The sequence below is a fragment of the Micromonospora globosa genome (genome assembly GCF_000717585.1).
Classification (GTDB): Bacteria; Actinomycetota; Actinomycetes; order Mycobacteriales; family Micromonosporaceae; genus Micromonospora; species Micromonospora aurantiaca.
Window position 1 is genome coordinate 1 of sequence record NZ_JNZR01000011.1, and the last position, 56,652, is coordinate 56,652.

51 protein-coding genes, 1 tRNA gene and 1 other RNA gene (1 of these 53 only partly in view) are annotated in these 56,652 nt (G+C 73.1%); 19 read left to right on the top strand and 34 right to left on the bottom strand.

What is annotated here, in order from left to right; translation table 11 throughout:
- Positions 1 to 1,016: 1,016 nt before the first annotated feature.
- The 6 genes from IF06_RS0112575 to IF06_RS0112600 form a co-directional block, all read right to left on the bottom strand.
- Positions 1,017 to 2,972: a VWA domain-containing protein gene (locus IF06_RS0112575; protein WP_013284247.1), complete on the bottom strand. Its 1,956-nt coding sequence runs from the start codon at positions 2,970 to 2,972 to the stop codon at positions 1,017 to 1,019.
- Between the two features lie 2 nt (positions 2,973 to 2,974).
- A complete protein-coding gene (locus IF06_RS0112580) occupies positions 2,975 to 4,465 on the bottom strand; it encodes a magnesium chelatase (protein ID WP_030271104.1) in 1,491 nt (496 codons plus the stop codon).
- A gap of 73 nt (positions 4,466 to 4,538) precedes the next feature.
- A complete protein-coding gene (locus IF06_RS0112585) occupies positions 4,539 to 5,573 on the bottom strand; it encodes a hypothetical protein (RefSeq protein ID WP_013284245.1) in 1,035 nt (344 codons plus the stop codon).
- A gap of 76 nt (positions 5,574 to 5,649) precedes the next feature.
- A complete protein-coding gene (locus IF06_RS0112590) occupies positions 5,650 to 6,300 on the bottom strand; it encodes a response regulator (RefSeq protein WP_013284244.1) in 651 nt (216 codons plus the stop codon).
- Positions 6,297 to 7,538 carry a sensor histidine kinase gene (locus tag IF06_RS0112595; protein ID WP_013284243.1) on the bottom strand — a complete coding sequence of 414 codons (1,242 nt, stop codon included), beginning with the start codon at positions 7,536 to 7,538 and terminating at the stop codon, positions 6,297 to 6,299. The genes IF06_RS0112590 and IF06_RS0112595 overlap by 4 nt, the downstream gene beginning before the upstream one ends.
- A gap of 63 nt (positions 7,539 to 7,601) precedes the next feature.
- Positions 7,602 to 8,570 (bottom strand): aldo/keto reductase, encoded by a 969-nt coding sequence (locus IF06_RS0112600; RefSeq protein WP_013284242.1) that lies wholly within the window; start codon positions 8,568 to 8,570, stop codon positions 7,602 to 7,604.
- Positions 8,571 to 8,627: 57 nt separating this feature from the next.
- On the opposite strand from IF06_RS0112600, the gene mgrA reads away from it, so the two are divergent.
- Positions 8,628 to 9,617, top strand: a complete 990-nt coding sequence (mgrA, locus tag IF06_RS0112605) for an L-glyceraldehyde 3-phosphate reductase (protein WP_030271107.1) — start codon at positions 8,628 to 8,630, stop codon at positions 9,615 to 9,617.
- A gap of 1 nt (position 9,618) precedes the next feature.
- Here the strand turns inward: mgrA and IF06_RS0112610 are convergent, their stop codons facing one another.
- A complete protein-coding gene (locus IF06_RS0112610) occupies positions 9,619 to 10,515 on the bottom strand; it encodes a lytic polysaccharide monooxygenase auxiliary activity family 9 protein (RefSeq protein WP_030271109.1) in 897 nt (298 codons plus the stop codon).
- Between the two features lie 155 nt (positions 10,516 to 10,670).
- On the opposite strand from IF06_RS0112610, the gene IF06_RS0112615 reads away from it, so the two are divergent.
- Positions 10,671 to 12,953, top strand: coding sequence for a DUF4153 domain-containing protein (locus IF06_RS0112615; RefSeq protein WP_030271111.1), 2,283 nt, complete (start codon positions 10,671 to 10,673; stop codon positions 12,951 to 12,953).
- A 154-nt stretch (positions 12,954 to 13,107) separates the two neighbouring features.
- Positions 13,108 to 14,175 (top strand): glycerophosphodiester phosphodiesterase family protein, encoded by a 1,068-nt coding sequence (locus IF06_RS0112620; protein ID WP_030271113.1) that lies wholly within the window; start codon positions 13,108 to 13,110, stop codon positions 14,173 to 14,175.
- Positions 14,176 to 14,193: 18 nt separating this feature from the next.
- On the opposite strand, the gene IF06_RS0112625 is transcribed toward IF06_RS0112620, so the two are convergent.
- Together IF06_RS0112625 and IF06_RS0112630 are read right to left on the bottom strand one after the other, a co-directional pair.
- Entirely contained in the window at positions 14,194 to 14,535 is a 342-nt protein-coding gene (locus IF06_RS0112625; protein WP_030271114.1) for a VOC family protein, read from the bottom strand.
- Positions 14,532 to 15,476, bottom strand: coding sequence for an AraC family transcriptional regulator (locus tag IF06_RS0112630; RefSeq protein WP_030271116.1), 945 nt, complete (start codon positions 15,474 to 15,476; stop codon positions 14,532 to 14,534). Before IF06_RS0112630 ends, IF06_RS0112625 begins: the two co-directional genes overlap by 4 nt.
- 70 nt (positions 15,477 to 15,546) lie before the next feature.
- Between IF06_RS0112630 and IF06_RS0112635 the strand changes: the two genes are divergently transcribed.
- A complete protein-coding gene (locus tag IF06_RS0112635; RefSeq protein ID WP_030271117.1) occupies positions 15,547 to 16,029 on the top strand; it encodes a DUF1772 domain-containing protein in 483 nt (160 codons plus the stop codon).
- Positions 16,030 to 16,050: 21 nt separating this feature from the next.
- On the opposite strand, the gene IF06_RS0112640 is transcribed toward IF06_RS0112635, so the two are convergent.
- Positions 16,051 to 16,449, bottom strand: coding sequence for a VOC family protein (locus tag IF06_RS0112640; RefSeq protein ID WP_013284234.1), 399 nt, complete (start codon positions 16,447 to 16,449; stop codon positions 16,051 to 16,053).
- Positions 16,450 to 16,522: 73 nt separating this feature from the next.
- Here IF06_RS0112640 and IF06_RS0112645 point away from each other — a divergent pair, with 73 nt between their 5' ends.
- Both IF06_RS0112645 and IF06_RS0112650 read left to right on the top strand, forming a co-directional pair.
- Positions 16,523 to 17,137: a TetR family transcriptional regulator gene (locus tag IF06_RS0112645; RefSeq protein ID WP_013284233.1), complete on the top strand. Its 615-nt coding sequence runs from the start codon at positions 16,523 to 16,525 to the stop codon at positions 17,135 to 17,137.
- A 74-nt stretch (positions 17,138 to 17,211) separates the two neighbouring features.
- Positions 17,212 to 17,343 (top strand): hypothetical protein, encoded by a 132-nt coding sequence (locus tag IF06_RS0112650; protein WP_030271119.1) that lies wholly within the window; start codon positions 17,212 to 17,214, stop codon positions 17,341 to 17,343.
- A gap of 96 nt (positions 17,344 to 17,439) precedes the next feature.
- On the opposite strand, the gene IF06_RS0112655 is transcribed toward IF06_RS0112650, so the two are convergent.
- Both IF06_RS0112655 and IF06_RS0112660 read right to left on the bottom strand, forming a co-directional pair.
- Positions 17,440 to 17,512 (bottom strand) — tRNA-Ala (locus IF06_RS0112655).
- A gap of 88 nt (positions 17,513 to 17,600) precedes the next feature.
- Entirely contained in the window at positions 17,601 to 18,191 is a 591-nt protein-coding gene (locus IF06_RS0112660) for a YqgE/AlgH family protein (RefSeq protein ID WP_013284232.1), read from the bottom strand.
- A gap of 149 nt (positions 18,192 to 18,340) precedes the next feature.
- Between IF06_RS0112660 and IF06_RS0112665 the strand changes: the two genes are divergently transcribed.
- Together IF06_RS0112665 and mdlC are read left to right on the top strand one after the other, a co-directional pair.
- A complete protein-coding gene (locus tag IF06_RS0112665) occupies positions 18,341 to 19,141 on the top strand; it encodes an S-methyl-5'-thioadenosine phosphorylase (RefSeq protein ID WP_013284231.1) in 801 nt (266 codons plus the stop codon).
- 109 nt (positions 19,142 to 19,250) lie between these two features.
- On the top strand, positions 19,251 to 20,843 hold the full coding sequence (mdlC, locus tag IF06_RS0112670) for a benzoylformate decarboxylase (protein ID WP_030271121.1): 1,593 nt from the start codon (positions 19,251 to 19,253) through the stop codon (positions 20,841 to 20,843).
- Positions 20,844 to 20,846: 3 nt separating this feature from the next.
- Here the strand turns inward: mdlC and IF06_RS0112675 are convergent, their stop codons facing one another.
- The 9 genes from IF06_RS0112675 to pruA all read right to left on the bottom strand — a co-directional run bounded on the left by IF06_RS0112675 (position 20,847) and on the right by pruA (position 28,718).
- Positions 20,847 to 21,791, bottom strand: coding sequence for a hypothetical protein (locus IF06_RS0112675; RefSeq protein WP_030271122.1), 945 nt, complete (start codon positions 21,789 to 21,791; stop codon positions 20,847 to 20,849).
- Positions 21,792 to 21,831: 40 nt separating this feature from the next.
- Entirely contained in the window at positions 21,832 to 22,257 is a 426-nt protein-coding gene (locus IF06_RS0112680; RefSeq protein ID WP_030271123.1) for a hypothetical protein, read from the bottom strand.
- Between the two features lie 194 nt (positions 22,258 to 22,451).
- Positions 22,452 to 22,827, bottom strand: a transfer-messenger RNA (tmRNA) gene (ssrA, locus tag IF06_RS33090).
- A gap of 103 nt (positions 22,828 to 22,930) precedes the next feature.
- The gene (smpB, locus tag IF06_RS0112685; RefSeq protein WP_030271124.1) at positions 22,931 to 23,410 is read right to left on the bottom strand and encodes an SsrA-binding protein SmpB; all 480 of its coding nucleotides are present in this window, start codon (positions 23,408 to 23,410) and stop codon (positions 22,931 to 22,933) included.
- 133 nt (positions 23,411 to 23,543) lie between these two features.
- Complete coding sequence (ftsX, locus tag IF06_RS0112690; RefSeq protein ID WP_013284226.1) at positions 23,544 to 24,419, bottom strand: permease-like cell division protein FtsX; 876 nt, start codon at positions 24,417 to 24,419, stop codon at positions 23,544 to 23,546.
- A gap of 64 nt (positions 24,420 to 24,483) precedes the next feature.
- Positions 24,484 to 25,164, bottom strand: coding sequence for a cell division ATP-binding protein FtsE (ftsE, locus tag IF06_RS0112695; protein WP_013284225.1), 681 nt, complete (start codon positions 25,162 to 25,164; stop codon positions 24,484 to 24,486).
- A gap of 118 nt (positions 25,165 to 25,282) precedes the next feature.
- The gene (gene prfB, locus IF06_RS0112700) at positions 25,283 to 26,404 is read right to left on the bottom strand and encodes a peptide chain release factor 2 (protein ID WP_013284224.1); all 1,122 of its coding nucleotides are present in this window, start codon (positions 26,402 to 26,404) and stop codon (positions 25,283 to 25,285) included.
- Between the two features lie 35 nt (positions 26,405 to 26,439).
- Positions 26,440 to 26,955 carry a PadR family transcriptional regulator gene (locus tag IF06_RS0112705; protein ID WP_013284223.1) on the bottom strand — a complete coding sequence of 172 codons (516 nt, stop codon included), beginning with the start codon at positions 26,953 to 26,955 and terminating at the stop codon, positions 26,440 to 26,442.
- Between the two features lie 134 nt (positions 26,956 to 27,089).
- Positions 27,090 to 28,718 (bottom strand): L-glutamate gamma-semialdehyde dehydrogenase, encoded by a 1,629-nt coding sequence (gene pruA, locus IF06_RS0112710; protein ID WP_030271125.1) that lies wholly within the window; start codon positions 28,716 to 28,718, stop codon positions 27,090 to 27,092.
- A gap of 454 nt (positions 28,719 to 29,172) precedes the next feature.
- Between pruA and IF06_RS0112715 the strand changes: the two genes are divergently transcribed.
- On the top strand, positions 29,173 to 30,222 hold the full coding sequence (locus tag IF06_RS0112715) for a hypothetical protein (protein ID WP_030271126.1): 1,050 nt from the start codon (positions 29,173 to 29,175) through the stop codon (positions 30,220 to 30,222).
- 11 nt (positions 30,223 to 30,233) lie between these two features.
- Here IF06_RS0112715 and IF06_RS0112720 read toward each other — a convergent pair whose 3' ends face one another.
- On the bottom strand, positions 30,234 to 30,743 hold the full coding sequence (locus IF06_RS0112720; RefSeq protein WP_030271127.1) for a DUF6912 family protein: 510 nt from the start codon (positions 30,741 to 30,743) through the stop codon (positions 30,234 to 30,236).
- Positions 30,744 to 30,940: 197 nt separating this feature from the next.
- Between IF06_RS0112720 and IF06_RS0112725 the strand changes: the two genes are divergently transcribed.
- Positions 30,941 to 31,168 (top strand): helix-turn-helix domain-containing protein, encoded by a 228-nt coding sequence (locus IF06_RS0112725; protein ID WP_013474124.1) that lies wholly within the window; start codon positions 30,941 to 30,943, stop codon positions 31,166 to 31,168.
- Positions 31,169 to 31,263: 95 nt separating this feature from the next.
- Complete coding sequence (locus tag IF06_RS0112730; RefSeq protein WP_030271128.1) at positions 31,264 to 31,842, top strand: Rv3235 family protein; 579 nt, start codon at positions 31,264 to 31,266, stop codon at positions 31,840 to 31,842.
- 414 nt (positions 31,843 to 32,256) lie between these two features.
- Here IF06_RS0112730 and secA read toward each other — a convergent pair whose 3' ends face one another.
- Complete coding sequence (gene secA, locus IF06_RS0112735) at positions 32,257 to 35,157, bottom strand: preprotein translocase subunit SecA (RefSeq protein WP_013284217.1); 2,901 nt, start codon at positions 35,155 to 35,157, stop codon at positions 32,257 to 32,259.
- Positions 35,158 to 35,326: 169 nt separating this feature from the next.
- On the opposite strand from secA, the gene IF06_RS0112740 reads away from it, so the two are divergent.
- Positions 35,327 to 36,484, top strand: a complete 1,158-nt coding sequence (locus tag IF06_RS0112740; protein ID WP_030271129.1) for a GNAT family N-acetyltransferase — start codon at positions 35,327 to 35,329, stop codon at positions 36,482 to 36,484.
- Entirely contained in the window at positions 36,481 to 37,587 is a 1,107-nt protein-coding gene (locus IF06_RS0112745) for a GNAT family N-acetyltransferase (RefSeq protein WP_030271130.1), read from the top strand. The genes IF06_RS0112740 and IF06_RS0112745 overlap by 4 nt, the downstream gene beginning before the upstream one ends.
- A 43-nt stretch (positions 37,588 to 37,630) precedes the next feature.
- Here IF06_RS0112745 and hpf read toward each other — a convergent pair whose 3' ends face one another.
- From hpf to mtrA, 5 genes are all read right to left on the bottom strand, one after another.
- Entirely contained in the window at positions 37,631 to 38,275 is a 645-nt protein-coding gene (gene hpf / locus IF06_RS0112750) for a ribosome hibernation-promoting factor, HPF/YfiA family (protein ID WP_013474120.1), read from the bottom strand.
- A 249-nt stretch (positions 38,276 to 38,524) separates the two neighbouring features.
- Positions 38,525 to 39,229 carry a ComF family protein gene (locus tag IF06_RS0112755; protein ID WP_030271131.1) on the bottom strand — a complete coding sequence of 235 codons (705 nt, stop codon included), beginning with the start codon at positions 39,227 to 39,229 and terminating at the stop codon, positions 38,525 to 38,527.
- A 7-nt stretch (positions 39,230 to 39,236) separates the two neighbouring features.
- Positions 39,237 to 41,036: an LpqB family beta-propeller domain-containing protein gene (locus IF06_RS0112760; RefSeq protein WP_013284212.1), complete on the bottom strand. Its 1,800-nt coding sequence runs from the start codon at positions 41,034 to 41,036 to the stop codon at positions 39,237 to 39,239.
- Positions 41,033 to 42,772, bottom strand: coding sequence for an MtrAB system histidine kinase MtrB (gene mtrB / locus IF06_RS0112765; protein WP_030271133.1), 1,740 nt, complete (start codon positions 42,770 to 42,772; stop codon positions 41,033 to 41,035). The genes IF06_RS0112760 and mtrB overlap by 4 nt, the downstream gene beginning before the upstream one ends.
- Positions 42,773 to 42,800: 28 nt before the next feature.
- Positions 42,801 to 43,490, bottom strand: coding sequence for an MtrAB system response regulator MtrA (gene mtrA, locus IF06_RS0112770; protein WP_013284210.1), 690 nt, complete (start codon positions 43,488 to 43,490; stop codon positions 42,801 to 42,803).
- A 215-nt stretch (positions 43,491 to 43,705) separates the two neighbouring features.
- Here mtrA and IF06_RS0112775 point away from each other — a divergent pair, with 215 nt between their 5' ends.
- Genes IF06_RS0112775 through IF06_RS0112795 form a run of 5 tightly spaced genes read left to right on the top strand, consistent with a single transcriptional unit; the run spans position 43,706 to position 48,738 of the window.
- On the top strand, positions 43,706 to 44,551 hold the full coding sequence (locus IF06_RS0112775; protein WP_030271134.1) for a hypothetical protein: 846 nt from the start codon (positions 43,706 to 43,708) through the stop codon (positions 44,549 to 44,551).
- Complete coding sequence (locus tag IF06_RS0112780; RefSeq protein ID WP_013284208.1) at positions 44,548 to 45,159, top strand: DUF4129 domain-containing protein; 612 nt, start codon at positions 44,548 to 44,550, stop codon at positions 45,157 to 45,159. Before IF06_RS0112775 ends, IF06_RS0112780 begins: the two co-directional genes overlap by 4 nt.
- Positions 45,156 to 46,457, top strand: coding sequence for a DUF4350 domain-containing protein (locus IF06_RS0112785; protein WP_030271136.1), 1,302 nt, complete (start codon positions 45,156 to 45,158; stop codon positions 46,455 to 46,457). The genes IF06_RS0112780 and IF06_RS0112785 overlap by 4 nt, the downstream gene beginning before the upstream one ends.
- Complete coding sequence (locus tag IF06_RS0112790; protein WP_013284206.1) at positions 46,454 to 47,431, top strand: AAA family ATPase; 978 nt, start codon at positions 46,454 to 46,456, stop codon at positions 47,429 to 47,431. Before IF06_RS0112785 ends, IF06_RS0112790 begins: the two co-directional genes overlap by 4 nt.
- Entirely contained in the window at positions 47,428 to 48,738 is a 1,311-nt protein-coding gene (locus tag IF06_RS0112795; protein ID WP_013474115.1) for a DUF58 domain-containing protein, read from the top strand. Before IF06_RS0112790 ends, IF06_RS0112795 begins: the two co-directional genes overlap by 4 nt.
- Here the strand turns inward: IF06_RS0112795 and IF06_RS0112800 are convergent.
- Complete coding sequence (locus IF06_RS0112800; protein WP_030271138.1) at positions 48,716 to 49,669, bottom strand: stage II sporulation protein M; 954 nt, start codon at positions 49,667 to 49,669, stop codon at positions 48,716 to 48,718. The genes IF06_RS0112795 and IF06_RS0112800 overlap by 23 nt on opposite strands.
- A 41-nt stretch (positions 49,670 to 49,710) precedes the next feature.
- Between IF06_RS0112800 and IF06_RS0112805 the strand changes: the two genes are divergently transcribed.
- Positions 49,711 to 50,673, top strand: a complete 963-nt coding sequence (locus tag IF06_RS0112805) for an RDD family protein (protein ID WP_232236672.1) — start codon at positions 49,711 to 49,713, stop codon at positions 50,671 to 50,673.
- A 7-nt stretch (positions 50,674 to 50,680) separates the two neighbouring features.
- Here IF06_RS0112805 and efeB read toward each other — a convergent pair whose 3' ends face one another.
- The 5 genes from efeB to manA all read right to left on the bottom strand — a co-directional run.
- Positions 50,681 to 52,003 (bottom strand): iron uptake transporter deferrochelatase/peroxidase subunit, encoded by a 1,323-nt coding sequence (efeB, locus tag IF06_RS0112810; protein WP_030271141.1) that lies wholly within the window; start codon positions 52,001 to 52,003, stop codon positions 50,681 to 50,683.
- Positions 52,000 to 53,130, bottom strand: a complete 1,131-nt coding sequence (gene efeO / locus IF06_RS0112815; RefSeq protein WP_030271142.1) for an iron uptake system protein EfeO — start codon at positions 53,128 to 53,130, stop codon at positions 52,000 to 52,002. Before efeO ends, efeB begins: the two co-directional genes overlap by 4 nt.
- Positions 53,131 to 53,159: 29 nt before the next feature.
- Entirely contained in the window at positions 53,160 to 54,089 is a 930-nt protein-coding gene (efeU, locus tag IF06_RS0112820) for an iron uptake transporter permease EfeU (RefSeq protein WP_030271144.1), read from the bottom strand.
- 189 nt (positions 54,090 to 54,278) lie between these two features.
- Positions 54,279 to 55,778 carry an adenosylhomocysteinase gene (ahcY, locus tag IF06_RS0112825; RefSeq protein ID WP_013474110.1) on the bottom strand — a complete coding sequence of 500 codons (1,500 nt, stop codon included), beginning with the start codon at positions 55,776 to 55,778 and terminating at the stop codon, positions 54,279 to 54,281.
- 288 nt (positions 55,779 to 56,066) lie between these two features.
- Positions 56,067 to 56,652: the 3' portion of a mannose-6-phosphate isomerase, class I gene (manA, locus tag IF06_RS0112830; protein ID WP_013284198.1), read on the bottom strand. It continues 575 nt past the right edge of the window; 586 of the gene's 1,161 nt are visible here — the last part of the coding sequence; its start codon lies beyond the right edge, outside the window — the gene reads right to left on this strand; its stop codon occupies positions 56,067 to 56,069.

Genomic DNA, 56,652 nt, shown 5'->3' on the forward strand with positions numbered 1-56,652 from the left:
TGTCCGCCGCGTGCGCAGCCACCGGACCGGCGAACACGCCACCGGTGAAAGCCAGACCAGCAACACCCAGAATGCTCTTACGCAGAATCGTGTTCATGGGGGGCTCCATTCGGGGGATCGACGCCCACACCGACAGGGGGGCCGGCGCGGGTGCGAGCACCGTCAGGCGCTCAAGAAAGTCTTCGGGGGATCCGGCTGCTCGCGAGGGCAGGGGGGGGCCTCGTCGCGGCGCCGGAACACTGTTCAACGACCCGCCACCCGCCACCATTCCCGGGGGGCGCCACACGCCACCAGAAAGCGGCGGGGGTTCACGTCGTCGGAACCGTGTTCAACGACCAGCCGGCCAGGATGATTCCCCGCGGCTCACGTCGCCGGAACCGTACTCAACGACCAGCGGCCTACTCAACGACCAGCGGCCCCGGGGTGATTCCCAAGGCCTTGCAGATGCCACCCCACTCGCGGGGCGAGCCTCGCTCGGTCGTTCACCCGGTTACAACGCCACCCACCCGCCCGCGATTCCACTCCCAGAGTGCCACCCACCACCCCCGAACCGGACACCTCCGCCCAAAACGGCACGGATCGCACCACACGCACCCGCCCCCGCGCCGTCGATCATGAAGTTGACGCCGACAAACCGGACACCAAACACCGCCAACTTCATGATCGACCCCGAGCCAGGCGGGGCTGACCCGGGCGAGCGGACGGCACCCCGGTCACCTGCGCGATCTTGCAGTTCGAGCCCTTCAGGTGCCCCATTCGCGCGGTTTGCGGGGTACGAAAGTGCAAGATCGCGGATGCCCCAGGGGATCCCGGGCGGCTCTTGTGCCCGAGCCGACGAGGACTCGCCGCGGCTCCAGGAGAGGCCCGCCGATCTTGGAGTTGTGGCACGTCGCGAACGCCGCAAACCGGGCATCATGGGCACCACAACTCCAAGATCGACGAGAGCGCGAGAGCGCGGGCGAGAGCGCGAGAGCGCGGGCGAGAGGACGCACGGGCGCAGGCGCGCGGGCGCAAGCTCAGCGGCGGCCGTGGCGGGCGCGTAGGTAGTCGGAGACGACGTACTCGCCCAGGTCGTCCAGGTCCGGGGTGAACATCCGGCCACCCGAACGCCGCGCCACCGCATCCACGAACCGGCGCAGCCCCGGATCGTCGCCCAGCATGAACAGGTTGAGCGTCGCGCCGTACCGGGTCAGCCGGTCCACCTCCCGGATCGTCGCCGAGATCGTCTCCGGCAGCGGCGGCCAGTGGAAGTACGCCTCGCCGTCCTCCGGGTCCAGGTGTGCTGTCGGCTCGCCGTCGGTGACCACCAGCACCACCGGCTCGGCACCCGGGTGGCGGCGCAGGTGCCGGCCGGCGATCCGCAGCGCGTGCTGGAGGTTGGTGCCCTGCTGCATGTCCGGCTCCACCGCCGCCAGCTCCTGCTGGGTGAGCGGCATCGCCTCTCGGCCGAAGCCGACGATCTGCAGCGCGTCCTGCGGGAACCGGGTCGCCATCAGGTGCGACAGGGCCAGCGCGGTCTGCTTCATCGGACCCCACCGGCCCTGCGAGATCATCGAGTACGACAGGTCGACGCACAGCACCACCGCCGCCGACGCCCGCCGTTCGGTCTCCACCACCTCGAAGTCCTCGACCGCGAGCGGCACCGGCACTCCGGGACCGGCCCGTCGCACCGCCCGGGTGAGCGTGCGCACCACGTCCAGCGGCTGTTCGTCGCCGTACTCCCAGGGGCGTGACGCCCCGCTCACCTCGCCTGCGGCGCCCGCCGTGCGCAGGTCGTGCTGGCCGCGCGGGCCGGCGGTCAGGTCGGAGAAGACGCGCCGCAGCGCAGTGCTCGCGAGCCGGCGCAGCGCCTTGGGGCTGAGCGTCAGCCCGTCCGCGTCGCGGGTGACCCAGCCCTGGCGGCGCAGTTCGCGCTCCAGCTCCTGCAACCGGCGTACGTCGTCGGCGGCGTCCCGGCCCAGCGTACGGGCGACGGCCTCCACGTCGACGTCGTCGAGCGTGGCGCCGGGCTGGTCCTGGTCGAGGGAGTCCAGCAGCTCGTCGAGTTCGGCGATCTCGTCCAGCGCGCCGGTGGCCTCGCCGTAGCCGAGGGGCTGGTCGCCGCGGACCCGCTCGCCGCGCTGCCAGTTCATGTCCGGCCGCAGCGACCGCAGGTGCGCGTCGAGCTGGGACAGTTCACCGGAGAGCCGGTCGCCGAGCGACTGACGCATCAGCCCGGCGAGTTCCTCACGTTGCCGGTCCGACAGCGACCGCATGAGCCGCTCACCTGCGGCGGCCCGCCGGGCCAGTACGTCGATCAGCTCGTCGACGTCCCTGGGGCGTTCCGGGAAGAACTCGCCGTGGCGGCGCATGAACTCGGCGAACGCGTCGGTGGTGTCCTCGGAGCGGGCGTGCCGGGCGAGCAGGTCGTTGAGGTCGCGCATCATCTCGGCGAGCTGCCGCTGGACGGCCGGGTCGGCCGTGGCCCGTGCCGCGTCGCGCAGCCCGGCGAATCGCTGCTCCAGCACGTCGCCGCGCAGCCCGTCGAGGATCCGCTGGTACGTCTGCCGCGCCTCGGCGCTGGCCCAGTCGTACTCGGAAAGCTCCGACACCGCGCGGGCGGTGGAGCGGGGCAGGTTGTCGAGCACGGCCTCGGCGAACCGGGCGTCGTCGCCGTCGCGGCCGCGCAGCTCGTCGCGTTCGGCGGCGAGCGCCTGGTCGAGCAGTGCCCGGGCCCGGGTGACGGCGCCGTCGAGGTCGCCCCGGCGCAGCGCCTCCCGGCGCAGGCGGCGGGCGCGGGCGGCCAGGTCGTCGAGCCCGCCACGCCCCTGCGGGCCGCGTCGCAGCAGCTCGCGCAGCGATTCGCGCAGGCTGCCGCCGGCGAGCACGTCCGAGCCGACCGCGTCCACAGCGGCGCGTACGTCGTACGGCGGGGCGAGCGGATCGGGTCCGCCGCGCCACTGCCCGTACCGGAAGCGGTTGCCGCCGGCCACTGTCAGTCCCGGTCCCCGTAGACGGTGCGCCCGGATTCGGTGACGTCCTTGCCGAGCCGGCGGGTCAGGTGCAGCCCTTCCAGCACGAACTCGATGCCGGCGGCCGCCTCCTCCGGGCTGGGCGCGTCGCCGAGCCCGAGCCGGTCGAGCACCTTGGCCAGCCCCGGCACGGTCCCGACCTGGCGTAGCAGCTCGGACGAGGAGACCAGTTCGCCGGTCTCGACGGCGCCGCCCTCGGCGACGATCGCGGTGAAGCCGGACAGGTCGAGCCCGGCGAGCCGGGCGCGGAACGTCTCGGCGGTGGCGCTACGCAGCAGGTGCGCGAGCACCTCGATCTCGCGTCCCTCCTCGCCGCTCTCGAACTCGACCTTGCCGCGCAGCGTGGAGGTCACCGACACGGTGTCCCCGATCCGGGCCACAGGCGCCTCCGGCCGGGACGCCGCCCCGGCCGCCCCACCCGAGGCACCGACGCCGGCACCAGCACCCGCCAGCAGACCCGAACGACGCAACGCGGCGGCGGCCACCGTCTCCGCGGCGGCGATGGCGAACCGGGCGGACACACCGGAACGCGGGTCGACCGACGGCGACTCCCGCACGTCGCGGGCGAACCGGGCCAGCACCTCCAGCACGTGCTCCGGCACGACGGCGACCAGGTCGGCCTCCTGCCGGATCAGCGCCAGCTCCAGGTCCAGGTCGAGCGGGTAATGGGTACGGATCTCCGCGCCGAACCGGTCCTTCAGCGGCGTGATGATCCGGCCCCGGTTGGTGTAGTCCTCCGGGTTGGCACTGGCCACCAGCAGCAGGTCCAGCGGCAGCCGTAGCTGGTAGCCGCGGACCTGGATGTCGCGTTCCTCCAGCACGTTGAGCAGCGCCACCTGGATGCGTTCGGCCAGGTCGGGCAGCTCGTTGACGGCGAAGACGCCCCGGTTGGTACGCGGTACGAGCCCGAAGTGGATGGTCTCCGGGTCGCCGAGCGTGCGCCCCTGGGCGAGGCGGATCGGGTCGACGTCGCCGATCAGGTCACCGACGCTGGTGTCCGGCGTGGCGAGCTTCTCGCCGTACCGCATCGAGCGGTGCAGCCACCCGATCGCCAGGTCGTCGCCGGCCGAGTCGACGAGCGCCTGGGACGCCGGGGTGAGCGGGTGCATCGGGTGCTCGTTGAGTACCGAGCCGGGGATCACCGGGGTCCACTCGTCCAGCAGCGCGCCGAGCGAACGGATCAGCCGGGTCTTGCCCTGCCCGCGCTCGCCGAGCAGCACCATGTCGTGCCCGGCGAGCAGCGCGCGCTCGACCTCGGGCAGCACCGTGTCCTCGTAGCCCACGATGCCGGGGAAGCGGTCCTCGCCGGAGCCCATCCGGGCGAGGAGGTTGTCTCGGAGTTCCTGTTTGACCGTGCGGTAGCGGTGGCCGGTAGCGCGCAACTCGCCGAGCGTGCTCGGCAGGTCGGCGGGCGGGACCGGGGAAACCTGGTTGGGAGCGGTCACCCGATCCACGCTAGCTCAGAATTCGCGTACCGCCCGGGGGTCGGTCCCGCCCCGTGCCGGGACCGATCCTCCGGGCGGCGTCTCAGGCGCGACGTCGCAGGTGGTACGCGTACGCGGCACCGGCCAGCGTGACCGCCCAGACCGGCCACAGCACCATCGGCAGGGCGGCGGCGTTGCCCTCCCTGATCAGCTCGGCGAACTGCGGCGCGGCGAGCAGGTCGAGGCTGGCCGCCAGCACGGCGAGCGCGACCAGCCCGGCCGGGATCACCGCGAGGAGCACCGGCACCCGCCGGCCCGCCAGCCCGGGCATCCAGCGCGGGAACCGCTCTCCCCAGCGGGCCACCAGTCCGAGCGTGAGCACCGCGCCGACCACGGCGAACGCGCCCAGCCCCGCGCCGGCCCAGATCGCACCGTCGGCCCGCATCTCGGCGAGCGTCTCCCGGGACATTCCCAGCGGGACACCGGCCAGCCAGGCGAACCGGGTGAACGCGTAGAGCACCGGGACGACGGCCGCCGTCCACGTCGCCCACCGGCCCCACCGGGCGGCCGCAGCGGGCGCGGTCCAGCCCGGAGCGGACCCGTCGGCGATCCGGCGACGCCAGCGCAGCAGCGCGCCGGCCAGCAGCATCCCCCCGGCCAGGGCAGCCAGCCGGGCGAACAGCGGCCAGGTGAAGACGTCGGCGTAGTCCACCGAGGGCCAGCCGAACGGCGCCCCGATGATCAGCATCGGCGCGTAGCCGAGCAGGGCGAGCACCCGCATCCCGGGCACCACCACCGCCAACGCGAGGGCGACGATCGAGGCGTACCCGGTGATCAGCAGGCGCACCGGGCGGGACTGCAGCCGGGCCGGGCCGGTCATGGCCAGGGCGGCGACGGCGCCGGTCAGCAGGACCACCGCGAACAGCGGCGGGCCGACGGCGTCCGGCAGCAACTGGAGCAGGCCGGCGGCGTCCCCGCCGTGCGGGTCGTTCGTGCCGAACGGGTAGCCGGCGCCGGTGAGCGCCGACAGCAGGGCGAGCACGCCCCAGCCGCCGAGCCAGGCGGCGGCGAGCGGGGCGGCCGGGTCCAGCCGGGTGCGGGTGTCCCGGGGAGGTGCGGAGGTGGTGGTCGTCGTCATGCCCTCAGCCTGGACCGGCCGGGCGCACGTTCCCTCCCGCCACGGGGTGGACCCGCTCCCCCACGGGAGGGACCGGTCAGCCGGCCGGGATCACGAAGCCCGACTCGTAGGCGGCGACCACCGCCTGGGTCCGGTCCCGGACCCCGAGCTTGGCCAGCACGTTCCCGACGTGCGTCTTCACCGTCTCGACGCCGACGACCAGCCGGGCGGCGATCTCCGGATTGGACAGGCCGGCGGCCATCAGCCGCAGCACCTCGGCCTCGCGCTCGGTCAGGCGCGCGGCGCGAAGCCGGTCGCCGTCGCGCCGCCCGTACGTGTCGACGAGCTGCCGGATGGCGGCCGGGAACAGCAGCGAATCCCCGGCCGCCACTACCCGGATCGCCTGCACCACCTCGGCCGGGCGGGCCCGTTTGAGGAGGAAACCGGCTGCCCCGGCGCGCAGCGCCTCGTAGACGTACTCGTCGTTGGCGAACGTGGTGACCACCAGGACCCGGGGCGGGTCGGCGGAGGCGGCGAGCAACCGGCGGGTGGCCTGGATGCCGTCGATGGCCGGCATCCGCACGTCCATCAGCACCACCCGCGGTCGCAGCTTCGCGACCAGCGGCGGCACCTGGGCCCCGTCCGCCGCCTCGCCGACGACACGCAGGTCCGGCTGGGCGTCCACGATCGCCCGCAGGCCGACCCGGATCAGTTCGTCGTCATCGACGATCAGCACGTCGATGGTCACCGGACATCCCCTCTCGGCACCGGCAGGGTGGCCCGGACGCGCCAGCGATCCCCGTCGGGGCCGGCGTCCAGCCGGCCGCCCAGCAGCAGCACCCGCTCCCGCATGCCGTCGAGCCCGCGCCCGCCGCGGGCCGGCCCGGCGGCGCCGCGCACGCTGTTGACGAGCTCGATCGCCAGCCCTTCCGGGGGTACGGCGACTCGCAGCGCGACCGGTCCGCGGCCGTGCCGGGCCGCGTTCGTCAGCCCTTCCTGGACGATGCGGTAGCCCTCGCGGGACACCACGGCGGGCAGCGCGTCGAGCGCTCCGTCGACCCGGGACTCGACGTCCAGCCCGGCGGCGCGGGCCGCGGCGACCAGCCGGTCGAGTCCGGCGAGCGTTGAGTGCGGCGCGGGTGCCGTCACGGCACCGGCCTCGCGGAGCAACCCGAGGACGTGGTCCAGGTCGTCCATGGCGCGCCGGCTGGTCTCCTCGATGGCCGTCAGGGCCCGCCGGCTGAACTCGGGGTCGGTGTCGAGCAGTTCCCGCGCGGCGCCGGCCTGGAGGGTCGCCACGGTCAGGGCGTGGCCGACCGAGTCGTGCAGTTCCCGGGCCAGCCGGTTGCGTTCGGCCAGCCGTACCGCGTGGGCCTCCAGCGCGGCGATCCGCTCGGCCTGGGCCGGGCCGAGCAGCACCGGCGCCATCGAGGCGGCGAGCGCGCCCAGGCCGGCCACGGCGTAGCCGAGCCCGGCCAGCACGGCCAGGCCGGCCAGCCCGGCCTGGACCGGGTGCGCCGGGTCGACGGGGCCGAACCGCTGGTCCGCCACGGCGCCGGTGTCCATCCCGGCCAGGCCGGCGACGAAGACCAGCGCCATCGGGAACGCGCTGATCGCGGCGAACCACACCACCGCGCCGGTGCCCAGGTGCAGGGCGATCCAGAGCGCGGCGCGCAGCCGGGTCTCCCGGTCGATCCGGTGCCCGGGCGCGGGCTCCGGCAGGTCGACGGCGAGCAGCGCCCGGGCGGCGGCGATCTCCAGCGCCCGGCTGCCGGCCAGGAACACCGGCACCACGGCGAGCCCGGCAGCCACCAGCAGCAGGCCGAGCACGAGCGGGCGGGGCGCTGTCGCGTTCCCCAGCATCTGCGCGAAGACCACCGCCAGCAAGGCGTACGGCAGGGCGAGCACGCCACCGAGGAGCAGGAACACGGCACGGCGCCAGGTGCTGGCGCGCACCAGCGGCGCGAACACCCCCCGGACCGTCACCCGGTCATTGTCCGCCCCGTCGTACCGGTCCGGCTCCCCCGTGCCGGGGAGATTCCGGCCGGCTCACCCGCCCAGGCGGGCGCGGACCATCCGGGGTACGGCGGCCAGCCCGGTGACTGGGCGGAACGCGTGTGCGGCGGCGACGAGTGCGGCGTACTCGTCGTCGGCGAGGTCGATCTCGGCGGCGGCCGCGTTGCGTTCCATCTGCTCGACCCCGGAGGCACCCGGGATGGCCACCACGTTCGGGTGCCGCAGCACGTACGCGAGCGCGATCTGGCTCGGCGTCGCGTCGTGCGCGTCGGCGACCTCGCGCAGCGTGGCGATCAGCGCGGTGCCGCGTTCCAGGTTCTCCGGCAGGAAGTACGGGTTGGCCCGGCGTACCGCCCCGGCGGGCGGGTTCGTGGCGTCGTAGCGGCCGGAGAGGAAACCCTGCGCCAGCGGCGAGTACGCGATGACGATGCGGCCGGCCTGCTCCGCGTACGGGATGAGGTCTTCTTCGGGGCCGCGGTCGATCATGCTGTAGCGGACCTGGTTGCTCAGCACCCGGCGGCCCAGCGCGGCCTCGGCGAACCGCCACCGGCGCAGGCCGTAGTTGCTGACGCCGACCTCGCCGACCAGCCCGACGTCCTGCAACGAGCGCATGCCGCGCATGGTGGTGGTGTCGGCGACCACCGGGTTGGCCTGGTGCACCTGGTAGAGGTCGATGCCGTCGACGCCGAGCCGGGCGGCGGAGGCGACCGCGCGCTGCTGCACCACCGGGGCGACCGGCAGCAACGGGAAGATCTTGGTGGCGACCACGACCTTGGCCCGGTCGTCGCCCAGGGCCGCGCCGAGGATGCGCTCGCTGCGGCCGAAGCCGTACAGCTCGGCGGTGTCGAACAGGGTGACGCCCAGGTCGAGCGCCCGCCGGACGATCTCGGCGGCGCGGCGCTCGTACTCGGGGCCGTAGCCCCACTCCTTGGAGCCGAACTGCCAGGTGCCGAGGCCGATCTTGGAGATGGGCTTGGGGGTGTCGAGCCGCACGTAACGCATGAGGCCGAACGTACCCGCGCCGCTGCGTGCGCACTCCGGTCCGGACAGAATGGCCTGGTGACCTACCTCGCCAGCGACGACCGTTACCACGAGATGATCTACCGGCGCACCGGCCGGAGCGGGCTGAAGCTGCCTGTCATCTCCCTCGGCCTGTGGCACAACTTCGGACCGGACCGCCCCTTCGAGCGGCAGCGCGACATCGTCCGCCGCGCCTTCGACCTCGGCATCACCCACTTCGACCTGGCGAACAACTACGGCCCGCCGCCCGGTTCGGCGGAGGAGAACTTCGGCCGGCTGCTCGCCACCGACCTGAAGCCGTACCGGGACGAGCTGGTGATCTCCAGCAAGGCCGGGTACCTGATGTGGCCCGGCCCGTACGGCGAGTGGGGTTCGCGCAAGTACCTGATCTCGTCGCTGGACCAGTCGCTGCGCCGCCTCGGGCTGGACTACGTCGACGTCTTCTACTCGCACCGGTTCGACCCGGAGACCCCGCTGGAGGAGACGATGGGCGCGCTCGACGCGATCGTCCGCTCCGGCAAGGCGCTCTACGTGGGCATCTCCAACTACGACTCGGAGCAGACCGAGCGGGCCGCGGCGATCCTCCGCGACCTGGGCACGCCGCTGCTGATCAACCAGCCGTCGTACTCGATGATGAACCGCTGGACGGAGAGCGACGGTCTGCTGGACACGCTGGAGCGCGTCGGCGCCGGCTGCATCGCGTACAGCCCGCTCGCCCAGGGCCTGCTCACCGACCGTTACCTGAAGGGCATCCCGGCCGACTCCCGGGTGCGCACGAGCGTCTTCCTGAACGAGAGCGACCTCGACGAGGAGACGATGGCGACGGTCCGGGGGCTCGCCGCGGTGGCGCAGCGGCGCGGGCAGACCCTCGCCCAGCTCGCCCTGGCGTGGGCGCTGCGCGACCCGCGCATGACCAGCCTCATCATCGGCGCGAGCAGCGTCGGGCAGCTGGAGGGCAACGTGGCCGCGTTGAACAACCTCGACCTCGCCGGGGACGACCTGGCCGAGGTCGAGAGCCTGCTCGGCTGAGTCACCAGATGCGGCGCCGCCCGGCGCGGTGGTTGCGGACACCGCACGGCCGCCCGGGCGGCGGCCCGCCGGTCCGTCGCAGTCCGACCACCGCCGCCGCGAGCAGCGCGACGACGAGCGCCGCCGCGCCGACCAGGAGCGGCCGGGACAGCGGTCCGCCGTCGGTCACCGTCGCGACCGGCACCGCCGGCTCGTCGTCGGCCGCCGGAACGGCGAGGGTACGCGGGGGCGACGCGCTCGCCTTCGGCGCTGCCGACGGCGGGTCCGACGCACCGCGGGCCGCCCGGAAGATCACGTCCGAGCAGGAGTAGTACGTGTCCTGGGTGTCCGAGTTCTGCCAGATCACATAGACGATGTGCCGGCCGGTACGGTCGGCCGGCAGCCGCCCCCGCATCTCGTACGCGCCCGCGCGGATCGGCGGGTCGGTGACCTGAAGGAACGGCTTCTCCTCCAGATCCGCCCAGGTCAGCGAGCGCCGAGGCGAGTACGAGCCGGTGGTGACGTAGTACCGGAACGTGCCCCGGTGCGGGATGGTGGTGCGGTAGCGGAACGTGTGCCGGGCACCGGCTGTGAGCGTGGTGGCGGGCCAGTCGGCGCGCGCCAGGTCCAGTCCCCGGTACGCGGACAGCCCGCCGCTGCACAGCTCCCCGTCCGGGATGCGTTCCCGGTCCCGCCCGTCGATCCGCGCCACCCGTATGTTGTCCCACTCGCGTACCGCCGCTCCGGCGGCGACCGCGGCCCGGCAGGCGGGCGTCTGCGCCCGGCCACCCTCGGGCCCGCACGCGGCGGCCCGGCTCAGCGGGCTGGTCGGCGCACCGTGCGCCGCGGCCGGCGCGGCGGTCAGCGGCACCGTCGCGGCGACGGCGGCGAGCGCGGCGAGCGCGCGACGTGCGGCCATGTGATCGACCTCCCGCGCACTGGTACGGCCGCGAGCCGCCAAAGGTTCGATCCGCGCCGATCGGCCGGGGCGGCATGACCGAACGGACAACCGGGGCGGCGACGGACACCTGATGGGCCCTACAGTGACGAAACCCTGTGATCGAGGAGCGTCCCTTGTCCGAGCCGGCCCCGTCCCCAGAGCCGTCCCGCGCCGCCCCCGCGGCCGGGCCCGCGCCGGGCGACGTCCCCGCCCCCGCACAGCCGTACCTGCTGGTCCTGCCCACGATGGAGGGCGCTCCCGCGCCGGTGCCCTGGCCGGGCGCCGAGGGGCAGCCCGGCTGGGCGATTCCGGTCACCGTGCCACCCGGCACCCAGGGGTACGCGTTGTTCCTCCCATTGGTCCCGGCGACCGGCCAGCAGACGGCGACCGGCCAGCCTGCGGCGGCGGTGCCCGCCCAGGCCACAGCGCCCGCCGCCGAGCGCTCCCCCGTGGAGGGCGCCGCCCCCGCCGCCGCACCGGCCGACCGGCCGGCGAGCGGAGAGCCTGTCGCTGCCTCACCGGACGCGGCTTCGGCCACCACCCAGGCGGCCGGCTCGAAGCCGTCCGTCGCGAGCGCCGACGCAGCGGGGGCGGCCACGGCCGGCTCCGGTGAGGCCGGCGCGCGTCCCGGCGACGGCGCTCCGCAGACGGCCACTTCCGCGACGTCCGGCCCGCCGGGAGCCTCGCAGACGCCTGCCGCTCCCGCGGGCACGCAGCCGGCCTCCGGGTCATGGGCAGCGCCGGGCACGCAGCCGGGCTCCGGGCCGCCGCCCGCGCCGGGTGCGCAACGTGCTCCGGGCACGCCGCCTCCGCACGGCGGTGGGCCGGCGCCCGCGCCGCCGTACCCCGGAATGGGGTGGAGCGGGCACCCGCAGGCGCCGACGTGGGCGCCGCGACCTCAGGTGCCGCGGACCTCGTTCCTCGGCGCGCGGTGGCCGGGCCCGAAGGCAGCGACCGGGCGGGCCGTGCCGCTCGCGGTGCTGGCCGCCGCGGTCGGCAGCGCGGTCTTCGTGCCGCTGGGCCGCGTCGGCGTCGGCTGGTTCCTGGGGTGGCTCACGCTCACGCTCGCGGTGGTGCTGGCGGTCCGGTCGAAGACCGCGGAGCTACCGCGCGCCGACAAGCTCATCCGGGCCGGGTGGGCGGCGGCCGCGCTGGCCCTGATCGCCGTGCCGGCGTTCCGCAACGCCTGGTGGCTCGTCACGTTCTGCGTGCTCGGCGCGCTCGGCTGCGCCACCCTCGCGATCATCGGCGGGCGGCTGGTGCGCTCGGTCCTGTTCGGCCTGGTGGCGACGCCGTTCGCGGCGTTGCGCGGCCTGCCGTGGGTACGCCGGCACATCACCGCCTCGCCGCAGGAGGCGACGGTACGCAAGGTGACCGTCTCGGTGGTCGCCACGGTCGTGGTGCTCGTGGTCTTCGGCAGCCTGCTCGCGTCGGCCGACGCGGCGTTCTCCGAGGCGCTCGGCTCGCTCGTCCCCGAGATCAACCTCGGTACGGTGTTCGGCTGGCTGTTCCTCGCAGTGGTGGGCGGGCTGATCGCTGTCGCCGCGCTCTACACGCTCGCCGCGCCGCCCGACCTGTCCACAGTGGATCGCGAGGGTGAGCGCCGTCTCGGCCTGCTGGAGTGGGCCCCGGCCATCGGCGCGCTCACGCTGCTGTTCGCCGGGTTCGTGGTGGTGCAGTTCACCACGCTCTTCGGCGGGCAGCAGCACGTGCAGCGGGTCGCCGGGCTCAGCTACGCCGAGTACGCGCGTAGCGGCTTCTGGCAGCTGCTCTTCGTCACGCTGCTGACCGTGGCGGTGCTCGGCGGGGTGAGCCGCTGGGCACGCCGGGAGCGGCCGGTCGAGCGGATCATGCTGCGCGTGCTGCTCGGGCTGATCAGTGCGCTGAGCGTGGTGATCGTGGCGTCGGCGCTGTCCCGGATGTGGACGTACCAGAAGGTCTACAGCTTCACCGGCGAGCGGATCTTCGTGATGGCGTTCGAGATGCTGCTCGGCACGGTCTTCCTGATGATCATCGCGGCCGGCGTCAAGTGGCGGGGCCGGTGGATTCCCGGCACCACGCTCGCGCTGGCGGTGGCGATGCTGCTCGGCCTGGCCGTGCTCAACCCGGAGGACTACGTCGCCCGCCGCAACACGCTGCGGTACGAGCAGACCGGCAAGATCGACGCCTGGTACCTGCGGGCGTTGTCCGCCGACGCCACCCCGGCGCTTGCCAAGCTCCCCGACCCGGTACGCCGGTGCACGCTGAGCTGGATCGCCGACGACCTCGCCGAGCCCGACCCCTGGTACGCCTGGAACCTGGGCCGCCAGCGCGCCCGCAAGGCCCTCGACGAGGTCGGCCCGCAGGCGATCGGCGGTCCGAAGGACTGCCGACGGGCTGACCAGTTCGACCTGCCGAAGACGCGGCGTCCCCGCTGACGCCGCAGGCCGGGCCGCGGACGACCGCGGCCCGGCCCACCGGCAGCCGTCCGGCGACCGTTCATCCGCTCCTCACCTCGACGCCACGGCGGGCACCGACTCCGCACCTAGCTTCGGCTGCGCGAACGACAACCGAGGTAGCGGAGGTTTCTCCATGTCCACCCGTCAGCTCGTGACGGCATTCGTCGCCGGCGCGGTGCTCGCCGTTCCGGGCGTCGCCCACGCAGGTCCGGCCGACCGTCCCGGCGTACCGCCGCAGCGGACCCACTTCGACCTTCAGGCCCACCGCGGCGGCATCGGGATGACCACCGAGGAGACGCTCGCCGGGTTCGCCAAGGCGATGCGCCTCGGCGTCACCACGTTGGAGCTGGACACCCAGGTCACCCGGGACGAGAAAGTGGTAGTCACGCACGACCGGCAGGTCAGCGCGCAGAAGTGCCGCGACACCGCCCCGGTGCGGCCCGGCGACCCGGCCTACCCGTACGTCGGGAAGTACATCAAGGACCTCACGCTCGCGCAGATCAAGACCATGGACTGCGGCTACCAGCAGTTGCCCGGCTTCCCCGAGCAGGAGCAGATCGCCGGTGTCCGGATGGCCGAGCTGCGCGACGTGCTCGACCTGGTGAAGCGCTACCGCGCGCACGGGATCACGCTCAACATCGAGACCAAGGTGGAGGCGGGCGCGCCCGAGCAGACCGCGCCGCGCGAGCTGTTCGTCAGGCGGGTCTTCGAGGAGATCCGGCGCTCGGGCATCGAGCGGCAGGTCACCATCCAGTCCTTCGACTGGGGCGCGCTGCGGGAGATGCACCGGCTCGCGCCGCGCTGGCCGCTCGTGGCGCTGACGAACTACGACTTCCTCCAGGTCGGCAAGCCGGGCGCGTCGCCGTGGCTGGGCGGGCTGGACGTGGACGACTTCGGTGGCGACTTCGTCCGGGCCGCCGCCGCGACCCCCGGCGTGACCGCGCTGTCCCCGAACTACGGGTTCCCGCAGAACGGCACGATCGCCGACCCGAACTTCCGCTTCTACCCGGACCGCCGGATGATCGCCGACGCGCACGCGCGAGGGCTCAAGGTCATCCCCTGGACCTGCGACGACATGCCCACAGTGGCGGCGCTCATGGACATGGGCGTCGACGGGATCATCACCGACTACCCGAACCGGGTGCGGCAGCTCATGGCCGAGCGCGGGATGCGGTTGCCGAAGGCGTACCGGGCGCGCTGAGGTCCGGCGGCGGTCCGGTCAGGCCGGGCCGCCGCCGAAGCCGATCTCGTTGCCGTCCGGGTCGTGGAAGATCACCTTGCGGACGCCGTTGTCGTACGTCTCCCGCGCGGTCGGCGTCAGACCACGGGCGGCGATCGCCGCGACGCGGGAGTCGAGGTCGTCGACGAAGACCGTCTGCATGGCGTGACCGGCGTGCTCGGGCCGCACGTCGATGTAGAGGTAACGGTGCTCGGCCAGCTCCCACACCGCCTCGCTGTCGTCGGGCCGGAACTGCGGCGGTGCGCCGAGCAGCCGCTCGTACCAGTCCGTCGCCACCGCGAGATCGCGGACCGGGACGCCGGCGAACAGGTCGACAGTCATCCGGCCAATCTATCCGGGTCGACGTGCCGGCGCGGGCTCACGCCGTACCGGCGTTTGAACGCCGCACTCAGCGCGAAGGAACTGCCGTAGCCGACCCGGTGGGCCACCGCGCCGACTGTGGCGCCCGGTTCGCGGAGCAGGTCGGCCGCGAGCGCCAGCCGCCAGCCCGTCAGGTACGCCACGGGCGGCTCACCGACCAGCGCGGTGAAGCGCCGCGCCAGCGCCGCCCGGGACATCCCCACCTCCGCGGCGAGCGACGCCACCGTCCACGGCCGGGCCGGGTCGTCGTGCAGCATGCGCAGCGCGCGGCCGACCACCGGATCGGCGTACGCCCGGTACCAGGCAGGTGCGGCGGCGCCCGGCCGGGCGAACCACTCCCGCAGCGCGGCGATGAGCAGCAGGTCGAGCAGGCGATCGAGCACCGCCTCCTGGCCGGGATCGTCCTTGACGATCTCGGCGGCCAGCAGCGGCACCAGCGGCGTGTCCCACGACTCGCGCCGCACCACCGCAAGCGGCGGCAGCGCGTCCAGCAGCCGCCGCCCCACAGTGCCCCGCACCGGGTACGTGCCGGTGAGCAGCACGGTCCGGCCGTCCGGCCCGTTGCCCCAGGTGCGTACGCCCCACCGCGTCATCGCGAACAGCTCGCGCCCGTCGGGAGTGGTGCAGCGCTGGCCCGGGTGCACGACCACCTGCGGCGCCGTGGCCGGGTCGTCCGCCACCGTGTACGGGGCCGGGCCGCGCACGATCGCCACGTCACCCTCGGTCAGCCGCGCGGCCTCGCCCTCCTCCGGCACGATCCAGCCGTCGCCCCGCACCACGGCGACCAGCGTGAGCGGCGCCTCGTCCCGGATCAGCATCGACCAGGGCGGGGTGAGGATCGAACGCAGCAGGAAGGCGCCCCGCGCACGGGGACCGTCGAGCAGACCGGAAACGGCGTCCACGAGACGATTGAACACAGGATCGCGCGTCCTGACCATGGGCCGTCTCACCGCGCGGCGGTTCGATGAGGACATGCGACTCGTACAACTGACGCTGGCCGGCGCCACAGTCGGGGCCGGGCTGATGGCGGGCCTGTTCGCCGCATTCGCGTACGCGGTGATGCCGGCGCTGCGCGGCACGGACGACCGCACGTTCGTCGACGCGATGCAGCGCATCAACGTCACCATCGTCAACGGCTGGTTCCTGCTGGCGTTCCTGGGTACGCCGGTGCTGGCCACGCTCGCGGCGGTGCTGGCGTGGCGGGGTGCGGCCCGGCCGGCGCTGCCGTGGATCGTCGCCGGGCTCGCTCTCTACCTGGTGATGTTCGTCGTCACCGTGGCGGTGAACGTGCCGTTGAACGACGCGCTCGCGGCGGCTGGTTCCGCCGATCTCGCTGCGGCTCGGGAGCGCTTCGAGTCCGCCTGGGTCACCTGGAACGTGGTCCGGACGCTGGCGAGTACGGCCGGGTTCGGCGCGCTGTGCTGGGCGTTGGTGCTCGCGGGCCGCGCCGCTTGAGCGCCGTTTGCCTGCGAGATGCTAGGAGATGAACCTGTCCGCGTACTCCTCCGCAGGCTCCACGTTGGTGATGACGTCGATCAGGACACCGTCCGGGCCGGCGAGGATGAAGTGCCGCTGTCCGAACTCTTCGGTCCGGACGGGAAGCACGACCTCCAAGTGCCGCAGGCGCTCCCACTCGGCGTCGACATCGTCCACCTCCAGGTTGAGCAGCATCCCACTGGCGACCGGCCCGCGGTAGGCCGCCGGGATGGTCTCGTGGCTGCTGTCCAGCACCGCCAGTTCCCAGTTGTCGCGGCGCAGGCTCACGTACCACTCCGTCTCGAAGGTCGGCTGGAACCCGAAGTGCTCGCGGTAGAAGGCCGCAGCCGAGGTCACGTCGGTCGTCATGAGGACCGGGTACGAGCTGGCGAGTGTCATGGCGAACTCCTTTACATACACTGTGCAGGTAAAGGAATATACATACACGGAGCATGTAAAGGAAGAGTGCGGCATGGCGCGAGCCACCAAGGAGCAGAGCGAGATCACCGGCCGGCGCATCCGGGACGTCGCGACTGCCCTGTTCGCCGAACGCGGCTACACGGCCGTCCGCCTGGAGGAGGTGGCCGCCGCAGCCCAGGTCACCAGGGGTGCGGTCTACCATCACTACCGCAACAAGCAGCACCTGTTCGAAGCCGTCGCAGCCGCCGCGCAACAGCGGGTCGCCGCTGCGGTCGCCAGCGCTGCCGAAGCGGTCGCCGATCCATGGGACGGCCTGGTCGCCGGCTGCCGGGCGTTCCTCACCGCCAGTGTCGACGACACACACCGGCGGATCCTGCTGGTCGACGCGCCCGCGGTGATGGGTTGGCGCACGTGGCGCAGCCAGGACGCGGCCGCTTCCGGGCACCACCTGGCCGAGGCGGTGGCCACGCTGGCAGCAGCCGGGCACCTTGAGGTCAACTCGCCCGAGGCAACTGCCACCTTGCTCTCCGGCGCGATGAACGAGGCAGTGCTACGGATCGCCGAAGCCCCGGACCGGGACGCCGCATTGGTCGAGACGTGGCCCGATCTGCTGCGCCTGCTTCAGTGCCTCCGCGGGCCGCGCACCGCACCCGTCCGGCACGGTTAGCTGGTGGTGCGGCCTTCGAAGGTGACACCGGCAGCACATGGTCAGCACAGAGCGGCGCGACGCTCAAAGAACTGATGGCGCGCATCGGCCATTCGAGCACCCGGGCAGCGATGATCTACCAGCACGCGGCCCGTGACCGCGATCACGCCATCGCCGCCGCGTTGGACGCCCTAATCGAAGAGGCGCGAGGCAAGCTCAGCGCCTGATCTGGCACGGGTCTAGCACATTGCGACCCGAGAGATCGACGAATGACAAAAGCCCTGGTGGGAGGCATTGTCTCTCACCAGGGCTTTTCGCTTGGGTGGAGCCGAGGGGACTCGAACCCCTGACCCCCACACTGCCAGTGTGGTGCGCTACCAGCTGCGCCACGGCCCCTTGCGGTCGTCCCCGGTCGCCCGGGCACGGAGAGAACTATACACACGCCGCCCGGCATGGTCATCTCGCGGGGTCACCCGCACCCGGCTCAGTTCAGCGCCACGTCCGGCGGGAAATGGGCCACCGCGGCCAGCATGCCGCCCTGCCGGCGCAGCACCATCGGCCAGAGATCATCCGGCCGGTCGACGAAGGCGTCGCCGGGCAGCGCGTCGAACACGAACCAGGAGCCCTCCTCGATCTCGCGCTCCACCTGCCCGGCACCCCAGCCGGAGTAGCCGGCGAACACCCGGATGCCGCCGATGGCCTCGCGCAGCTTCTCCGGGTCGACCGAGAGGTCGATGGTGCCGACCGCGCCGGAGACGCGGTGGAAGCCTTTGACCGGCCGGACGGGGTGCCGCATCCGGGCCAGGCAGATGGCCGAGTCGGGCTGCACCGGGCCGCCCTCGAACAGCACTGCCGGGTCGCGGGCGAGGTCGCTCCAGTCGCCGAGCACGTCGGCCACGGAGACCTCGGTGGCCCGGTTCAGCACCACCCCGAGGGCGCCGCCGGGTTCGTGGGCGACGAGCAGCACGACCGTACGGTCGAAGTTCGGATCCTTGAGCCCCGGTGTCGCGACCAGCAGTCGTCCGGTCATCGACTCCATGGCTCGGCCACCGATCGCCTGCCCCTCACTCTGCATGTCCGACACCCGTCAGCCGTGCGCCCGTACGGGCCCGAGGCCGTCGACCGTCCACCCTGTCAACGCCATGTCACGCACCATAGCCTGCGTCCGGCCCGCTGGTTAAGGTCTGACGGGCGGGTGATCACGACGGATCGAGGGAGGGCCGGATGGCGGCGCAGGCCGAACTGGCGGTGATCGGCGGGTCGGGGCTCTACGCCCTGCTCGACGGGGTGGAACACGTGGTGGACACCCCGTACGGCGAGCCGTCGGGCCCGATCACGGTCGCCGAGGTGGGCGGTCGCCGGGTGGCGTTCCTGCCCCGGCACGGGCGCGATCACCGGTACCCGCCGCACCTGATCCCCTACCGGGCCAACCTTTGGGCGCTGCGGTCGCTCGGCGTACGCCAGGTGCTGGCGCCCTGTGCGGTGGGTGGCCTGCGGCCGGAGCTGGGGCCGGGGACGTTCGTGGTGCCGGATCAGTTGATCGACCGCACCAGCGGGCGCGCGCAGACCTACTACGACAGGGGCGCGGTGCACGTGTCGTTCGCCGACCCGTACTGCCCGGCCGGGCGGCGCACGCTGCTGGACACGGCGGCCGGTCGGGGCGTGCCGGCGGTGGACGGCGGGACCGTCGTCGTGGTCGAGGGTCCGCGCTTCTCGACCCGGGCGGAGTCGCGCTGGTTCGCCTCGATGGGCGGCACGATCGTCAACATGACCGGCCACCCGGAGGCGGTGCTGGCCCGCGAGCTGGCGCTCTGCTACACGTCGATCGCGCTGGTGACGGACCTGGACGCGGGGGTCGAGGCGGGCGAGTCGGTCACCCACGAGGAGGTGTTCCGCGTCTTCGCGGAGAACACGGACCGGCTGCGCGGGCTGCTGCTGGACGCCGTGGCGGCGCTGCCCACCGAGCGGGAGTGCGAGTGCGGAAGCGCCCTGGACGGGATCAAGCTGCCGTTCCCGCTGCCCTGAGCGCGGGAAGCGCCCGAAAAGTCGCCTTCGGCCCGATAGATTCGGCTGGTCGGGAGACTGGGCACCGGGCCGGCTCCGGCATCCGCGTGCGGAACGGAGGCAGCCGGCGATGGCGACGGTGCGGGAGGCGACCTACGACCTGCTGCGCGCGCTCGGCCTGACCACCGTCTTCGGCAACCCCGGCTCGACCGAGGAGCCGTTCCTCCAGCACTTCCCGGACGACTTCCACTACGTGCACGCGCTCCAGGAGGCGTCGGCGGTCGCGATGGCCGACGGCTACGCCCAGGGCACCGGCCGGCCCGCGCACGTCAACCTGCACACCGCGCCGGGCACCGGCAACGGCATGGGCAACCTGGTCACCGCCTGGCACAACCGGACCCCGCTGATCGTCAGCGCCGGCCAGCAGACCCGCGAGATGCTGCTGATCGAGCCGCGCCTGGCCAGTCCCCGGGCGGTCGAGCTGGCCCAGCCGTACGTCAAGTGGGCCCACGAGCCGGCCCGCGCGCAGGACATCCCGGCGGCCTTCATGCGGGCGTACGCCTCGGCGGTGCAGCCACCCGCCGGGCCGGTCTTCCTGTCCCTGCCGATGGACGACTGGGACCGTCCGGCCGACCCGCCGCCGCAGGTGCGTACCGTCGCCACCCGGATCGCGCCGGACCCGGACCGGCTGCGGAGCTTCGCCGGCGCGCTGGCCGCCGCCCGCGCCCCGGCGCTGGTGCTCGGCGCGGCGGTGGACCGGTCGGACGCCTGGCCGGAAGCGGTGGCGCTGGCCGAACACCTGGCCGCCCCGGTCTGGGCCGCCCCGGCGCCGGAGCGCGCCGTGTTCCCGGAGCGCCACCCGCACTTCCGGGGCGTGCTGCCGTACGCGATCGGGCCGCTGTCGGAGGCGCTGCGCGGCCACGACGTGGTGCTGGTGGTGGGCGCGCCGGTGTTCCGCTACTACCCGCACGTGCCGGGCGACTACCTGCCCGGTGACGCGCGGCTGCTGCACGTCACCGACGACCCGGACGAGGCGGCCCGCGCTCCGGTCGGGGAGAGTCTGCTCGGCGACGCCGGGCTGACCATGGCCGCGCTGTGCGAGCTGCTGCCGCCGACCGACCGGGCGGCGCCGTCACCGCGCCCGCAGCCGGCCCTGCCGGAGCCGGCCGACCCGCCGAGCGCCGACGCGCTGTTCGCCGCGCTCGCCGCCGTGTGGCCGGCGGACGGGGTGCTGGTGCAGGAGTCGCCGTCCAACCTGGCCGCGCTGCGCCGCCGGCTGCCGATCGAGCGGCCCCGCTCGTACCTGACGATGGCCAGCGGCGGTCTCGGCTTCGGGCTGCCGGCGGCGGTCGGCATGGCGCTCGCCGAGCGCGACACCGGGCGTGGCCGCCCGGTCGTCGCGGTGGTCGGCGACGGCTCGTTCCACTACTCGGTCCAGGCTCTGTGGACGGCGGCGCGGCTGCGCCTGCCGCTCGCCGTCGTGGTCCCGGTGAATCAGCAGTACGCGATCCTCAAGGCGTTCGCCGAGCTGAAGCACACGCCTGGTGTGCCGGCGCTGGACCTGCCCGGGCTGGACGTGACGGCGGTGGCGCACGGTTACGGCTGCGCCGGTGAGGTGACCACGCCGGACGGGCTCGGTGCGGCGCTCGCCGCCGCGCTCGGCGCGGACCGGCCGACGGTGCTGCCGGTGCCGATCAGCACCGACGTGCCGCGGATCCTGTGAGTCTCAGCCGGGCCGGACGGTCAGCGGGGCACCGCTGGCGGCGTCCAGCACGGCCCGGCCGCCGAGCGGCGCGCCGAGCGTGACGCTCACCGGCTTCATCACGAGCTGGGCGGTGCAGGGGCCGGTGGGCGTAACGACGGCGCCGCCGATCACCACCACGTCCGGCCGTTCCAGCACCAGCGGGGTGGGCGGGCCGTCGCAGGCGCCGACGCCGAGCAGGTAGTCGATGCGGTCGCCGTCGACCGCCCGCAGTTGCTGCGCGGACACCAGGCCCGCCGGGAGCGGCCGGGCAGGCACCGCGCCGCCGGGGGCCCGGCCGGTCACGCGCGGTGCGACAGCGATCCGCGCCACGGGTACGGCCAGCTCGTCCACTGTGAACAGCCAGGCGGGCACCTCGGCACGCCCTCGGCTGGTCCAGACCGGTGCGGTGCCCAGCCGTACCCCGGTCACGGTGAGCGCCACGCACGCGCCCGGCGCCGAGGTCGACACCGGGTCGTTGGGGCCGGGCCGCCCGGTCGGTGCCGGGTCCGGTGCGGCCGGGCGCCCGTCGCACGGCGGCGGGTCGCCCTGGTGGAGTTCGGCGTACGCGTCGGCGGCGCTCACCAGCGGCACCCGCAGCGTGCCGTCGGGGAACCGGATCGTGCCGTCCTTCGGCACGTCGGCCGGCATCGGGATCTGGTCCCGGTACCAGCCGGCGCCGAACGCCGTCTTCGTCTCCTCGGTGAAGCCCGGGTCGCCGGTGAGCACTGTGGCGTCCTGGAGCGGCACGTACCCGTCGCGCCAGCCCGGCCCGGGCCGCCAGCCCGCCGCCACCTCCTCGGCCCGCTCGGTGAACGCGGTCCGCTGGTCCGGGCCGGCGGGCGGGGCCGCCCCCGGATCGGCGCCGGGCGTGGCGCAGGCGGAGAGGGCCAGCAACGGGATCCCGAGCAGGGCGAGCACGCGACGCATACGGGTTGGACGCCTGCCCGTCCCGGCCGGTTCCCCCGGCTCAGTCCTCGCCGCCGAGGTCGGCCTGGTACGCCTCCCAGAGCAGGTCGGCGCCGTGCCGCCGGTGCCGGTCGAGCGCGCGCACCAGGTCGCGGGTGCGGGCCCGCACCTCCGCGGCGGACACCCCGGGCAGGCGTACGGCGTACTGGAGCGCGGCCAGCGCCGCACTGATCGCGGCGTGCTCGCCGACCAGCAGGCGTACGCCCCGGTCCAGCCGTGGCGCGGCGCGCACCAGGTCGGCGTAGTGCCCACCCACTCCCTCGGTGACGCGGACGTGTTCGGTGAAGCCCCGCCGGACCGGGTCCAGATCGGTGAGAAGTCGCTCCCGCCAGCGCGGCCCGGTGGCCGGTGCCCGCCCGAGGGCGCGCAGGTCACCGACGGCGCTCGGGAGCACGGCGGTCGGCTGCTGGATCGGACTGGTGACCATGGGACACCTCCCGCTGCTGGGTGCGAACCCGTATGGCGATGGTGGACCTGGTTCGAGGGCCTGTCCAGCGGTCGGCGCCGCCTCATCTGCCTCTCGGGCATCACCGGCCCCAGCCGCCCCGCAGGCCCCAGAGATGGCGGCCCCAGAGACGACTGTGCGCCCCGGTCCGGGTGGACCGGGGCGCACAGGCCGTGTGGTGGAGGTGCCGGGAATCGAACCCGGGTCCTTCGCCGGTTTGTCAGGGCTTCTCCGAGCGCAGCTCGCTATGCCTCTACTCGGCCCCACCGCTCACGCGAGCAAGTTGGTGTGACGGGCCCAGTCGCTGATTGATCTCGCCGCACGGACCCCGCGACCGGGTCCGATTGGCCAGCCTTCTAGCTGATGCCGGCTAACTGGGTCGAAGGCGCTCCCAGGCCGACAGACTTGCTACTCGCCTCAGGCGGCGAGAGCGAAGTCAGCGCGATTGTTCTTGGCGCTTATTGGTTTCCGACGACCGATTCTCGAGACGACGTCGGCTTCCTCGGCTCGCTTCCCCTGTCGCTGCGTACGAAGTCGAAACCAGTCACCCCCTCGAAGCGCTGCCCCTGTCGGCAGCACACCAAGCCTAACGCCTGGCGCAACCGGTTTCATCCCGAGGCCCGCTCGACGCGGACCACCGGACGAACCGGACGTATCACTCACCCATGCCCTTGCCGCGCCGGCCCACCGCCCGGGCGATCTCCCGGTCGGCGTCCCGCTTGGCGAGGTCCTGGCGCTTGTCGTACGACTTCTTACCCCGCGCCAGGCCGATCTCCACCTTGGCCCAGCCGTCGGAGAAGTAGACCTGCAACGGCACCAGCGTCAGGCCGCTCTCCTTGAGCTTGCCCAGCAGCCGGTCGATCTCCAGCCGGTTCAGCAGCAGCTTCCGGGTACGCCGGGGCTCATGATTCGTCCAGGTGCCCTGGGCGTACTCCGGGATGTGCATGGCGTGCAGGTAGATCTCGCCGTCACGCTCCTGGGCGAACGCGTCCACGAGCGACGCCCGCCCGGCCCGCAGCGACTTGACCTCGGTGCCGGTGAGCGCCATGCCCGCCTCGTACGTGTCGAGGATGGCGTAGTCGTGGCGCGCCTTCTTGTTGGAGGCGACCACCTTGCGACCCTTTTCCCGTGGCATCGGCGCCACCCCCTTCCTGATCGACTCACCGGCCACCGGCCGGCGAGCGGAGATCATGCTACCGGAACCACAAGGGCCCTCCCGCGCCGTTTATTCCGGCGCGGAAGGGCCCTCGGTGAGCCGTACGAGGTGACTAGACCCGCAGGTAGAAGCGGAGCGTGACCCAGGCGGTGACCGCGCTGACCACGCCACCGACGGCGGCCATCAGCGGGAAGGTCAGGAAGATCTCGGACCAGGAGATCGGGGTGATGAGGCCCTCCAGGGCCGCCATCGAACTGCCGGCCGACAGCAGCTTCACCCCGACCAACGCGAGCAGGCCCAGGATGGAGCCGAACAGACCGGCCACCACCGCCTCCAGCACGAACGGCGCCTGGATGAACCAGTTCGACGCGCCGACGAGCTTCATGACCGCCACCTCACGCCGCTTGCTGTACGCGGCGACCTGGATGGTGTTCGCGACGAGCAGCAGGGCGGCGATGGCCATCACGGTGGCGATCGCGAGGGCGCCGTTCTGGAACCCGCTGAGCACGCCGAAGACCTTGTCGAGCAGCTTGCTCTGGTCGACGATCGTGTCGATGCCCTCGGTGGCCTTGTACTTGTCGTAGATCGCCTTGTACTGCTCCGGGTCGTTCAGCTTCACCCGGTACGACTCGGGAAGCTGGTCCGGCTTGACGGCGCTGACCAGGTCCGGGGCGTCGGCGTACATCTGCTGGAAGCGCTCGTACGCCTGCTCCTTGTTGACGTACGTCGAGTCCTTGACCAGCGGGTCCTGGCCGAGCTGCTGGCCCAGCGCGTCGACCTGTTCCTTGGTGGCATCGGTCTTCAGGAAGATCGAGACCTCGACGTTCTCGTAGTAGAGGTCCTTCATGTCGCCGACCTTCTGGTAGAGAAGGCCGCTGCCGCCCAGCATGAACAGCGACACCGCCATAGTGATGATCATGGCGATGGTCATGGTGACGTTGCGCCACAGCCCGACCAGTACTTCGGACAGGACGTACTTCATCCGCATCGGGATATCCTCCGGCTCTCCGGCGTGAGGTTTCGTCGTCAGGGTCTACGGAACGTCGGCCGGCTCAGCCGTAGACGCCCCGGGCCTGGTCGCGCACGATGCGGCCGCTCTCGATCTCGATGACCCGGCGCCGCATCTGGTTCACGATGTTGGAGTCGTGCGTGACCATCACGACGGTCGTACCGGTGCGGTTGATCCGGTCCAGCAGGCGCATGATCTCGATCGAGGTGTCCGGGTCCAGGTTTCCGGTCGGCTCGTCGGCCAGCAGGATCAGCGGCCGGTTGACGAACGCCCGGGCCACCGCGACACGCTGCTGCTCACCACCGGACAGCTCGTGCGGGTAGCGGTGCTCCTTGCCGCCGAGACCGACCAGCTCCAGCACCTCCGGCACGACCCGGCGGGCGACCGCCTTCGTCTTACCGATCACCTCCAGCGCGAACGCCACGTTCTCGTACGCGGTGCGGTTCGGCAGCAACCGGAAGTCCTGGAAGACGCAGCCGATGGAACGCCGGAAGTGGGGTCGCTTCCAGGAACGCATCGACGTGACGTCCTTGCCGTTGACGACGACCCGGCCCTTGTTGGGCGTGACCTCGTGCAGCAGCAACTTGATGATGGTGGACTTGCCGGAGCCGGATGGACCGATGAAGAAGACGAACTCGCCCTTCTCGATCGAGACGGACACGTTGTCGAGCGAAGGCCGGGACGCCTTCGGGTACGTCTTCGTCACTTGCTCAAGCTGAATCACGGGTCGGTAGTCTACGCGGTGTAACCGCAGAGCCAAGCCCCACGCCCCGCCGAAGCGGTGCGCGTCATCGATTTACCCGGTCAGACCGAGATCGATGACGCGCTGCGTCCAACCGTGATCACGCACTGTCAGCGCTGAGCTGCTGCTGCTTCCGCCAGCGGATTCCCGCCTCGATGAAGCTGTCCAGGTCACCGTCGAAGACCGAGGACGGATTGCCCGTCTCCTGCTCGGTACGCAGATCCTTCACCATCTGATACGGGTGCAGGACGTACGAGCGCATCTGGTCGCCCCAGGAGCTGGTGCTGCCGGTCTTCAGGCCGGCCAGCTTCTCCTCCTCCTCCTGCCGCTTGCGCTCCAGCAGCCGGGCCTGGAGCACCCGCATCGCGGACGCCTTGTTCTGGAGCTGGGACTTCTCGTTCTGGCAGGTCACCACGATGCCGGTGGGGATGTGGGTCAGCCGCACCGCCGAGTCGGTGGTGTTGACGCTCTGCCCACCCGGCCCGGACGACCGGTAGACGTCCACCCGGACCTCGTTCTCCGGGATGTCGATGTGGTCGGTCTGCTCGGTGACCGGCAGCACCTCGACCCCGGCGAAGCTGGTCTGCCGGCGGCCCTGGTTGTCGAACGGGCTGATCCGCACCAGCCGGTGCGTGCCGGACTCCACGCTGAGCGTGCCGTAGGCGTAGGGCACCTTCACCGTGAAGGTGGCCGACTTCAGGCCCGCCTCCTCGGCGTACGAGGTCTCGTAGACCTCGGTCGGGTAGCCGTGCCGCTCGGCCCAGCGCAGGTACATCCGCAGCAGCATCTCGGCGAAGTCGGCCGCGTCCACGCCACCGGCTCCGGCCCGGATCGCGACGAGCGCCTCCCGCGAGTCGTACTCGCCGGAGAGCAGCGTCCGGACCTCCATCTCCTGGATGGCCTTGGTCAGCCCGGTGATCTCCGACTCGACCTCGGTCAGCGCGCCCGGGTCGTCCTCGGCCTGGGCGAGTTCCAGCAGCACCCCGGCGTCGTCGAGCCGGGAGCGCAGGTCACCGAGCTTGGTGATCTCGCCGTTGACGTACGACAGCTGCGACGTCACCTGCTGCGCCTTGGCCTGGTCGTCCCAGAGGTCGGGGGCGGAGGCCTCCTGCTCCAGCCGGGCCTTCTGCTCGCGCAGCTTGTCGAGGTCGAGCACAGCCTCGATGTTGCGCAGCGTGGCGTCGAGGTCCTTGAGCTGTTCGGCGTAATCGGCAGCGGTCACGACAGACAAGACTACTGCCTGGTCGACGCAGGTGGTCAGCCGACGGGCGCGGTCTTCAGCCAGGACAGCGCCGCCTTGTGGTAGGCGACGGCGAACTCCAGCGCGCTGGCGTCGTAGCTGTCGCCTTCCTTCTTGGCGTTCTTGACCTGCTCCCGCACCGCCGCCAGCGCCTCGGTGTGGTACTCGTTCGCCGTCGCGTACAGGTTCTTGAGCTGGCTCGACGAGTGCAGGTCACCGAACGCGATCCGTAGCGCTATCGGGTTACGGATGGTGTCCTTGCCGGGATTCTCCGCCAGCCAGCGGGAGAATGTCCGTTTCCCGGCCGCCGTCAGCGCGTACGGCTGGCTCATCCGCGGCCCGGGCTTGCCGAGACGCACCAGACCCTTCTCGGCCAGGACCGGCAGCTCCCGGTAGACCTGACTGCGGGTCATCGACCAGTACGGCGCCAGCCGGCGCTCAGCGGCAGCCATCAACTGGCCGCCAGTCATCGGGCCGTCGTGCAGCAGACCGAGCAGAGCTGCTGCCGTCGGGTTGACTCCGGATTCCGCCATGCCCTCTAAGCTGCCACTTTGTCGGCTCTGGCGTCCAGGATTTGCTCATTTCGGCACCCGATGACGGGTCCGATGTGCACTGTCGGATGAGGAAGAGGGCCCGCCCCGGCTGGGGCGGGCCCTCTCGGAGCGCCTCAGCCCATGTGCGGGTAGACGTGATCGGTCGGCGGGACGAACGTCTCCTTGATCGTCCGCGGCGACATCCAGCGGACCAGGTTGTGCCAGGAGCCCGCCTTGTCGTTGGTGCCGCTGGCCCGGGCGCCGCCGAACGGCTGCTGCCCGACCACCGCGCCGGTCGGCTTGTCGTTGATGTAGAAGTTGCCGGCGGCGTACCGCATCTTCTCCGCCACCTGGTCGACCACCCGGCGGTCGGTCGCGAAGATCGACCCGGTCAGCGCGTACGGCGCGATCGACTCGGCCTGGGTGACCACGTCGTCGAAGCGGGCGTCGTCGAAGACGTGCACGCCGAGGATCGGCCCGAAGTACTCGGTGGTGAACGTCTCGTGCGCGGCGTCGGAGCACTCGAACAGCGTCGGCCGGACGAAGTAGCCGACCGAGTCGTCGGCGGTGCCGCCGGCCAGGATGCGGCACGAGTCGTCGCCCTTGATCAGCTCCAGCGCGGCGGTGTGCCGGCCGAACGCCTTGTCGTCGATCACCGCGCCGCCGAAGTTGCTGAAGTCGGTCACGTCGCCGTAGGTCAGCGAGTCGGCGGTGGCGGCGAGCCGGTCGCGCAGCCCGCCCTCCCAGATCGACCGCGGGACGTACGCCCGCGAGGCGGCCGAGCACTTCTGGCCCTGGTACTCGTAGGCGCCCCGGATCAGCGCGGTGTGCAGCGCGTCCACGTCGGCGCTGGGGTGCGCGACGACGAAGTCCTTGCCGCCGGTCTCGCCGACCAGCCGGGGGTAGCCCCGGTAGCGGGCGATGTTGTCGCCGACGGTCTTCCACAGGTGCTGGAACACCTTGGTCGAGCCGGTGAAGTGGATACCTGCGAGGTCCGGGTCGGCCAGCGCCACCTCGGAGACCTCCTCGCCGCGCCCGGTGACCATGTTGATCACACCGGGCGGCAGGCCGGCGGCCTCGAACAGGCGCATGGTGAAGTGCGCCGCGAACTGCTGCGTCGGGGACGGCTTCCAGACCACAGTGTTGCCGAGCATGGCCGGCGCGGACGGCAGGTTGCCGGCGATCGCGGTGAAGTTGAACGGGGTGATCGCGTAGACGAACCCCTCCAGCGGCCGGTGGTCGAGGCGGTTCCAGACCCCGGGCGAGGACAGCGGCTGCTCGGCCAGGAGTCGCCGGGCGAAGTGCACGTTGAACCGGAGGAAGTCGATCAGCTCGCACGCCGCGTCGATCTCGGCCTGGACGGCGGTCTTGGACTGGCCGAGCATGGTGGCCGCGTTGAGCGTGTCCCGCCAGGGGCCGGCGAGCAGGTCGGCGGCGCGCAGGAAGATCGCGGCCCGCTCCTCGAACGGCAGCGCCCGCCACATCGGAGCGGCGTCCTTGGCGGCCCGGACCGCGGCGCGGGCGTCGTCGTGGGTGGCGTGCCCGGTGATGCCGAGGACGTGCGCGTGCTTGTGCGGCTGCACCACGTCGATCGAGGCGCCGCCGGCCATCCGGCGCTCGCCCGCGATCGTCATCGGCAGCTCGATCCGCTCGGCGGCCAGTTCGGCCAGCCGCCGCTGGAGCCGTTCCCGGTCGGCACTGCCGGGCTCGTAGGTGTGCACCGGCTCGTTGAGCGGCTCGGGTACGGAGAACACGGCGTCCATCACAGGCTCCTGGCGATCTCGACGGCGACGGCGAAACCGGACCCGCTGGCGCCGGCCGGCGGCCGGACGCCGGACACCGCGGGGTCAGCGGCGGCGGGACCTGGCCCGATTCTGTCACGAGACGCCCCCGCGGGCCGCGCCTCCCCGCCACACCGGACAGCCGGATCATCTCGGGACCGTCGGCTCAACCCACCCACACCCGACGAAACATCGGATCGCAACCCCCGTTCATCGACGATTCGTCGGCACCCGCGCAGACCGATTGATCGACTCCACTCGGGGGGACGGCGGCATCCGAGCCCTCGGGATACCACCAGATCGGCGTACTGCAGTCGATCAAGGCGCGGACGGCACACGGCCCACCCGGGGAGCGGCGGCACGCCGCGTACGCTGGATGACCGGTGACCTGCCCCGCCCGACGCGGGAAGATCCGGCGACCGTCGAAGGGAAGACGATGAGCAACCAGCCCGGCAGCTCCACGGCCGCGGAGACGGATCAGCCCGAGGCCGTCGAGCCCACCACGGGCGACGGGACCGCCGTCGAGACGCCCTCCGGCGAGGAAGCAGCCGGGCACGCGGACGAGGGCACTGTCACCGGTGGGCGGCCGGAGTTCGCGCCGGGCGCGATCGTGCTCGCCCTGATCTCGGTCGGGTGGCTGGCCGCCATGCTCTGGTCCACCCGCGAGGCGATCCACTCCACGGCGGCAGGCGTCACCGCGATCAGCCTCTCCGCGTACGCGCTGCCCGGCGTCATCACCGCGGCGCTGGTCACCGGCGCCACGGTGGCCCTGCTCGCGACCAACCGGCTGGGCCGCGCCACGCTGCGCTTCCTGGCCGCCGTCGGCACCGGCCTCCTGGTCGGGCTCGTCACCGCGGTGGCGATCAACCTGACGTACGCGGACAACGCCACCACGAACACGATCGCCGGTACCGCGGCGGCGGCAGCGATCATCGGCGGGGCGATGGCCGGTGCGCGCCAGGCCCGGGTGGTGGGGGCGATCACCCTGGCCACGCTCACCGCGCAGATCTTCGTGGTGCTGTTCAGCCGCGTCCGCGACCCGCTCTCCGACCTGTTCGGCGCCGGGGAGACCCAGCAGTCGGTGCTCGACGCCGCGAAGTGGGTCTCGCGTACCGAGTCGCTGCTCGCCGGGCTGCTCGCCGGCCTGGCCGCGTACCTCTATCTCACCTGGTCCCGGCGCCGGGCGGAGCGCCGCGACGGCGCCGCGTCGCCGCTGCGCTGGCCGGCCTACCTGGTCGCCGGGGCGGGCGCGGGCCTGCTCCTGCTGCTCACCGAGGTGATCATCCGGATCGGCGGCCGTGGGCTGCTCGACCTGGCCGCGGCGCTCAGCGAGGCCGACGAGGTGGCGCAGACCGCGCTGGGCACCTCGCGGGTGGACAACGGGATCTGGGTGCTCTTCGTGGGCGCGCTGACCACGCTCATCGTCTTCGGGCGCACGCTCGGGCCGCGCCCGGTGGACGACGACGAGGACGAGCCCGCGGCCTGAACCGCGCGCCGTCAGCCCGCTTCGCGCAGGAGCAGGTCCAGCTCGGTCACGTCGTACCACTCCAGTTCGTGGTCCTCGGCGCCGTCGACTGTGAACTGGGCGTCCGGGTCGCCGGCCTGGGCCTCCACCACCACGTCGACGGCGGCGGCCACATCCTCGACCGCGTCCGCGCCGTCCACGTGCAGCGCGGCGACCGACTTCACGGGTACCGGTCCGACCGGCCGGACCACGCTCGATCCCAGCTCGCCGTTGACCCGGCCGACAGCACGGGCCGGCAGGTCGGCCGAGACCACCACCCGTCGCCGGGGCGCGGCGGGGTCGTGCCGGAGCAGGAGCAGCGCGTCCTGGGCGGCCCGGGTGAAGGCCACGTACTCCAGCTCCTCCTCGTCGCCCTCGGCGTACCACTCGCGCAGCTCCGGGGTCACGGCGTGCGCCGCCTCGGCGCTCAGCCCCTCCTCGCGCAGCCGGGCGAGCATGGGAACGGTCGCCGGCAGGTACACCCGGACAAGCTCGTCGGTCACCGGTCACTCCCACACTCAGGCCGATCGCCGGCGGACGCCGACTCCGGGCGCCGATCATGCCGTACGCCGAGACCGTCATACACCCGGCACCCGCGCGGGTGAAGTCTCCCGCCGGTGTGTCTCCCGAACGGGCGCGCGGCGATGTCACCTGGTGATGGCAAACTGAAGCAAACGCAACCAACCCCGGGAGTCACACCGTGGAGTCGAGGTTCCTGCTGCTGTCCGACGTCGCCGCCGAGCTGAACGTGTCGGACTCGCAGGTCTACCACATGGTCCGCAGCGGCGAACTGCCCGCGATCAAGATCGGTGGCCGGGGCCAGTGGCGGGTCGAGCGCGCCCGGCTGGAGGAATACATCGAGCGCAAGTACGCCGAGACCGCCGAATGGGTACGCGGCAACCCGCTCGGTGAGCGCGACGAGGAGTGACCACCCGGGGACCGTGGGCCATTGACGGCGATCGTCCATGTCCGGGAAGATGAGAGCCTGTCGGAGGCAAACGAAGGCAAACGCAAGGATTCGAGATGGTCGACACCCGCCGTCCCCGCGCACCCCGCCCGCCGGTCCGTCTCCGGCCCGCCCCGCCGCTCGACCCGCCGTGCACCGACGAGGAGCAGCTCTGGAGTCCCGTCGGTCAGCTCACGCTCGACCTGGCCGACCCACGCCGCCGTGCCGCCACACGCCCCGCCGGTCGAGCACCGGACCCGGCGACCGCCTGGCCCCGCTGGTCCGGGGCGCAGGCGTCAGCCCTCGCCTCCGCCACACCCGAGGGAGCGCGAGCCGCGCACCTGTTCGTGCGCACCTTCCTGGAGATCGTCAACGGCTTCCGGCCGCCCGGTCAGCTCCGGCCGCTCTGCCTGCCCGAGTCGGCCGGCCCGGTGGCAGCCGAGCTGACCCGCGCGGCCCGCCGGGTGACACCGGTCCGCCGCCGTACCGCCCGGCCGGCGCTGCTGCTGCGGCGCCTGCGGGTGTGCGAGCCGCGCGCGGGTGCGGTCGAGGCCACCGCCGTGTTCGCGGGCGCCGGAGGCGCGAGCTGGGCCGTGGCGATACGCCTGGAACGCCGCCGAGGCACCTGGCTGTGCCAGGTCCTGGACGTCCTTTGAGCCCGGCCATCACCTCCCCGACCTCGCCCGACGCGCCGCGGCCACCCGCGCCGATCGGCGTGCGGACGCCCGGCACCCAGCGCCCGGGCCTGCGCGATCTTGGTACCAAACGGCCCTCATAGGGGCCCTTTCCTACCAAGATCTCCACCGCTCCCACCAAGCGGAACGCCAATCTCGCCCAACGGGAGGCTCGCCGCAACAACCAGCCGAACGAGGATCTCCACCCCACCCCACCCCACCAAACCCCCGTGATCTTGCACTTTCGTACCCCCGATTCCGGCATGAATCGGTCACAACAGGGGCCGCAACTGCAAGATCGACCGAGGGAGGGCGCGAGGGAGGGCGGGAGGGAGGACGGGAGGACGGCGACGGGCCCCGGCCTTGGTGGCCGGGGCCCGTCGTGGGTGTTCGGGGTCAGTTGCCGCCGTTGGGCGAGCCGTGGCAGCGCTTGTACTTGCGGCCGGAGCCACACGGGCAGGGCGCGTTACGGGACGGGCCCTCACCGCCGTCGACCTGGCCCGGCGCGGCCCGCCGGGCGGTGCTCGCGGCCACAGCCTGGCCGCTCGCCCCGGCCGGAGCACGGCGCGGCGTGGTGGCGGCCGGGCGCTCCGAGGACTGCTGGCCGATGCCGAGCGCCGGCGCCTGCTGCTCGGGCCGCTCGATCACCGGGGCACCTCGGCCGGCCTCGCCGTCCACGGCGGGCGCGGAGTATTGCAGGCCCTGCTGCTGCGGCGCGCGGTTGAGACCCTTGGCCCGGATCTCCACCGGCTTCTCCAGCAGCTGCACCTCCTCGGCCTCCGGCTCCGCCTCCTCGACCTGGACGTCCAGGTTGTAGAGGAAGCCGACAGTCTCCTCCTTGATGCCGTCCATCATGGAGGCGAACATGTCGAAGCCCTCGCGCTGGTACTCGATGACCGGGTCGCGCTGGGCGTACGCCCGCAGGCTGATGCCCTCCTGGAGGTAGTCCATCTCGTAGAGGTGCTCGCGCCACTTACGGTCGATCACCTGGAGCAGGACCATGCGCTCGAGCTGACGCACCGCCTCCTCGCCGAGGCTCTCCTCACGCCTGTCGTACGCGGCGTGCGCGTCCTCCTTCAGGCGGGCGAGCAGGAAGTCCTGGTCGATGCCCGAGCGGGAACCGACCTCCTCCTCCAGTTCCTCGACGGTGATCCCCACCGGGTAGAGCTGCTTCAGGCTCGACCAGAGCTGGTCGAGGTCCCAGTCCTCGGCGTAGCCGTCGCTCGTCGCGCCGACCACGTACGCGGTCACCACGTCGTCGATCATGTTGCGGACCTGGTCGGACAGGTCCTCGCCGTTGAGCACCCGGAGGCGCTCGGCGTAGATCACCTGGCGCTGCTTGTTCAGCACCTCGTCGTACTTGAGGACGTTCTTGCGGATCTCGGCGTTCTGGCCCTCGATCTGGGCCTGGGCGCTCCTGATCTGGCGGGTGACCATCTTCGACTCGATGGGCACGTCCTCCGGGATGTTGAAGCGGTCCATCACGGCCTCGACCGCGCCGGCCCGGAAGCGCTTCATCAGCTCGTCCTGGAGCGACAGGTAGAAGCGGGACTCGCCCGGGTCACCCTGCCGGCCGGCGCGACCGCGCAGCTGGTTGTCGATCCGGCGGGACTCGTGCCGCTCGGTGCCCAGCACGTAGAGCCCACCGGCGGCGGCGACCTCCTCCGCCTCGACGTCGCACGCCTGCTTCCAGGTCGGGAGGATCTCCTCCATCGCCTTGGCGTACTCCTCCGGCTGCTCGACCGGGTCGAGCCCGCGCTGGCGCAGCTCGTTCGCGGCGAGGAACTCGGGGTTGCCGCCGAGCAGGATGTCCGTGCCGCGGCCGGCCATGTTGGTGGCGACGGTGACCGCGCCCTTGCGCCCGGCCTGCGCGACGATCTCCGCCTCCTTGGCGTGGAACTTCGCGTTCAGCACCGAGTGCGGGATGCCGCGGCGGCGCAGCATGTGCGACAGGATCTCGGAGTTCTCCACCGAGACGGTGCCGACCAGCACCGGCTGGCCCTGCACGTGCCGCTCGGCGATGTCCTCGACGACGGCGTTGAACTTGGCCTTCTCGGTCTTGTAGATGACGTCGGGCCGGTCGAGCCGGACCATCGGCCGGTGCGTCGGGATGGTCACGACGCCGACCTTGTAGACCTTGTTGAACTCGCCCGCCTCGGTCTGGGCGGTACCGGTCATGCCGGAGAGCTTCTCGTAGAGGCGGAAGTAGTTCTGGAGGGTGATGGTGGCGAGCGTCTGGTTCTCCTGCTTGATCTCCACCCCCTCCTTGGCCTCGATCGCCTGGTGCATGCCCTCGTTGTAGCGGCGGCCGTGCAGGATGCGGCCGGTGAACTCGTCGACGATCAGGACCTCACCGTCGTTGACGATGTAGTCCTTGTCGCGCTTGTAGAGCTCCTTGGCCTTGATCGCGTTGTTCAGGTAGCCGACCAGCGGGGTGTTCACCGACTCGTACAGGTTGTCGATGCCCAGGCGGTCCTCCACCTTGGCCACGCCGCGCTCGGTGATCGCGATGGTGCGCTTGGCGTAGTCGACCTCGTAGTCGCCCTCGCCGTCGGTGCCGGGCTGGAGCCGGGCCACCACGGCGGCGAACTCCTGGTACCACCGGGCGGAGTGCTCGGCCGGACCGGAGATGATCAGCGGGGTACGCGCCTCGTCGATCAGGATCGAGTCGACCTCGTCGACCACGGCGAAGAAGTGGCCGCGCTGGACCAGCTCGTCCTTCGACCAGGCCATGTTGTCGCGCAGGTAGTCGAAGCCGAACTCGTTGTTGGTGCCGTAGGTGATGTCGCACTCGTAGGCCGCGCGGTGCTCGCTGGCGGGCCGGTTGGGCAGCACCACGCCGACCTGCAGGCCGAGGAACTCGTGGACGCGGCCCATCCAGGCGGCGTCGCGCTCGGCCAGGTAGTCGTTCACCGTGATCACGTGCACGCCCTTGCCGGCGAGCGCGTTCAGGTAGACCGGCATGACCGAGGTGAGCGTCTTGCCCTCACCCGTCTTCATCTCGGCGATGTTGCCGAAGTGCAGCGCCGCGCCACCCATCACCTGGACGTCGTAGGGGCGCTGGCCGAGCACCCGCGAGGCGGCTTCCCGGCACACCGCGAACGCCTCGGGCAGCAGGTCGTCGAGGGTCTCGCCATCCTCGAGCCGCTCCTTGAACTGGTCGGTCATGGCGCGCAGCTCGTCGTCGCTGAGGTTGACGTAGTCGTCCTCGATCGAGTTGACGGCGGCAGCGATGGCCTTCAGCCGACGCACCATGCGGCCCTCGCCGGCGCGAAGGAACTTTTCCAGAATCGACACGGATCAACGCTCCCCTAGACGGTCTCGAACCATCGTAGGCGCTCCGACGCGACGATGGTCACTGGTGGCGGCGGTCCGGGCTCCGGAACCCGACATAACGCCGCGACCGTGCGCCACCGGCCGCTAATCGGGTTACGCCGTGCGCGAACGATCCGGCACGATGGCTCGAATGGAGCCTGTCGAGATCATCGAGGACGGCCTGCTGCTGCGCCCGTGGCGCGCGGAGGACGCCGACGCGGTGCACCGTGCCTGCCAGGATCCGGACATCCAGCGCTGGACCACCGTACCTCGCCCGTACCTTCCGGAGCACGCGAGCGAGTACGTCACCACGATCAGCGCCACCGCCTGGGCCGAGGGCACCGGTGCGCTCTTCGCGGTCTGCGACGCCGGCACCGGTGAGCTGCTCGCCTCGTTCGGCCTGGTCTCCGTCGACCGCGCGCGGGAGCCGGCCGAGGTGGGCTACTGGACCGCGCCGTGGGCCCGGGGCCGGGGCGTCGCGGTCCGCGCCACCCGCGCGCTCGCCCGCTGGGCGTTCGACGCGCTCAAGCTGCGCCGGCTCACCTGGCAGGCCGAGATCGGCAACCACGCCTCCCGGCTGGTCGCGCTGCGCGCCGGCTTCCGGATCGAGGGTGAGCTGCGGCTTGCCGACCCCAGCCCCGGCGGCCGGCCCGAGGGCTGGATCGGCTCGCTGCTCCCCGGGGAGGTCGCCGCCGCCGGCAACCCGGTCCCCTACGGCCCGGACACGCTCCAGGCCCGCCGCGCGGCGGTCTTCGGCCGGCCGCAGCCGGTCCTGTTCGCCACCGCAGGCGACACCGAACTGCGGCTGCGCGCGCTGGAGGAACGCGACCTGGCCGCGGTGACCCGCACCTGCCAGGACGAGCAGACGATCCGCTGGACCACGGTGCCGCACCCGTACCGGCCGGAGCACGCCGAGGGCTTCCTGCGCGACCTGGTGCGCCCGGCCTGGGCGCGGGGAACGGCAGTGACGTTCGCCGTGGCCGACCCGGACGACCGCTACGTCGCGTCGATCGACCTGCGCCTGCTGCCGAACGACCCGCTGGTGGCCGACGTGGGCTACATGACCGCGCCGCACGCCCGCGGCCGGGGCTACCTGCCGGCCGCGCTCGCCGCGGTGTGCGCCTGGGGCTTCACCACGCTCGGCCTGGCCCGGATCGAGTGGCGGGCGAACGTGGGCAACACCGCCTCGCGGCGGGCCGCCGAGAAGGCCGGGTTCACCGTCGAGGGCACGCTGCGCGGCGGCGTCCAGCACCGCGGCGAGCGGCAGGACGCGTGGATCGGCGGCCTGCTGCCGGGCGACCTGGCGTGACGCCGGAGACGATCGAGGGGTACGGCGTACGGCTGCGGCCGTGCCACCTCGCGGACGTGCCCGAGATGGTGGCCGGGTGCGCCGATCCGGAGATCCGCCGGTTCATGCCCCTGCTGCCCGACCCGTACGACTCCGGCGCCGCCCGCTGGTGGGTCACCGAGGGCGCGCCCGCGGCGTGGGCGGCGGGCGGCGCGGCGTACACGATCGCCGACCCGGCGAGCGACCGGCTGCTCGGCAGCATCGGGCTGACCCGGCTCAGCGCGGAGCGGGCGACGTACGAGATCGGCTACTGGGTGGGAGCGGCGGCGCGCGGCCGGGGCGTGGCCACCGCCGCCACCCGGCTGCTGACCGAACGGGCGTTCGCCGCCGGGGCGGCCCGGTTGGAGTTGCTCACCCGCACGGAGAACGTGGCGAGCCAGCGCATCGCGCTCGCCTGCGGTTACCGGCACGAGGGCGTACGCCGGGCGGCGGGCGCGGACGGCGACGGCGTACGCCAGGATCTGATCGCCTGGGTGCGGCTGGCCGACGACCCGCCCGGGCCGCTCGCCCGGTTGCTGCCGGACCTGCCGGACGGCCGGCTCACCGACGGCGTGGTGACGCTGCGCCCGGTGGAGCCGGCGGACACGGACGCGCTGTACCGGCTGCACTCGCTGCCGGAGGTGGTGGCGAACCGGGTGCCGCCGGTGGCGCCGGAGCGGGCGGCGCTCGCGCGCCGTTGCCGGCTGGCGGCGAGCCGCTGGCTCGCCGGAGAGGCCGCCGACCTGGCGATCGTCGACGCGGTCACCGGCGCTGTCGTCGGCGGCTGCGCGCTGTTCTACGACGAGCCGGCCACCGGGCAGGCCATGATCGGCTACAGCCTGCTGCCCGAGGCGCGCGGGCGCGGGCTGGCGGCCCGGACGGTCCGGCTGGTCGCGGGGTGGGCGTTCGGCATCGGGGTGGCCCGGCTGTGGGCCGGCACGCGGCCGGACAACGTCGCCTCGCAGCGGGTGCTGGAACGGGCCGGCTTCCGGCGGGAAGGGCTGTTGCGCGGCCGGCTGCCCGGCCCGGACGGCGCCCGTGTCGACTCGGTGGTCTACGGCCGGCTGGCCACCGACGAGAACTGAGTACGGGCCCCCGCACGGGGGCCCGTACTCACCGGTCAAGGGGTCACGTGTCGAGCTGGATGATCCCGTAGTCGTACGCGTGCCGCCGGTAGACCACACTCGGGCGGCCGGACTCCTTGTCCTGGAACAGGTAGAAGTCGTGGCCGACCAGTTCCATCTGGAACAGCGCGTCGTCGACGGTCATCGGTTCGGCGGGGTGGACCTTCGCCCGGGCGATGTGCCACGGCTGGTCGTCGGGTTCGGTGTGGCCGCTCTCGTCGGGGCGTTCCGCGACCGCTGTGGCGGTGCCGTGGCCGTCGAGCGCCGCCAGTCCGGGCCCGTCGAGGTCGGCAACCGGCAGGCCGGCGGTCGCGGCGGCCACGGAGATCGGCGCATGCCGTCCGCGGTGTACCCGGCGACGGTCCGCCGCGCGGCGGAATCGCGTGTCCAGCTTGGCGATGGCGGCGTCGAGCGCGCTGTAGAAGTCGTTCGTGCAGGCCTCGGCCCGGATCACCGGGCCGCGCGTCACGCACGTGATCTCCACCCGCTGGCAGGTGTCCGCCTGGCGTGGATTGCGCTCGTGGAACAACTCGACGTCCACGCGAATGAGCTTCTGGTCGTAGCGTTCGATCTTCGCGAGCTTCTCGGCTACGTGCACCCGGTAATGGTCCGGCACTTCGACGTTACGGCCCTTGACCACGATGTCCACGTGACCTCCCTTGTTCGGACGGTCGTTCGGTCCGGATCATCCGGTCGACGCACCCGGGAGGGCCCCGCTCGGCGTCGACCGGTGTTGTTCGGCTACGCCTCCTTCCAGTGCCGGGGGAAGGTTTGACCCTCACTACCCCCGACACCGAAACGCTAACTCCTGTACGGCCAACCGTCACCCCTGGTTGCCGAAGGCGGTCGCGAAATTTAACAGCTCATACACCATGGGGTGAAACGGATACACGAAGCGTCACCGACGGTGCCGCTTTTGCGTTGCGGCGAGCACGGCCGCGGCCTTTGGCGTCATTCCCGCGCGGTGCAACATCCGGCTCACCGCCGCCAGCGTGGCGCCGGTGGTGACGATGTCGTCGAGCAGCACGACCGTCTCCCCCGGCCGGCGGCCGGCCGGCGGGCGGCGCAACCGGAACGCCTCCTCGGCCGCGGCGGCCCGCCCGGCGCTGTCCAGCGCCACCGAGTCGGTCCGGGGCAGCGCCCGCAGCGGGCGCAGCACGCGTACCGGCCAGCCGGCCGCGCGTAACCGGGCCGCCGCCGGCCGGACGAGCCGGTCGAGGTGGTCGCCGTAGCGGGCCCGGGCGGCGCGAGCGGTGTCGGGCACCGCCACGAGCGTGACCGGGCCGGGTTGCCCTGCCGCCACCGCGACCACCTCGGCGAGCAGCGCGCCCAACGGCCGGGCCAGCCCGTGCCGGCCCCGTTCCTTGTACGCCAGCAGACCCTCGCGCAGCGCGCCGCCGTACGGGCCGAGCGCGACGCAGGGCGGCAGGCCGGGCGGAGCCGGATCGGGCCGGGCAGGTGCGGGACGCAGCGACTCCAGCTCCCGCACGCAGCCGGGGCAGAAGCCGTGCCGCAGCCGTACCGATCCCGCGCCGCAGCCCGCGCACCCGGCGGGCAGCACCAGGTCGGTCAGGTCCGACCAGAGCCCGCCCAGGTCACGCACGGACGGCTCAGTAGAGGAAGAACGGTGCGGTCGGGTTGGTCGCCCGGCTGCCCGACGGAACGTCGAGCACCTGCTCCCGCTTCACGTAGTCGAACGGGTTGTTCCGCCAGGCCGCGCCGTCCGTCTCGAACATGAACGAGAACGCGGCCAGGCCGCGGTCGCCGCCGCCCGGATACCCGGCGAGCTGGGTCACCGGGGCGCCGATCTCCACCGCCAGCGGGGTCTCCCAGGCACCGTCGACGCTGAGCTGGTGGATCGCCGAACGCCGGTCCGCCTCGTTGCCGGCGAGCGCCAGCTCGTTCTCCGCCACCCAGTCCACCACCGTCACGCCGGTGAGCAGCGTGGTCACCCGGCGGGGCTGTCCGAGGCTGACCACGCCACCGTCGACGCTCACCGCGGCGACGAAGACCGCGCCGCCGGAGGCCAGCGCGATCCGGTGGCCGTCGAGGGAACCGGCCACAGCCGTCACCGGCCCGGGAACGGACAGCGGGATCTCGCTCATCCGGCCCGCGCCGTCGAACCGGTAGAGCCGGCCGTCCGCCGCCACCAGACCGGCCGGGCGGGCCTTGTTCAGCGACCGCAGCCAGGTGGGACGGCTCATCGCCCGGAACGTACGGTCGCCGGGGCTGAGCATCGCGACCGGTTCCGGACCGGTGCCCACCTTGAGCCGCCTGCGGTTGTCCGACCCGGTCACCACGAGCGCGGCGAGCACCTGGTCGTCGGCGCGGGCGAGCGACGCGGAGACCACGTTGCGGTTCTCCGCGGGCGGCAGCGGCACGGCGGCACGCGACTCGTTGCCGAACGCCAGGGGGCGGACGGCGCCGTCGTAGACGGCGAACCGCATCGGATCGCCGCCGCGTGGATAGGCGGCTGTCGAGACGCGCTCCCGCCGCAGGTCGACGGTGAGCCGCTTCTGGTTCTGGATCTTCAGGTCGACCTGGCCGTCGAGGTCCGACAGCGACCATGCCAGCTGGGTGCCGAGCCGGGTCAGCCGCTGCTCGTTGGCGCCCGGCATGTTCAGGTTTATCTCCCAGTGGCCGTCGGCGCCGGTCGCATTGTTGATCAGCTGGGTGCCGTCGGGCAGCCCGGTCACGCCGGGCGCCAGCCAGTCCGACGGGCGGTCGGCCAGCCACTTCATCACCTCGGTGATCCGGCGTTCGGTCGGCGCCGACGAGGGCAGGTAGCGCTGGTCCGGCACCAGCCGGGTCAGGTCGGTGTTCCAGAAGTAGACGGTGCGGGGACGGTAGTACTCGCGCATCGCCGAGTCGCTGGCCAGCAGCACGTTCGGCAGCTCGGTGATCAGCAGGCCGGTACCGGCCTGCTCGGCCCGGCGCAGCTCGAAGGCGTACTGCGTCTCGCTCGCCACCGGCGGGCCGAGCGTGCCGTCGGCGCGCAGCACGCCCACCTGCTGCACCTTGAGCGTCACGGTGCTGGTGCCCTGGTTGTTGGGCGGCGTGCTCTCCGGCTTCTCCCGCAGCCGCACCACTGTCAGTTCGACCTCGCTGGTCTGCGGCTTGCCGGGAAGCAGGTCGCGGGCCTCCGCGGCGAGGAACTTCCGGGCCCGGGCGTACGCCTGGTCGCGCTCCCCTGCCGCGGCGGCCCGCAGGTAGTTCTCGATGAAGGGCACCGGCTCGCTGCTGTCGGCCGGCTCGGGCGGCCGGGCCGGGCTGCCGTTGAGCGCCCCGGACTCGGCGGCCGGCACCGAGCCGTCCACCTGTACGTCCGTCTGGTCCGGGATGCCGCATCCGGCGAGCGCGGCCGGCAGCAGCGCGCCGGTCAGCAGCAGGGCCAGGACGCGGCGGTTCACGGCCGCGCCTCCGCGTGGTCGCCCCCGCCGGCCGGTCCGGCGGTCAGCGCCGCGACGCCGCCGCCGGGCCCGACGGCGGGCAGCCCGCCGTCGCGGGGGCCGCCGAACGGCACCGTGGCGTCGGCCGGCACCAGCCGCAGCGGGGAGGTGGTGAGCCGGTCCCCGGCCCGGGCCGGCAGGGTGAGCCGGAACTGCGCGCCCTGCCCCGGCGCGCCCCACGCCTCCAGCCAGCCGCCGTGCAGGCGGGCGTCCTCCAGGCTGATCGACAGGCCCAGCCCGGTGCCGCCGGTCTGCCGGGCGCGCGACGGGTCGGCCCGCCAGAAGCGGTTGAACACCAGCTTCTCCTCCCCCGGCTTGAGGCCGACCCCGTGGTCCCGCACGGTGATCGCCACCGCGCTCTGGTCCTGGCCCAGGGTGATCCGTACCGGCTTGGCCTCGCCGTGCTCGACCGCGTTGCCGACCAGGTTGCGCAGCACCCGCTCGACGCGGCGCGGGTCGACCTCGGCGATCACCGGAGTGTCCGGCAGGTCCAGCTCGATGGTCACCCCGACCCGCTCGGCCAGCCCGGCCAGCCGCTCGGTCACCCGGTGCACCACCGGCACCAGGTCGGTCGGCTCGCTGTCCAGCACCGCGAAGCCGGCGTCGAACCGGCTGATCTCCAGCAGGTCGGTGAGCAGTTCCTCGAACCGGTCCAGCTCGGCCTGGAGCAGCTCGGCGCTGCGGGCCACCGCCGGGTCGAACTCGTCGCGCTCGGCGAAGATCAGGTCGGCTGCCATCCGTACCGTCGTCAGCGGTGTCCGCAGCTCGTGCGAGACGTCTGAGGTGAACCGGCGTTGCAGCCGGGACATCTCCTCCAGCCGGAGGATCTGCCGTTGCAGGTTCGTCGCCATCTGGTTGAACGAGGCGGCCAGCAGGGCGAGGTCGTCCTCGCCGGAGACCACCATGCGCTGGTCGAGCAGGCCGGCGGAGAGCCGCTGCGCGGTGCGCGCGGCCACCCGTACGGGCGTCACCACCAGGCGGGTGACAAGGGCGGCCAGCAGGCCGAGCAGCAGCACCAGCGCGACGCCGGTGGCGACCACCGTGGCGCGGGCGTCGGCCGCCGTCGCGTCCTGCCGTGCCAGGGGTACGAGGTAGTAGAGCTCGACCTGCCCGAACTTGGTGGGCACCGGGGAGCCGTAGACCAGGTATTTCGTCCGCTCGCCGCCGAGCGAGCCGGTACGGATCTGGTGTGCGACCTTGCCGGAGGCGACTGTGGCCCGCAGCTCGTCGCCGATCACCGCGCCCACCGGCACGTCAGGCGTGGTACGCGGCTCGATGAACTCGGCGAAGTTGTCGGCGGTGATCGCCACCACCACGCCGCTGGTCTGGGTGGGGTCTCCGCCGGCCAGGTAGTTGACGGTGCCGTCGATGGTGTTCTGGAGCTGCGCCTCCTGCGGCTGGCTGTAGAGGTTGAACTGCTTGGCCGCGTACTCGCTGCCGTTGCTCAACCGCAGCCGCACGTCGGTCTCGGCGTTCTCCAGCAGGATGCTCGTGATCTTGTCAGCGATCAGATAGGCGAAACCGCCCACCAGCAGGCTCGACGCCACCAGCGTGATGGTGACCACACGGACCTGGAGCGACCGCCGCCACGCCTGGTGCACCGCGGCCACCAGCCGGGCGACCCGGCCGGTCAGGGCGAGCCAGATCGCCCGCACGGCGTGGAGCCGGCGGGGCGCGGCGGTCGGCGGGTCGGGCATCGGGGTGGTCACCACAGTGCTGACCAGGCTATCCGGTACCCGCCTTGTAGCCCACGCCCCGCACGGTGAGGATGATTTCGGGTCGCTCCGGATCCGGCTCGATCTTGGCGCGCAGCCGCTGGACGTGCACGTTGACCAGGCGGGTGTCCGCCGCGTGGCGGTAGCCCCAGACCTGCTCCAGCAGCACCTCGCGGGTGAAGACCTGACGCGGCTTGCGGGCGAGCGCGACCAGCAGGTCGAACTCCAGCGGCGTCAGCTTCACCTCCTCGCCGTCGCGGCTGACCGTGTGGGCCGGCACGTCGATGGTGATCTGGTTGCCGGGCGGGCCGATGGTCAGCATCTCCGGCGCCACGTCCTCGCCGCGGCGCAGCCGGGCCCGCATCCGGGCCACCAGCTCCTTGGGCTTGAACGGCTTGACCACGTAGTCGTCGGCGCCGGACTCCAGCCCGAGCACCACGTCGACTGTGTCGCTCTTGGCGGTCAGCATCACGATCGGCACGCCGGACTCGCCCCGGATGGCGCGGGCCACGTCGATGCCGCTCATGCCCGGCAGCATCAGGTCGAGCAGGACGATGTCGGGTCGGTTGTCGCGGAACGCGGCCAGCGCCCGTTCGCCGTCCGCGACGAAGGACGGCACGAAGCCCTCGCTGCGCAGCACGATGCCGAGCATCTCGGCGAGGGCGGGGTCGTCGTCGACCACGAGTACCCGGGCTCTCATGGGGTTTATCGTTCCATCCCCGTTCGTCTGGAGTGTTCGGCGTCTCCACGAGACCGTAGCGCCGAGCGGCCCCGCGCACCACAGCAAGTCGGCGTGGCCGCCCAGCGTGGCGCGCCGGGGCGGACGGGTCCACCGGATGCGGACCCGCCGTGCAACCATGATCCCCCGGGCGTCGCCCCGCCCGCCACCTCCGCTCGCCCCGCCCAGGAGTACGCGTGCCCGACGCCGGCCCGACCGCGGTGCTGCCGCGCCGTCCGCTGACCGTCGGCGAGCTGCTCGACGCGGCCGTGCTGCTGCTGCGCGACCAGGCCCGGGTGCTCGTCCCGCTCGCCCTGCTGCTGGCCCTCGCCGAACAGGCGGTGCTCCACCCGCTGCGGATGCTCGCCGGGACCGAACCGCCGTTCTGGTGGCCGGCGGAGTTCGGCGACTCCCTCCCCGCGTACTGGCTGCTGCTGGCGGCCGGCGCGGGCACCGAGGCCGCGATCGTCGCGCTGCTCGGCGCCCCTGCGGCTCGCGGCGCCGGCGCGGCGCTTCTGGGGCGCCGTCCCGCACCGTCGGAGCTGCTGCGCGGCGCCCGGCTCGGCGCGGCACTGCCGGCCGCCGTCCTGGTCGGGCTGACCGTCACCGCCGCCGGCCTGACCGGGCCGGGCTGGTTCCCGGCGTACGCGCTGCTCGGCCTGGTGGTGCCGGTCCTGGTGCTGGACGGGGTGCCCGCGCACCTGGTGCCCTGGCGGACGCTACGCCTGGCCGGCCGGGTCAGCGCTCGGGCCGCCGCGATACGGCTGCTGGGCTACCTGGGCTGGTGGCTGATCCGGCTCGGCATCGGGCTGGGTCTCTACCAGGGCCTCACCATGCTGGGCCTGTTCGACGTCTCGGCCTGGGCGCTGCCGGTGACGATCGCCGCCTTCACCGCTGTGAACGCGCTGGCGTACCCGGCGCTCGCCTGCCTGGACGCGGTGCTGCACCTGGAGACCCGGATCCGCACCGAAGGGCTGGACATCCGGCTCTCCCGCGCGCCGGCCGACGTGCCCGAGCCGGTCCTGCTGGCGGCGCACCGGTGAGCCGGTGGTGGACCGAGACGGTCGCGGCCCTCGGTGACGTGGTGCCGCTGCCGCTGGTCGCGCTGATCCTGCTGGCGGTCGCGCTGCTGGCGGCGCTGGGCTGGTACTTCTTCCCGGCCTGGGTGCCCCGCCGGCTGCCCCGGTTCAGTCTCCCCCGGTGGCGGCGTCCACGGCTGCCCCGGTTCCGGCTGCCCCGGTTCCGGCTGCCCCGGTTCCGGCGGCGCAGCCGGAAGCGCACCGATCCGCCGCCGGTACGCCTGCCCGCGCCCCGGACCCCGGAACCCGTGCCGGCCGGCGGGCTCGGGCCGGCCGACCGGCTGGCGGCCGAGGGCCGGTACGCCGAGGCGGTCCGGGAGCGTCTGCGCGAGATGGTCCGGCTGCTGGTCGTCCGGCAGGTGGTGGAACCCCGCCCCGGGCTCACCGTCGTCGAGCTGACCGAGGCGGCGGCCCGTAACCGGCCGCAGGTCCGGCCGACGCTGCACGCGGCCGGGGCGATCTTCTCAGACCTCTGGTACGCCCAGCGTCCCGCGACCGCCGCGCACGACCGGCGGATGCGTGAACTCGCCACCGACCTGAGCCGCGAGCTGACCGGGGAGGAACCGCGGTGACGGCCACAGTCGTACCGGAGACCGTGACGGCGGCGGCCACGGCGGCGCCGCGCCGGCGTCCGTACCGGTTGATCGTCCCGCTCGGGCTCGCAGTGCTGTTGATCGTGACCACGCTCGTGCTGCGCGCGGTCGACCGGCCCGACGCCGACGAGCCCGGTTTCCTGTCCCCGGTCGCCACCGACGACGACGGCGCCAGCCGGCTCGCCGAGGCGCTGCGGACGCAGGGCGTGCCGGTACGCCGGGAGACGGATCTGGCGGCGGCGCTGCGTACCGCCGGGGCCGGGCCGAGCACGCTGTTCGTGCCCGCGCCCGGCCTGGTGCACCCGGACCTGCTCGACGGGCTGACCGCCCTGCCGCCCGGCAGCCGGCTGGTGCTCGTCGAGCCGTCCCGGCGGGTGCTCGCCGAGTTGGACACCCCTGTCGAACCGGCCGGCGGGCGCTGGGCCGCCCGCGCGGTGCCGCCGGACGCCGACGGCACGCCCTGCCCGCTGCCCGAGGCGGTCCGGGCCGGCACGGCCGCGATCGACCTCCAGCGGTACGCCGGGCCGGCCGAGGTGGACCACTGCTACGGCGGCGCGCTGCTGCGCGTCCCCGGCCGGGTCGAGGTGGTGCTGGCCGGCGCCAGCGACCCGTTCCGCAACGACCGGATCGGCGAGTGGGGCAACGAGGCCCTCGCCACCGGCCTGCTCGGCGGCGACCGCCCGCTGGTCTGGCTCGACCTGCCCGAGCCGGCGTCGGCCCCGACCGCTCCGAGCTGGTCCCCGGAGCCGTTCACCGAGGAGCCCGCTCCGGCCGGCAGCGGCAGGTCGGAACGGCCCGACCCGCCCGACCGCGCCGATCCGCCGCGGGAGAACCCGCTCTGGGGCGCCTTCCCGCAGTGGTTCTGGGCCCTCCTGGTGCAGCTCGCCCTGGCCGGCCTGCTCGTGGTGCTCTGGCGGGCCCGCCGGCTCGGGCCGCCGGTGTCGGAGCCGCTGCCGGTGACCGTCCGGTCCGCCGAGACGGTACGCGGCCGGGCGCGGCTCTACCGCCAGGCGGGCGCCCGGGACACCGTCGCCGCGACGCTGCGCGACGCCGCGCTGGACCGGCTGACGACCCGGCTCAACCTGCCCCCGGGCACGCCCGACGACGAGGTGGCCGCCCGGGTCGCCGAGCGCGCCGGCGCCGACCCGGAACGGGTGGCCGACCTGCTCTACGGCCCCGCCCCGGAGAAGGACCGCGAGCTGCTGGAGCTGGCCCGCGAACTGGACGTCCTGACCCGTACCCTGGCCCCGCATCCCAGCGAAGGAGACACCCGGTGACCGGACCCGTCACGACCACCGCCCCGTCCGGCGCCCGCGCCGCCCTGCACCGGCTGCGCGCCGAGGTCGCCAAGGCCGTCGTCGGGCAGGACGCGGTGGTGACCGGCCTGGTGATCGCCCTGCTCTGCCGGGGGCACGTGCTGCTGGAGGGCGTACCGGGAGTGGCCAAGACGCTGCTGGTGCGGACGCTGGCGGCCGCGCTCGACCTGGACGCCAAGCGGGTGCAGTTCACCCCCGACCTGATGCCCGGCGACGTCACCGGCTCGCTGATCTTCGACCAGCGCACCGCCGCGTTCACGTTCCGGGAGGGGCCGGTCTTCACCAACCTGCTGCTCGCCGACGAGATCAACCGCACCCCGCCCAAGACGCAGTCGGCGCTGCTGGAGGTGATGGAGGAGCGGCAGGTCTCCGTCGAGGGCGAGCGCCGCCCGCTGCCCGACCCGTTCATCGTCGCGGCCACCCAGAACCCGGTCGAGTACGAGGGCACCTACCCGCTGCCCGAGGCGCAGCTCGACCGTTTCCTGCTCAAGCTGACTGTGCCGCTGCCGGAGCGCGAGGAGGAGCTGGGCGTGCTGCGGGCGCACCACGCCGGCTTCGACCCGCGCGACCTGCGTGCCGCGGGCGTACGCCCGGTGGCCGACGCGTCGGACCTGGCCGCCGCCCGGGCCGAGGTGCGGATGGTGCACGTGGCCGAGCCGGTGCTCGGCTACATCGTGGACCTGTGCCGGGGCACCCGGTCCGCTCCGGCGCTGGAGCTGGGCGCGTCCCCCCGGGGCGCCACCGCGCTGCTCAACGCCGCCAAGGCGTGGTCCTGGCTGGCCGGCCGCGACCACGTCACCCCGGACGACGTCAAGGCGGTCGCCCGGCCCACGCTGCGGCACCGGCTGCGCCCGCGTCCGGAGGCGGAACTGGAGGGCGTGACTGTGGACGCCGTGCTGGACTCGGTGCTGGCCACCGTGCCGACGCCGCGATGACCTGGCGGGCGGGTCTGCTGCTCGGCGCGGGCGCGCTGACCCTGCCGGCCTGGCCGGCGCCGTTCCTCGGCGTCGCCGTGCTGACCGCGACGGTGCTGCTGCTGGTGCTGCTCGACCGGGCGATGGCGGTCCCGCCGGACGCGCTCACGGTGACCCGGTCCGGGGAGCGGACGGTCCGCCTCGGCGGCACCGCCACCGTCACGCTGCACCTGGCCAACCCCACCGATCGCACGCTCCACGCCCAGGTACGCGACGCCTGGGTGCCGTCGGCCGGGGCGCGCCCGGACGTGCCGCCGGACCGCCTGCTCACCGTGCCGCCCGGTGGCACCGCCACGCTGCCGGTCCGGCTCACCCCGACCCGGCGCGGCGACCGGCCGGCGGTGGCGCTGACCGTACGCTCGCTCGGGCCGATGCGCCTGGGTGCCCGGCAGCGCGCCGGGCAACCCGCCACGCCACAGTGGACGCTGCGGGTGCTGCCACGCTTCGACTCCCGCCGGCACCTGCCGGAGAAGCTGGCCCGGCTGCGGGTCATCGACGGCGTGCAGGTGACCCGGGGGCGCGGTCACGGCACCGAGTTCGACACGCTGCGCGAGTACGCGGTGGGCGACGACGTCCGCTCGATCGACTGGCGGGGCAGCGCCCGCCGCGCCGACGTGCTGGTGCGCACCTGGCGCCCGGAGCGCGACCGGCGGCTGGTCTGCGTCCTGGACACCGGCCGCACGTCGGCGGTACGCCTCGGCGACGAGCCGCGGCTGGACACCGCCATCGACGCGGCGCTGCTGCTCACCGCGCTCGCCGCCCGGGCCGGTGACCGGGTGGACCTGCTGGCGGCGGACACGGAGATCCGGGCCCGGGTGACCGGCAGCGGCCGTCCGGCGCTGCTCGCCCGGCTGGTCGACGCGGTGGCGCCGTTGCAGCCCGCGCTGGCCGAGACCGACTTCGAGCTGATCGCCGCCGAGGTGCTGCGCCGGGAGCGGCAGCGCAGCCTGGTGGTGCTGTTCACCGCGCTGGAGGCGGGCGCGATCGGCGACGGGCTGCTGCCGGTGCTGCCCCGGCTGGCGACCCGGCACCGGGTGGTGCTGGCCGCGGCCGGCGACCCGGTGCTGAACCGGCTCGCCACTGCCACCCCGGCCGGCCCGGACGACCCGTACGCGGCCGCGTCGGCGTGGCGGGCGCTGGCCGAACGGGACCGGGTACGCGCCGCCCTGTCGCGCTACGGCGTGACTGTGGTGGACGTACCGGGGCACCGGCTGGCCCCGGCCGTCGCCGACACCTATCTGCGGCTCAAGTCTCTCGGCCAGCTCTGACCGCGCGCCGGCCGAGCACCAGCGCGTACGCCAGGAAGGCCAGCCACACCGCGGCGCCGGCGGCCACCCGCAGCGGGATCGGCACCGGCGCCGGGGTCACGAACGCCTCGATCAGCGCGGAGACCGCGAAGAGGCCGACCAGGCCGGCGGCGACCACGACGGCGAGCCGTCCCGCCTCGGCGACCGCACGGCCGCGCCCGAGGTGCGCGGGCGGGGCGATCCAGGCCCAGGCGGTCCGCAGTCCGACCCCGGCGGCGACGAAGATGCCGGTCAGCTCCAGCAGCCCGTGCGGGGTGATCATGCCGAAGAAGACGTCCGCCCGGCCGTAGGAGATCATCACGCCGCCGACCACGCCGATGTTCAGCGCGTTCTGCCACAGCAGCCAGAGGACCGGCACCACGAGGACGCCGGCGGCCAGGCACTGGGCGGCCAGCCAGGCGTTGTGCGTCCACAGGTGGAACGCGAACGTGGGCGCGGCGAACTCGGTGTAGTAGCCGGCGAAACCGGAGTCCACGAGCTGCCGGGCCGCCTCGGGGCCGACGAACGCGGCGGCGGTGTCCGGGTTACCGGCGACGAACCAGATGAGGAAGGCGCTCAGGGCGCTGAACGCCGTGGCCACGCCGCACCACCACGGCCAGGCCCGGTAGAGGGCGGCGGGCAGGTCGGCGGCCAGGAACCGGCCCACCGCCGCCCAGGACGGCCGGGGGCGGCCGGTGACCCGGGCCCGGGCGGCGAGGACCAGGTGGGACAGGCGGTTCACCAGCGTCGGCTCGGGTGCCCGGGCGCGCAGCGCGGAGAGGTGTGTGGCGCTGCGCTGGTAGAGCGCCACCAGTTCGTCGACCTCGGCCGCGTCGAGGCGACGCCGGCCGGTCAGGTGTTCCAGCCGCCGCCATTCGGCGCCGTGCTCGGCCACGTACGCGTCGAGATCCACTCACCCTCCCCCGTTCGGCGTCCATGGTGTTCACTGTCGGGGTGCGCGCGCAACCTCCCCCACCGCCCAGTTGGGCCGATGCCGGTCTGGTCAGCGGCGAGGCGGTGGAGCTGGATGTCCGGGTGGCCCGGCTGGGCTCCCGGGTGCTCGCCCTGCTGATCGACGCCGTGATCCAGCTCGTGCTGTTCCTGCTGCTCGGCGCAGTGCTGGCCATGGTGGCGCTCGCCCTGCTGGGCGACGTCCTCGATGCCGCGCTGGCCGGCGCGCTCCAGGTCGTGCTGCTGGTGCTGGTCCTGCTCGGCTATCCGGTGGTGATGGAGCGCTTCGCCGGTGGCCGGACGGTGGGCAAGCTGGCCGTGGGGCTGCGGGTGGTGCGGGCCGACGGCGGCCCGGTGGGGGTGGGCCAGTCGCTGACCCGGGCGCTCGTGGGCGTCGCGGTGGAGTGGCCCGGGCTGGTGCTGCCGCTGCTGAGCTGGGCGGCGAGCGTCACGGTGATGCTCACCGACCCGCGCGGCCGCCGGCTGGGTGACCTGGTCGCCGGCACGCTCGTGGTGCACAGTCGAGGCGCCGCGCTGTGGCGGCCGCTGCCGCCGGCTCCGCCGCCGCTGCTGGCCTGGGCGACCACGCTCGACCTGACCCGGTTCGACGACGGGCTGGCGCTGGCCGTCCGGCAGTATCTGGACCGGCTGCCTCAGCTCGCCGAGCCGGACCGTTCCCGGCTGGGCCGGGCGTTGTGGGTGGAGGCCGCGGCGGTCACCTCGCCGCCTCCGCCGTGGTCCGCGCCGGACTGGGTCTACCTGTCCGCCGTGCTGGCCGAGCGGGGGCGCCGGGCCGCGCTCCGGCTGGGCCGCGCCCGGGCGGTCACCGCCACGCTCTGGCCGGAGCTGGTCCCGGCCGCGGTGCCGCACGCCGTCGCGCCGGCCACCCTGCGTCCCGCCGCGCCGGCCGTCGGCCGGTTGCGGTCCGCGGCGCCGGAGGCCGCCCCCGATCCGGTACGCCGCTGAGCCGGGCTCAGCCGAACAGCCCTCGTCCCCACCAGTCGGCGGCGTCGCGTACGCCGGGCGGGCAGGCGAACAGGCCGCTGGAGACGTGCCGCAGGTACTCGTTCATCGCGTCGTTGCGGGCCAGCCGGGTCTGGATCGGCACGAACTGCCGGCGCGGATCCCGCTGGTAGGCGATGAAGAACAGACCGGCGTCGAGCCGGCCCAGCCCGTCCGAGCCGTCCACGAAGTTGTAGCCGCGGCGCAGCAGGCGGGCGCCGTTGTTCGCGTCCGGGTGGGCGAGCCGTACGTGTGCGGTGTCGGCGATGAGCGGCTCCCCGTCGTCGCCCTTCGCGGCGAAGTCCGGTTCGTCGAACTCGTCCCGGAGGCCCAGCGGCGCGCCGCTGCCCTTGGTCCGCCCGACGATCATCTCCTGCTCGGCCAGCGGGCTGCGGTCCCACGTCTCGATCAGCATCCGGATCTTCCGGGTGACCAGGTAGGAGCCACCCGTCATCCACTCCGGGCCGTCACCGGGCTGGACCCAGAGCTGGTCGCGGAGCAGGCCCGCGTCCTCGGCCTTGAGGTTGGCGGTGCCGTCCTTGAAGCCGAACAGGTTGCGCGGCGTGGCCTGGTCCCGCGACGTCGACGAGGTACGCCCGAAGCCGAGCTGCGACCAGCGGACGCTCACCACGCCCATGCCGATCCGGGCCAGGTTGCGGATGGCGTGCACCGCCACCTGCGGATCGTTGGCGCAGGCCTGGACGCAGAGGTCGCCACCGGACAGCTCCGACCTGAGCGCGTCCCCGGCGAAGTGCGGCAGGTCGGCGAGGGCGGCCGGGCGGCGGGCGGCGATGCCGAAGCGGTCCCGGCCCTGCGCGTCGCGGAACAGCGTCGGCCCGAAGCCCACGGTGAGGGTGAGCTGCGACGGGGGCAGTCCGAGCGCCTCGCCGGTGTCGTCCGGCGGGGCCTCGGGCATGCCGCCGACGGCGCCGATCACCCCGGCGTCCTTGCCGGCGGTCATCCGGGCCGCGGCGGCGGTCCACTCCTGGAGCATGGCGACCAACCGGTCCCGGTCCTTCGTGACCACGTCGAACGCGACGAAGTGCAGCCGGTCCTGGGCCGGGGTGGTGATGCCGGCCTGGTGCTCGCCGAGGAACGGCACCGACCCTGCGGCGGAGCCGGTGGCTGAGGCCTCGTTCCCGCCGGCGAGCAGCGCACCCGCGCCGCCCGCCACCCCGGCGACGCCGGCCACACCGACGCCGGCCAGTGTCATCGCCCGGCGGCGGGACAGGCCGCGACCGGTCCGCTCGTGGTTCGGCTCGCTCGTCGCGTCACCACCGGCCGGGCCGGTCATCGCGCGACTGCCGCCGCGACCTTGCTGACCGGCTCGGCCAGCGCGTTCACCGCGTCCGACAGCTCCTTGAGCTCGGCCTTGCCGAGCTGGGTGTGCAGCTTCCAGCCGTCGCCGTCCCGGTGCTTGCCGAGGGTTGCCTCCACGTTCGCGAACTCGCTGTCGAGCTGCTTCACCAGGTCGGGCGCGCGCTGCTCCAGCGCCGGGCGCAGCGCCGCGATCGCCGCCTTCGAGCCCTCCAGGTTGGCGTTGAAGTCCCAGAGGTCGGTGTGCGAGTAACGCTCCTCCTCGCCGGTGATCTTGCCGCTGGCGACCTCGTCGAGCAGCGCCTTGGCGCCGTTGGCGAGCTGGAGCGGGGTGAGCTTCTCGGCGTCCGCCTTGGCGACGATCGCCTTCACGTCGACCAGGAGCCGGTCGGCGATCGGGCCGTCCTTGCTGACGTCCCCGGTGGTCCAGAGGTCCTTCTCGATCCGGTGGAAGCCGGTGAACTCCATGCCCTCCTCGACCACCTCCTCGCGGCCGTCGATCTTCGGGTCGAGGTCGCCGAAGCTCTCCGCGACCGGCTCGATCCGCTCCCAGTAGGTGCGGGCCACCGGGTACAGCGCCTTGGCCTTGGCCACGTCGTTCGCCTTGACCGCCGCCACGAACTCCTCGGTCTTCGTCAGCAGCGCGGCGGTCTGGCTGCGCACGTACCGCTGGTAGCTCTCGGTGGCCTGGGTCAGCGCGGCGTCGGGGGCGACTGTGGCGGCGGTTCCGGAGACCTTCAGCGCGCCCCGGATGCCCCGGCCGCTCATCCCCGGCTTGCAGGCCGTCTCGTACGTGCCGGCGGTCAGCTCGACCCGCAGCTCGCGGCTGAGCCCGGGGGCGATGTTCTCCACCTCGCCCATCACCCGGTCACCGGCCGCGTAGACGTAGAACTCGTTGACCTTGGAACCGGTGTTCGTCACCTTGAAGGTCACCTGACCGGCGTCGATCTCGGTGTCGCCGACCTCGCAGACGCTGTCGGTGGCCTTGACGGCGATCGGCCCGCCGTTCGTGGCGTCGGCGTCGTCACCGCCCCCGCAGCCGGTCAGTCCGGCGACGGCGAGCAGCCCGGCGGCGGCGGGCGCGACGAGTCGAGTGGTACGCATCGTGCGGGGTCTCCTCGGAAACGGGCGGGTCAGGAGCGGGGGGACGGAACGGCGGCGGCGTCGGCCGGCGCGGCGGACGTCTCGGCGGACGTGTCGGCGGCCGGCTCGTCGGACTGCACCGGCTCGGCGGACTGCACCGGCTTCGCGGGCTTGGCCGGCTTGCGCAGGAAGAGGACGAGCACCGGCACCGCGTACGCGACCCAGGCGACCAGTTCCAGCACCGTCGGCGCGGCGGTGACGTTGAACATGCCGGCGAGCAGCGCGCCGTACCAGGAGCCCGGGTCGAGCGTGCCCGAGATGTCGAAGGCCAGGTCGTTCAGGCCGGGCAGCACGCCGGCCTCCTGGAAGTCGTGCACGCCGTACTTGAGGATGCCGGCCGCGACCAGGATGAGCAGCGCGCCGGTCCAGGTGAAGAACCGGCTCAGGTTGATCCGTACCGCGCTGCGGTAGAGCAGGAAGCCGATCACGACGGCGGTGGCGATGCCGCCGGCCAGGGCGAGCAGCGAGCCGGGCCCGGTTCCGCCGGCGGCGCTCTCGGCCGCGGCATAGAAGATCAGCGCGGTCTCCAGACCCTCGCGGATCACCGCGAGGAACGCCATGCCGGCGACCGCCAGGGAGCCGACGGCGAGCGCGTCGGTGAGCTTGCCGCGCAGCTCACCGGCGATGGTGCGGGCGGCCCGGCGCATCCAGAAGATCATCCAGGTCACGAAGACCACGGCGGCGACCGAGGTGACCGCCTCGAACAGCTCGCGCGACTCGGAGGTGCGCAGCAGCGAGGTGGAGGTGTACTGGATCAGGGAGCCGAAGCCGACGGAGAGCGCCAGGGCCAGGCCGACGCCGGCCCACACCTGCGGCAGCCGGTCCCGGCGCTGCGACTTGACCAGGAAGGCGACGAGGATGCTGACCACGAGGGTCGCTTCCAGGCCCTCGCGCAGGCCGATCAGGTACGTGGCGAACATGGATACTCCGTAGTCAGGCTTGCCTCAGTTAACTTAGGGCAGCCATACCTTGCTCCTGTTCACAGCAAACGTCAAGCCGATCCGGGTAACGTCACCTGGTTCGACATCCGCCGGACTCCCCCCGTACGCGAAAAAGGACCGGGGCGGCCGCACGGCGGCCGACCCCGGTCCCTTCTCCGAGCGTGGGACTCAGTAGCGGTAGTGGTCCGACTTGAACGGGCCCTCCGGGGAGACGCCCAGGTAGGCGGCCTGCTCCTTGGTCAGCGTGGTCAGTTTCGCGCCGAGCGCGTCCAGGTGCAGCCGGGCGACCTTCTCGTCCAGGTGCTTGGGCAGCACGTAGACGCCGATCGGGTATTCCTCGGTCTTGGTGAACAGCTCGATCTGGGCGATCGTCTGGTTGGCGAACGAGTTCGACATCACGAAGCTCGGGTGGCCGGTGGCGTTGCCCAGGTTCAGCAGGCGGCCCTCGGAGAGCACGATGATGGCGTGGCCGTCGTCGAAGCGCCACACGTCGACCTGCGGCTTGATGTTCTCCCGGGTCACGTCGCTGCGCTTGGCCAGGCCGGCCATGTCGATCTCGTTGTCGAAGTGGCCGATGTTGCCCACGATGGCCTGGTGCTTCATCCGGGCCATGTGCTCGTTGGTGATGACGTCGAAGCAGCCGGTCGCGGTGATGAAGATGTCGGCCTGCTCCACCACGTCGTCGAGCGTGGCGACCTGGTAGCCGTCCATCGCCGCCTGGAGCGCGCAGATCGGGTCGACCTCGGTCACCACGACCCGGGCGCCCTGGCCGCGCAGCGACTCGGCGCAGCCCTTGCCCACGTCGCCGTAGCCCATGACGACAGCCATCTTGCCGCCGATCAGCACGTCGGTGGCGCGGTTGATGCCGTCGATGAGCGAGTGGCGGCAGCCGTACTTGTTGTCGAACTTGCTCTTGGTCACCGAGTCGTTGACGTTGATGGCCGGGAAGAGCAGCGTGCCGGCGCGGTGCATCTCGTAGAGCCGGTGCACACCGGTGGTGGTCTCCTCGGTGACGCCCTTGATGCCGGCGGCGATCCGGGTCCAGCGCTGGCCGTCCTCGGCCAGCGAGCGGTGCAGCAGTTCGAGGATGACCGCGTACTCCTCGGAGTCGGCGGACTCGACCGGCGGCACGACGCCCGCCTTCTCGAACTCGGCGCCCTTGTGGACGAGCAGGGTGGCGTCGCCGCCGTCGTCCAGGATCATGTTCGGGCCCTGCCCGTCGGGCCACGCCAGCACCTGCTCGGTGCACCACCAGTACTCCGGCAGCGTCTCGCCCTTCCAGGCGTAGACCGGCACGCCGGCCGGGGCCTCCGGGGTGCCCTCGGGGCCGACCACGATCGCGGCGGCGGCGTGGTCCTGGGTGGAGAAGATGTTGCAGGACGCCCAGCGGACCTGCGCGCCGAGCGCGACAAGGGTCTCGATCAGGACGGCGGTCTGAACGGTCATGTGCAGCGAACCGGTGATGCGGGCGCCGGCCAGCGGCTGGGCCTCGGCGAACTCACGCCGGATCGCCATCAGGCCGGGCATCTCGTGCTCGGCGAGCCGGATCTCCTTGCGCCCGAACGCGGCGAGCGACAGATCCGCCACCTTGTAGTCGCCCTCGGCGAGGGTGCTCGGCCGGGCCTGCGACGACGCGCCGCTGGAGGCCGCCGGGAGGGTGCTGGTCATGGAAGCTCCTGTCGAACGATGGTGGTGCGCAGCCTTCCACCTTACGCTCGCGGGCCACTCGACCCGTGCCCGGTTGGCCGACCGCGCAATCGGCCGGTCGGCGGACAGCGCACGGGGCGGTCGGTCGTGAGCGGACTTTCCACCCACGGCCCGGCCGCCCCGCGCATCCCCCCGGTTTGGTTCCCCCGCACGTCACCGGACCTTCGTCGCGACAACGCTGCGTACCCATAGAGTCACACCACGCAGCGTGACCGTCAAGCTATTTCGGGAAAGTCGGACTTGCGCAGATCAGTGCATGCCGCAAGTGGCGACGAACGCCTCGCCCGCCCCGCCCACCGTCAGCGGGCCACCGGCCGCCGTACCGACCGCTGCCTGACCCGCGTCCAGCGTCACCACGCCCACGCCGTCGTCAACGGTCAGCTTCCCGGCCCGGCAGAGCACCACACGCGGCCCGGGCAGCGTCAGCCGCACCCCCGGCGACCCGGCAGCCACCTCGACCCGGTGCAGCGCGAAGTCCTCCACCGGCACCGGCCAGGTCAGCACCCCCGGCTCCACCTGCTCCGGCCGCAGCACCGGCTGGGTCAGCACCTCGAACCGGAGCACCCGCAGCAGCTCGTCCACGTCGACCCGCTTCGGGGTCAGCCCGCCGCGCAGCACGTTGTCACTGGCCGCCATGATCTCGACGCCGGTGCCGCGCAGGTAGGCGTGCAGGTTCCCGGCCGGCATCCAGATGCCCTCGCCGGGCGCCAGCCGGACGTGGTGCAGCAGCAACGCCACCACCACGCCCGGGTCGGCCGGATAGCCCGACGCGAGCGTGCGGACCAGCTCGGCGTCCGCCGAGGCCGGCCCGGCCTCCGCCGCCGCCAGCACGGCC

What these genes read in the sequence shown, in the direction of transcription:
- IF06_RS0112675 (WP_030271122.1), bottom strand. Translation starts at nt 21,791, where the DNA reads ATGCGTCGCGTGCTCGCCCTGCTCGGGATCCCGTTGCTGGCCCTCTCC.
- IF06_RS0112705 (WP_013284223.1), bottom strand. Translation starts at nt 26,955, where the DNA reads ATGGCGGAATCCGGAGTCAACCCGACGGCAGCAGCTCTGCTCGGTCTG.
- IF06_RS0112620 (WP_030271113.1), top strand. Translation starts at nt 13,108, where the DNA reads ATGTCCACCCGTCAGCTCGTGACGGCATTCGTCGCCGGCGCGGTGCTC.
- IF06_RS0112645 (WP_013284233.1), top strand. Translation starts at nt 16,523, where the DNA reads ATGGCGCGAGCCACCAAGGAGCAGAGCGAGATCACCGGCCGGCGCATC.
- IF06_RS0112665 (WP_013284231.1), top strand. Translation starts at nt 18,341, where the DNA reads ATGGCGGCGCAGGCCGAACTGGCGGTGATCGGCGGGTCGGGGCTCTAC.
- IF06_RS0112635 (WP_030271117.1), top strand. Translation starts at nt 15,547, where the DNA reads ATGCGACTCGTACAACTGACGCTGGCCGGCGCCACAGTCGGGGCCGGG.
- smpB (WP_030271124.1), bottom strand. Translation starts at nt 23,410, where the DNA reads ATGCCACGGGAAAAGGGTCGCAAGGTGGTCGCCTCCAACAAGAAGGCG.
- IF06_RS0112660 (WP_013284232.1), bottom strand. Translation starts at nt 18,191, where the DNA reads ATGCAGAGTGAGGGGCAGGCGATCGGTGGCCGAGCCATGGAGTCGATG.
- IF06_RS0112625 (WP_030271114.1), bottom strand. Translation starts at nt 14,535, where the DNA reads ATGACTGTCGACCTGTTCGCCGGCGTCCCGGTCCGCGATCTCGCGGTG.
- ahcY (WP_013474110.1), bottom strand. Translation starts at nt 55,778, where the DNA reads ATGACCAGCACCCTCCCGGCGGCCTCCAGCGGCGCGTCGTCGCAGGCC.
- IF06_RS0112730 (WP_030271128.1), top strand. Translation starts at nt 31,264, where the DNA reads ATGGTCGACACCCGCCGTCCCCGCGCACCCCGCCCGCCGGTCCGTCTC.
- mtrA (WP_013284210.1), bottom strand. Translation starts at nt 43,490, where the DNA reads ATGAGAGCCCGGGTACTCGTGGTCGACGACGACCCCGCCCTCGCCGAG.
- IF06_RS0112600 (WP_013284242.1), bottom strand. Translation starts at nt 8,570, where the DNA reads ATGCGTTACGTGCGGCTCGACACCCCCAAGCCCATCTCCAAGATCGGC.
- IF06_RS0112680 (WP_030271123.1), bottom strand. Translation starts at nt 22,257, where the DNA reads ATGGTCACCAGTCCGATCCAGCAGCCGACCGCCGTGCTCCCGAGCGCC.
- efeU (WP_030271144.1), bottom strand. Translation starts at nt 54,089, where the DNA reads ATGTTCGCCACGTACCTGATCGGCCTGCGCGAGGGCCTGGAAGCGACC.
- IF06_RS0112740 (WP_030271129.1), top strand. Translation starts at nt 35,327, where the DNA reads ATGGAGCCTGTCGAGATCATCGAGGACGGCCTGCTGCTGCGCCCGTGG.
- pruA (WP_030271125.1), bottom strand. Translation starts at nt 28,718, where the DNA reads ATGGACGCCGTGTTCTCCGTACCCGAGCCGCTCAACGAGCCGGTGCAC.
- ftsX (WP_013284226.1), bottom strand. Translation starts at nt 24,419, where the DNA reads ATGCGGATGAAGTACGTCCTGTCCGAAGTACTGGTCGGGCTGTGGCGC.
- IF06_RS0112650 (WP_030271119.1), top strand. Translation starts at nt 17,212, where the DNA reads ATGGCGCGCATCGGCCATTCGAGCACCCGGGCAGCGATGATCTACCAG.
- efeB (WP_030271141.1), bottom strand. Translation starts at nt 52,003, where the DNA reads ATGACCGGCCCGGCCGGTGGTGACGCGACGAGCGAGCCGAACCACGAG.
- efeO (WP_030271142.1), bottom strand. Translation starts at nt 53,130, where the DNA reads ATGCGTACCACTCGACTCGTCGCGCCCGCCGCCGCCGGGCTGCTCGCC.
- IF06_RS0112795 (WP_013474115.1), top strand. Translation starts at nt 47,428, where the DNA reads ATGACCTGGCGGGCGGGTCTGCTGCTCGGCGCGGGCGCGCTGACCCTG.
- mdlC (WP_030271121.1), top strand. Translation starts at nt 19,251, where the DNA reads ATGGCGACGGTGCGGGAGGCGACCTACGACCTGCTGCGCGCGCTCGGC.
- IF06_RS0112585 (WP_013284245.1), bottom strand. Translation starts at nt 5,573, where the DNA reads ATGACGACGACCACCACCTCCGCACCTCCCCGGGACACCCGCACCCGG.
- IF06_RS0112715 (WP_030271126.1), top strand. Translation starts at nt 29,173, where the DNA reads ATGAGCAACCAGCCCGGCAGCTCCACGGCCGCGGAGACGGATCAGCCC.
- IF06_RS0112640 (WP_013284234.1), bottom strand. Translation starts at nt 16,449, where the DNA reads ATGACACTCGCCAGCTCGTACCCGGTCCTCATGACGACCGACGTGACC.
- IF06_RS0112610 (WP_030271109.1), bottom strand. Translation starts at nt 10,515, where the DNA reads ATGGCCGCACGTCGCGCGCTCGCCGCGCTCGCCGCCGTCGCCGCGACG.
- mtrB (WP_030271133.1), bottom strand. Translation starts at nt 42,772, where the DNA reads ATGCCCGACCCGCCGACCGCCGCGCCCCGCCGGCTCCACGCCGTGCGG.